Annotated in this window: 38 protein-coding genes and 4 tRNA genes; 12 read left to right on the forward strand and 30 right to left on the reverse strand. The window is 71.3% G+C overall.

The window, feature by feature from the left end:
- Positions 1-282: 282 nt before the first annotated feature.
- From AC3EQ1_RS27660 to AC3EQ1_RS27700, 9 genes are all read right to left on the reverse strand, one after another.
- Positions 283-4,182 carry a DNA-directed RNA polymerase subunit beta' gene (locus AC3EQ1_RS27660; protein WP_432097061.1) on the reverse strand — a complete coding sequence of 1,300 codons (3,900 nt, stop codon included), beginning with the start codon at positions 4,180-4,182 and terminating at the stop codon, positions 283-285.
- A 127-nt stretch (positions 4,183-4,309) separates the two neighbouring features.
- On the reverse strand, positions 4,310-7,792 hold the full coding sequence (gene rpoB / locus AC3EQ1_RS27665) for a DNA-directed RNA polymerase subunit beta (RefSeq protein WP_432097062.1): 3,483 nt from the start codon (positions 7,790-7,792) through the stop codon (positions 4,310-4,312).
- A 610-nt stretch (positions 7,793-8,402) separates the two neighbouring features.
- Entirely contained in the window at positions 8,403-8,789 is a 387-nt protein-coding gene (gene rplL, locus AC3EQ1_RS27670; protein WP_432097063.1) for a 50S ribosomal protein L7/L12, read from the reverse strand.
- A 111-nt stretch (positions 8,790-8,900) separates the two neighbouring features.
- Positions 8,901-9,461, reverse strand: coding sequence for a 50S ribosomal protein L10 (rplJ, locus tag AC3EQ1_RS27675; protein WP_351507648.1), 561 nt, complete (start codon positions 9,459-9,461; stop codon positions 8,901-8,903).
- A 548-nt stretch (positions 9,462-10,009) separates the two neighbouring features.
- Complete coding sequence (gene rplA, locus AC3EQ1_RS27680) at positions 10,010-10,732, reverse strand: 50S ribosomal protein L1 (protein ID WP_432097064.1); 723 nt, start codon at positions 10,730-10,732, stop codon at positions 10,010-10,012.
- 96 nt (positions 10,733-10,828) lie between these two features.
- Positions 10,829-11,263 (reverse strand): 50S ribosomal protein L11, encoded by a 435-nt coding sequence (rplK, locus tag AC3EQ1_RS27685; protein ID WP_351507651.1) that lies wholly within the window; start codon positions 11,261-11,263, stop codon positions 10,829-10,831.
- Positions 11,264-11,442: 179 nt separating this feature from the next.
- A complete protein-coding gene (gene nusG, locus AC3EQ1_RS27690; RefSeq protein ID WP_432097065.1) occupies positions 11,443-12,342 on the reverse strand; it encodes a transcription termination/antitermination protein NusG in 900 nt (299 codons plus the stop codon).
- A 70-nt stretch (positions 12,343-12,412) separates the two neighbouring features.
- A complete protein-coding gene (gene secE / locus AC3EQ1_RS27695) occupies positions 12,413-12,709 on the reverse strand; it encodes a preprotein translocase subunit SecE (RefSeq protein ID WP_432097066.1) in 297 nt (98 codons plus the stop codon).
- Between the two features lie 121 nt (positions 12,710-12,830).
- Positions 12,831-12,903 (reverse strand) — tRNA-Trp (locus AC3EQ1_RS27700).
- A gap of 206 nt (positions 12,904-13,109) precedes the next feature.
- On the opposite strand from AC3EQ1_RS27700, the gene AC3EQ1_RS27705 reads away from it, so the two are divergent.
- Both AC3EQ1_RS27705 and AC3EQ1_RS27710 read left to right on the forward strand, forming a co-directional pair.
- Positions 13,110-14,348, forward strand: coding sequence for a pyridoxal phosphate-dependent aminotransferase (locus AC3EQ1_RS27705; RefSeq protein WP_432097067.1), 1,239 nt, complete (start codon positions 13,110-13,112; stop codon positions 14,346-14,348).
- Positions 14,349-14,570: 222 nt separating this feature from the next.
- A complete protein-coding gene (locus AC3EQ1_RS27710; protein ID WP_432097068.1) occupies positions 14,571-15,590 on the forward strand; it encodes an adenosine deaminase in 1,020 nt (339 codons plus the stop codon).
- A 234-nt stretch (positions 15,591-15,824) separates the two neighbouring features.
- On the opposite strand, the gene AC3EQ1_RS27715 is transcribed toward AC3EQ1_RS27710, so the two are convergent.
- The 8 genes from AC3EQ1_RS27715 to AC3EQ1_RS27750 all read right to left on the reverse strand — a co-directional run bounded on the left by AC3EQ1_RS27715 (position 15,825) and on the right by AC3EQ1_RS27750 (position 21,157).
- The gene (locus AC3EQ1_RS27715; RefSeq protein WP_432097069.1) at positions 15,825-16,880 is read right to left on the reverse strand and encodes a UDP-N-acetylmuramate dehydrogenase; all 1,056 of its coding nucleotides are present in this window, start codon (positions 16,878-16,880) and stop codon (positions 15,825-15,827) included.
- 425 nt (positions 16,881-17,305) lie between these two features.
- Positions 17,306-18,742 (reverse strand): DHA2 family efflux MFS transporter permease subunit, encoded by a 1,437-nt coding sequence (locus AC3EQ1_RS27720; RefSeq protein ID WP_432097070.1) that lies wholly within the window; start codon positions 18,740-18,742, stop codon positions 17,306-17,308.
- A gap of 93 nt (positions 18,743-18,835) precedes the next feature.
- The gene (locus AC3EQ1_RS27725; protein WP_432097071.1) at positions 18,836-19,393 is read right to left on the reverse strand and encodes a TetR/AcrR family transcriptional regulator; all 558 of its coding nucleotides are present in this window, start codon (positions 19,391-19,393) and stop codon (positions 18,836-18,838) included.
- A gap of 209 nt (positions 19,394-19,602) precedes the next feature.
- Positions 19,603-20,031, reverse strand: a complete 429-nt coding sequence (locus AC3EQ1_RS27730) for a MaoC family dehydratase (protein ID WP_432097072.1) — start codon at positions 20,029-20,031, stop codon at positions 19,603-19,605.
- Positions 20,031-20,483 carry an FAS1-like dehydratase domain-containing protein gene (locus tag AC3EQ1_RS27735; RefSeq protein WP_351507669.1) on the reverse strand — a complete coding sequence of 151 codons (453 nt, stop codon included), beginning with the start codon at positions 20,481-20,483 and terminating at the stop codon, positions 20,031-20,033. Before AC3EQ1_RS27735 ends, AC3EQ1_RS27730 begins: the two co-directional genes overlap by 1 nt.
- 233 nt (positions 20,484-20,716) lie before the next feature.
- Positions 20,717-20,881, reverse strand: coding sequence for a 50S ribosomal protein L33 (gene rpmG, locus AC3EQ1_RS27740; RefSeq protein ID WP_003956487.1), 165 nt, complete (start codon positions 20,879-20,881; stop codon positions 20,717-20,719).
- 84 nt (positions 20,882-20,965) lie between these two features.
- A tRNA-Met gene (locus tag AC3EQ1_RS27745) sits at positions 20,966-21,038 on the reverse strand.
- Positions 21,039-21,084: 46 nt separating this feature from the next.
- Positions 21,085-21,157: transfer RNA gene (locus AC3EQ1_RS27750), tRNA-Thr, on the reverse strand.
- A 225-nt stretch (positions 21,158-21,382) separates the two neighbouring features.
- Here AC3EQ1_RS27750 and AC3EQ1_RS27755 point away from each other — a divergent pair.
- From AC3EQ1_RS27755 to AC3EQ1_RS27785, 7 genes are all read left to right on the forward strand, one after another.
- Complete coding sequence (locus AC3EQ1_RS27755) at positions 21,383-22,672, forward strand: amidohydrolase family protein (protein ID WP_432097073.1); 1,290 nt, start codon at positions 21,383-21,385, stop codon at positions 22,670-22,672.
- 153 nt (positions 22,673-22,825) lie between these two features.
- Positions 22,826-23,497, forward strand: coding sequence for an SDR family oxidoreductase (locus AC3EQ1_RS27760; RefSeq protein WP_432097074.1), 672 nt, complete (start codon positions 22,826-22,828; stop codon positions 23,495-23,497).
- A gap of 310 nt (positions 23,498-23,807) precedes the next feature.
- Positions 23,808-24,032 (forward strand): hypothetical protein, encoded by a 225-nt coding sequence (locus tag AC3EQ1_RS27765; protein WP_351507675.1) that lies wholly within the window; start codon positions 23,808-23,810, stop codon positions 24,030-24,032.
- 11 nt (positions 24,033-24,043) lie between these two features.
- On the forward strand, positions 24,044-24,289 hold the full coding sequence (locus AC3EQ1_RS27770) for a hypothetical protein (RefSeq protein WP_432097075.1): 246 nt from the start codon (positions 24,044-24,046) through the stop codon (positions 24,287-24,289).
- A 172-nt stretch (positions 24,290-24,461) separates the two neighbouring features.
- The gene (locus tag AC3EQ1_RS27775) at positions 24,462-25,115 is read left to right on the forward strand and encodes a TMEM175 family protein (RefSeq protein WP_432097076.1); all 654 of its coding nucleotides are present in this window, start codon (positions 24,462-24,464) and stop codon (positions 25,113-25,115) included.
- Positions 25,116-25,378: 263 nt separating this feature from the next.
- Entirely contained in the window at positions 25,379-26,224 is an 846-nt protein-coding gene (locus AC3EQ1_RS27780; RefSeq protein WP_432097077.1) for a DUF4231 domain-containing protein, read from the forward strand.
- A complete protein-coding gene (locus tag AC3EQ1_RS27785) occupies positions 26,224-26,421 on the forward strand; it encodes a hypothetical protein (RefSeq protein WP_432097078.1) in 198 nt (65 codons plus the stop codon). Before AC3EQ1_RS27780 ends, AC3EQ1_RS27785 begins: the two co-directional genes overlap by 1 nt.
- A 254-nt stretch (positions 26,422-26,675) precedes the next feature.
- Here the strand turns inward: AC3EQ1_RS27785 and AC3EQ1_RS27790 are convergent.
- Positions 26,676-26,758: transfer RNA gene (locus AC3EQ1_RS27790), tRNA-Tyr, on the reverse strand.
- Between the two features lie 190 nt (positions 26,759-26,948).
- On the opposite strand from AC3EQ1_RS27790, the gene AC3EQ1_RS27795 reads away from it, so the two are divergent.
- Positions 26,949-27,437, forward strand: coding sequence for a YajQ family cyclic di-GMP-binding protein (locus AC3EQ1_RS27795; protein ID WP_388849634.1), 489 nt, complete (start codon positions 26,949-26,951; stop codon positions 27,435-27,437).
- 145 nt (positions 27,438-27,582) lie between these two features.
- Here the strand turns inward: AC3EQ1_RS27795 and AC3EQ1_RS27800 are convergent, their stop codons facing one another.
- The 12 genes from AC3EQ1_RS27800 to AC3EQ1_RS27855 all read right to left on the reverse strand — a co-directional run bounded on the left by AC3EQ1_RS27800 (position 27,583) and on the right by AC3EQ1_RS27855 (position 40,366).
- Positions 27,583-27,975 carry a YccF domain-containing protein gene (locus AC3EQ1_RS27800; RefSeq protein ID WP_432097079.1) on the reverse strand — a complete coding sequence of 131 codons (393 nt, stop codon included), beginning with the start codon at positions 27,973-27,975 and terminating at the stop codon, positions 27,583-27,585.
- Positions 27,972-28,835, reverse strand: coding sequence for a zinc metalloprotease HtpX (gene htpX / locus AC3EQ1_RS27805; protein WP_432097080.1), 864 nt, complete (start codon positions 28,833-28,835; stop codon positions 27,972-27,974). The genes AC3EQ1_RS27800 and htpX overlap by 4 nt, the downstream gene beginning before the upstream one ends.
- 401 nt (positions 28,836-29,236) lie before the next feature.
- Positions 29,237-30,796, reverse strand: coding sequence for an NADH-quinone oxidoreductase subunit N (locus tag AC3EQ1_RS27810; protein WP_432097081.1), 1,560 nt, complete (start codon positions 30,794-30,796; stop codon positions 29,237-29,239).
- Entirely contained in the window at positions 30,796-32,466 is a 1,671-nt protein-coding gene (locus AC3EQ1_RS27815; protein ID WP_432097082.1) for a complex I subunit 4 family protein, read from the reverse strand. The genes AC3EQ1_RS27810 and AC3EQ1_RS27815 overlap by 1 nt, the downstream gene beginning before the upstream one ends.
- A 15-nt stretch (positions 32,467-32,481) precedes the next feature.
- Positions 32,482-34,476, reverse strand: coding sequence for an NADH-quinone oxidoreductase subunit 5 family protein (locus tag AC3EQ1_RS27820; RefSeq protein WP_432097083.1), 1,995 nt, complete (start codon positions 34,474-34,476; stop codon positions 32,482-32,484).
- Positions 34,477-34,537: 61 nt separating this feature from the next.
- The gene (gene nuoK, locus AC3EQ1_RS27825; RefSeq protein WP_432097084.1) at positions 34,538-34,921 is read right to left on the reverse strand and encodes an NADH-quinone oxidoreductase subunit NuoK; all 384 of its coding nucleotides are present in this window, start codon (positions 34,919-34,921) and stop codon (positions 34,538-34,540) included.
- Positions 34,921-35,715 carry an NADH-quinone oxidoreductase subunit J family protein gene (locus AC3EQ1_RS27830; protein WP_432097085.1) on the reverse strand — a complete coding sequence of 265 codons (795 nt, stop codon included), beginning with the start codon at positions 35,713-35,715 and terminating at the stop codon, positions 34,921-34,923. The genes nuoK and AC3EQ1_RS27830 overlap by 1 nt, the downstream gene beginning before the upstream one ends.
- Positions 35,712-36,308 carry a 4Fe-4S binding protein gene (locus AC3EQ1_RS27835; protein WP_432097089.1) on the reverse strand — a complete coding sequence of 199 codons (597 nt, stop codon included), beginning with the start codon at positions 36,306-36,308 and terminating at the stop codon, positions 35,712-35,714. Before AC3EQ1_RS27835 ends, AC3EQ1_RS27830 begins: the two co-directional genes overlap by 4 nt.
- Positions 36,309-36,412: 104 nt before the next feature.
- On the reverse strand, positions 36,413-37,381 hold the full coding sequence (locus AC3EQ1_RS27840; protein ID WP_432097086.1) for a complex I subunit 1/NuoH family protein: 969 nt from the start codon (positions 37,379-37,381) through the stop codon (positions 36,413-36,415).
- Positions 37,378-38,883, reverse strand: a complete 1,506-nt coding sequence (locus AC3EQ1_RS27845) for an NADH-quinone oxidoreductase subunit C (protein ID WP_432097090.1) — start codon at positions 38,881-38,883, stop codon at positions 37,378-37,380. The genes AC3EQ1_RS27840 and AC3EQ1_RS27845 overlap by 4 nt, the downstream gene beginning before the upstream one ends.
- A 365-nt stretch (positions 38,884-39,248) precedes the next feature.
- Positions 39,249-39,959, reverse strand: coding sequence for an NADH-quinone oxidoreductase subunit B (locus AC3EQ1_RS27850; protein ID WP_432097087.1), 711 nt, complete (start codon positions 39,957-39,959; stop codon positions 39,249-39,251).
- Complete coding sequence (locus AC3EQ1_RS27855) at positions 39,950-40,366, reverse strand: NADH-quinone oxidoreductase subunit A (protein ID WP_351507706.1); 417 nt, start codon at positions 40,364-40,366, stop codon at positions 39,950-39,952. Before AC3EQ1_RS27855 ends, AC3EQ1_RS27850 begins: the two co-directional genes overlap by 10 nt.
- Positions 40,367-40,549: 183 nt before the next feature.
- Here AC3EQ1_RS27855 and AC3EQ1_RS27860 point away from each other — a divergent pair, with 183 nt between their 5' ends.
- Both AC3EQ1_RS27860 and AC3EQ1_RS27865 read left to right on the forward strand, forming a co-directional pair.
- On the forward strand, positions 40,550-41,734 hold the full coding sequence (locus tag AC3EQ1_RS27860; protein ID WP_432097088.1) for a sensor histidine kinase: 1,185 nt from the start codon (positions 40,550-40,552) through the stop codon (positions 41,732-41,734).
- 588 nt (positions 41,735-42,322) lie between these two features.
- Entirely contained in the window at positions 42,323-43,675 is a 1,353-nt protein-coding gene (locus AC3EQ1_RS27865) for a sensor histidine kinase (RefSeq protein WP_432097091.1), read from the forward strand.
- Positions 43,676-43,827: the final 152 nt, after the last annotated feature.

Consider the following 43,827-nt stretch of genomic DNA (forward strand, 5'->3'; position numbering starts at 1 on the left):
CCCCCCCCCCCCCCCCCCCCCCCCCCCCCCCCCCCCCCCCCCCCCCCCCCCCTCCCCCCCACCACACACCCGCACCCAACAAACCGGACACCCGCCGAAACGAACCGCAGAACCCCCAAGCGCGCGCCGCACGGCGAAAACGCACGGCGAAACCGCAAGGCGAAACCGCAAGGCGAAACGCCGCGAGGCGGCCACCCCCTCCAAGGGGTGACCGCCTCGCGCAAACCGCCGCTGACGTGCTCAGACGTCAGACATCAGGCGTCAGACGTCAGACGTCAGACATCAGCCGTTGTACGGCCCGTAGTCGTAGTCCTCCAGCGGAACCGCCTGCCCGGACCCCGTGCCGAAGGGCGAGTAGTCGATGTCGTCGTAACCGACGGCCGAGTACATCGCAGCCTTCGCCTCCTCGGTCGGCTCGACCCGGATGTTGCGGTAGCGGGACAGCCCCGTACCGGCCGGGATGAGCTTACCGATGATCACGTTCTCCTTGAGGCCGATCAGGGAGTCCGACTTGGCGTTGATCGCCGCGTCGGTGAGCACCCGGGTCGTCTCCTGGAAGGACGCCGCCGACAGCCACGACTCGGTCGCCAGCGAGGCCTTGGTGATACCCATCAGCTGCGGACGGCCGGAGGCCGGGTGGCCGCCTTCCGTGACCACACGACGGTTCTCACCCTCGAAGCGCGTGCGCTCCACGAGCTCGCCCGGCAGCAGCTCCGCGTCGCCGGACTCGATGATCGTCACACGGCGCAGCATCTGCCGGATGATGATCTCGATGTGCTTGTCGTGGATCGACACACCCTGCGAGTTGTAGACCTTCTGGACCTCGCCGACCAGGTGGACCTGGACGGCGCGCTGGCCGAGGATCCGCAGCACGTCGTGCGGGTTGGTGGCACCCACGGTGAGCTTCTGGCCCACCTCGACGTGGTCGCCCTCGCCCACCAGCAGACGGGCCCGCTTCGAGATCGGGAACGCCGTCTCGTCGGAGCCGTCGTCCGGAGTGACGACGAGCTTCTTGGTCTTCTCGGTCTCCTCGATCCGGACGCGGCCGGCCGCCTCCGAGATCGGGGCGACACCCTTAGGCGTACGGGCCTCGAAGAGCTCGACGACACGGGGCAGACCCTGGGTGATGTCGTCACCCGCCACACCACCGGTGTGGAAGGTACGCATCGTCAGCTGGGTGCCGGGCTCACCGATGGACTGGGCCGCGATGATGCCGACGGCCTCACCGATGTCGACCAGCTTGCCGGTGGCCAGCGAACGGCCGTAGCAGAAGGCGCAGGTGCCGACCGCGGACTCACAGGTCAGGACCGAGCGGGTCTTGACCTCCTCGACACCGTGCCGGACGAGCTGGTCGATGAGGACATCGCCCAGGTCGACGTTGGCCGGAGCGATCACCTTGCCGTCGACGACGACGTCCTCGGCGAGCATCCGCGCGTACACGCTGGTCTCGACGTCGTCCGCCTTGCGGAGCACGCCGGCGGCGTCCTTCGCGGCGATCCTCAGCTTGAGACCGCGCTCGGTGCCGCAGTCCTCCTCGCGGATGATGACGTCCTGCGAGACGTCCACCAGACGACGGGTCAGGTAACCCGAGTCGGCGGTACGCAGCGCGGTGTCCGCGAGACCCTTACGGGCACCGTGGGTGGAGATGAAGTACTCCAGCACGGAGAGACCCTCACGGAACGACGCCTTGATGGGCCGCGGGATGGTCTCGTTCTTCGCGTTGGACACCAGACCACGCATACCCGCGATCTGACGCATCTGCATCATGTTTCCGCGCGCACCCGAGTCGACCATCATGAAGATGGGGTTCGTCTTCGGGAAGTTCTCGTTCATGGCCTCGGCAACCTCGTTGGTCGCCTTGGTCCAGATCGCGATGAGCTCCTGGGTGCGCTCGTCCTTGGTGATCAGGCCGCGCTCGTACTGCTTCTGGACCTTCTCGTCCTGGGCCTCGTAGCCCGCGACGATCTCCTTCTTGGCGTCCGGCACGACGATGTCGGAGACGGCGACGGTGACGCCGGAGCGGGTGGCCCAGTGGAAGCCGGCCGCCTTCAGGTTGTCGAGCGTCGCCGCCACGATGACCTTCGGGTAGCGCTCGGCGAGGTCGTTGACGATCTCGGAGAGCTGCTTCTTGCCCACCGAGTAGTCGACGAACGGGTAGTCCTCGGGCAGCAGCTCGTTGAAGAGCGCGCGGCCCAGGGTCGTCCGCAGCCGGAAGCTGTCACCCTGCTGCCACTCCGGCTCGCCCTCCTCCGGAACCGGCGGGGTCCAGCCACGCGGCGGGACGGTGCCGATCGGGAAGCGGATGTCGACCTTCGCCTGGAGCGAGAGCTCGCGGGCGTCGAAGGCCATGATCGCCTCGGCGGTGGAGCCGAAGGACCGGCCCTCGCCGATCACCGTGCGCTCCTCCTCGTCCGTGGTGAGGAAGAAGAGGCCCAGCACCATGTCCTGGGTCGGCATGGTGACCGGACGGCCGTCGGCCGGCTTGAGGATGTTGTTCGAGGACAGCATCAGGATGCGGGCCTCGGCCTGGGCCTCCGCGGACAGCGGCAGGTGCACGGCCATCTGGTCACCGTCGAAGTCCGCGTTGAACGCGGTGCAGACGAGCGGGTGAATCTGAATGGCCTTGCCCTCGACCAGCTGCGGCTCGAAGGCCTGGATGCCCAGACGGTGCAGCGTCGGCGCACGGTTCAGCAGCACCGGGTGCTCGGCGATGACCTCTTCGAGCACGTCGTACACGACCGTGCGGCCGCGCTCGACCATGCGCTTCGCCGACTTGATGTTCTGCGCGTGGTTGAGGTCCACCAGGCGCTTCATCACGAACGGCTTGAAGAGCTCCAGCGCCATGGCCTTCGGCAGACCGCACTGGTGCAGCTTGAGCTGCGGGCCGACGACGATGACGGAACGGGCCGAGTAGTCGACGCGCTTACCGAGCAGGTTCTGCCGGAAGCGGCCCTGCTTGCCCTTGAGCATGTCGGACAGCGACTTCAGCGGACGGTTGCCCGGGCCGGTGACCGGCCGGCCGCGGCGGCCGTTGTCGAACAGCGCGTCGACGGCCTCCTGCAGCATCCGCTTCTCGTTGTTCACGATGATCTCGGGGGCACCGAGGTCGAGAAGCCGCTTCAGACGGTTGTTCCGGTTGATCACACGGCGGTACAGGTCGTTCAGGTCGGAGGTCGCGAAGCGGCCACCGTCCAGCTGCACCATCGGACGCAGGTCCGGCGGGATCACCGGGACGCAGTCCAGCACCATGCCCTTGGGGCTGTTGCTGGTCTGCAGGAAGGCGGAGACGACCTTGAGGCGCTTGAGCGCACGGGTCTTCTTCTGGCCCTTGCCGGTCCGGATGATCTCGCGGAGGCGCTCGGCCTCCTCGTCGAGGTCGAAGGTCTCCAGGCGCTTCTGCAGCGCGGCGGCGCCCATGGAGCCGTCGAAGTACGTGCCGAAGCGGTCCCGCAGTTCACGGTAGAGCAGCTCGTCGCCCTCGAGGTCCTGGACCTTGAGGTTCTTGAAGCGGCTCCACACCTCGTCGAGGCGGTCGATCTCGCGCTGGGCGCGGTCACGGATCTGCTTCATCTCGCGCTCGGCGCCTTCGCGCACCTTGCGGCGGGCGTCGGCCTTGGCGCCCTCGGCCTCCAGCTCGGCCAGGTCGCCCTCGAGCTTCTTGGCACGGGACTCCAGGTCGGCGTCGCGACGCTGCTCGATCTGCTGGCGCTCGACGGAGACGTGGGCCTCCAGCGAGGGCAGGTCGCGCGTCCGGCGCTCCTCGTCCACCCACGTGATCATGTAGGCGGCGAAGTAGATGACCTTCTCGAGGTCCTTCGGGGCGAGGTCGAGCAGGTAGCCCAGCCGCGACGGGACGCCCTTGAAGTACCAGATGTGGGTGACGGGAGCGGCGAGCTCGATGTGGCCCATCCGCTCACGGCGCACCTTGGCGCGAGTGACCTCGACGCCACAGCGCTCACAGATGATGCCCTTGAAGCGGACGCGCTTGTACTTGCCGCAGTAGCACTCCCAGTCCCGGGTCGGACCGAAGATCTTCTCGCAGAAGAGTCCGTCCTTCTCGGGCTTGAGGGTGCGGTAGTTGATGGTCTCCGGCTTCTTGACCTCACCGTGGGACCACTGACGGATGTCGTCAGCAGTGGCGAGGCCGATCCGCAGCTCGTCGAAGAAGTTGACGTCGAGCACTTGTCGTCAATCCCTCTTTCGGGGTCGAGTCTTCAATGGTCTGACTGGGGTCCGGCTGGGGGTCCCCCCAGTGCCACAGGGGCTCTGGGGAGGGCCGGGGCTCCTTGCGGGGCCCCGGCCAGACCCGTCAGACCTCTTCGACGCTGCTCGGCTCGCGCCGCGACAGGTCGATACCGAGCTCCTCCGCAGCGCGGAAGACGTCCTCGTCGGTGTCGCGCATCTCGATGGACATGCCGTCCGAGGACAGCACCTCCACGTTGAGGCACAGGGACTGCATCTCCTTGATGAGCACCTTGAAGGACTCGGGGATGCCGGGCTCAGGGATGTTCTCGCCCTTGACGATGGCCTCGTAGACCTTCACGCGGCCGGTGACGTCGTCGGACTTGATGGTCAGCAGCTCCTGGAGGGCGTACGCGGCGCCGTAAGCCTCCAGCGCCCACACCTCCATCTCACCGAAGCGCTGGCCACCGAACTGGGCCTTACCACCCAGCGGCTGCTGGGTGATCATCGAGTACGGACCGGTCGACCGGGCGTGCAGCTTGTCGTCGACCAGGTGGTGCAGCTTGAGGATGTACATGTACCCGACCGAGATCGGGTCCGGGAACGGCTCACCGGAGCGGCCGTCGAACAGGTTGGCCTTGCCCGAGGGCTGGACCATCCGCTCGCCGTCGCGGTTCGGGATCGTCGACTCGAAGAGACCGGCGATCTCGTCCTCGCGGGCGCCGTCGAAGACCGGGGTGGCGACGTTGGTGCCCGCGGCCACCTCGTCGGCGCCGATCCCCTGGAGGCGCTGCATCCAGTCCTCGCCGCCCTCGACCTTCCAGCCCTGGCTGGCGAGCCAGCCGAGGTGGATCTCCAGGACCTGTCCCGGGTTCATTCGGGACGGGACACCCAGCGGGTTGAGGATGATGTCGACCGGGGTGCCGTCCTCCAGGAACGGCATGTCCTCGACCGGGAGGATCTTGGAGATGACGCCCTTGTTGCCGTGACGGCCGGCGAGCTTGTCACCGTCGGTGATCTTGCGCTTCTGCGCCACGTAGACGCGGACCAGCTGGTTCACGCCCGGGGGCAGCTCGTCGCCCTCCTCGCGGTCGAAGACGCGGACGCCGATGACCTTGCCGGTCTCGCCGTGCGGCACCTTCAGCGAGGTGTCACGGACCTCACGGGCCTTCTCACCGAAGATCGCGCGGAGCAGGCGCTCCTCCGGGGTCAGCTCGGTCTCACCCTTCGGGGTGACCTTGCCGACCAGGATGTCGCCGGCCACGACCTCGGCACCGATCCGGATGATGCCGCGCTCGTCGAGGTCGGCGAGGACCTCCTCGGAGACGTTCGGGATGTCCCGGGTGATCTCCTCGGGGCCCAGCTTGGTGTCACGGGCGTCGACCTCGTGCTCCTCGATGTGGATCGAGGAGAGGACGTCGTCCTGGACGAGGCGCTGCGACAGGATGATCGCGTCCTCGTAGTTGTGGCCCTCCCACGGCATGAACGCGACGAGCAGGTTCTTGCCGAGCGCCATCTCGCCCTCGTCGGTGGACGGACCGTCGGCGAGGACCTGGCCCTCGATGACGCGCGCGCCCTCGTCGACGACGACCTTCTGGTTGAAGGAGGTGCCCTGGTTGGAGCGGGAGAACTTGGCGACGCGGTACGTGGTGTACGTGCCGTCGTCGTTGGCGACCGTGACGTAGTCCGCGGAGACCTCCTGGACCACACCCGGCTTCTCGGCCTTGATGACGTCACCGGCGTCGACCGCACAGCGGTACTCCATGCCGGTGCCGACCAGCGGGGCCTCCGCCTTGATCAGCGGCACCGCCTGGCGCATCATGTTCGATCCCATGAGCGCACGGTTGGCGTCGTCGTGCTCGAGGAACGGAATCATGGCGGTCGCGACCGACACCATCTGGCGCGGCGAGACGTCCATGTAGTCGACCTCGTCGCCCGGGATGTAGTCGACCTCGCCGCCACGGCGGCGGACCAGGACCCGGTTCTCGGCGAAGTGCAGGTCGTCCGTCAGCGGGGCGTTCGCCTGCGCGATGACGAAGCGGTCCTCCTCGTCGGCGGTCAGGTAGTCGACGTCGTCGGTGACCTGGCCGCCCGTGACCTTGCGGTACGGGGTCTCGACGAAGCCGAACGCGTTGACCCGGCCGTAGGAGGCGAGCGAGCCGATCAGACCGATGTTCGGGCCTTCCGGCGTCTCGATCGGGCACATGCGGCCGTAGTGCGACGGGTGCACGTCACGGACCTCGAAGCCCGCCCGCTCACGGCTCAGACCACCCGGACCCAGCGCCGACAGCCGGCGCTTGTGGGTCAGACCCGAGAGCGGGTTGGTCTGGTCCATGAACTGGGACAGCTGGCTGGTGCCGAAGAACTCCTTGATGGAGGCGACGACCGGCCGGATGTTGATCAGGGTCTGCGGCGTGATCGCCTCGACGTCCTGGGTGGTCATCCGCTCGCGGACGACGCGCTCCATCCGGGCCAGACCGGTGCGGACCTGGTTCTGGATGAGCTCGCCGACGTTGCGCAGACGACGGTTGCCGAAGTGGTCGATGTCGTCGGTCTCGACAACGATGGAGTTGCCGTTCTCGCCGATCGTCTCGGTCTCGCCCGCGTGCAGCTTGACCAGGTACTTGATCGTCGCGATGACGTCGTCCGTGGTCAGGACGCCGGCGTCGAGCGGCTCGTCCCCGCCGAGCTTCTTGTTCACCTTGTAGCGGCCGACCTTCGCGAGGTCGTAGCGCTTCGGGTTGAAGTAGAGGTTCTCCAGCAGGGTCTGCGCGGCCTCGCGGGTCGGCGGCTCCCCCGGACGCAGCTTGCGGTAGATGTCGAGCAGCGCGTCGTCCTGGCCCTGGGTGTGGTCCTTCTCCAGGGTGGCGCGCATCGACTCGTACTGGCCGAACTCCTCGAGGATCTGCTCGGTGGTCCAGCCGAGCGCCTTGAGCAGCACGGTGACGGACTGCTTGCGCTTGCGGTCGATGCGGACACCGACCATGTCGCGCTTGTCGATCTCGAGCTCCAGCCAGGCACCCCGGGACGGGATGACCTTGGCCGAGAAGATGTCCTTGTCGGACGTCTTGTCGATGGAGCTGTCGAAGTACACACCCGGCGAGCGGACGAGCTGCGACACGACGACACGCTCGGTGCCGTTGATGCAGAAGGTGCCCTTGGGGGTCATGAGCGGGAAGTCGCCCATGAAGACCGTCTGGGACTTGATCTCGCCGGTCTCGTTGTTGGTGAACTCGGCAGTGACGAAGAGCGGCGCGGCGTAGGTGAAGTCGCGCTCCTTGCACTCGTCGATGGAGTTCTTCGGCGGCTCGAAGCGGTGGTCGCGGAAGGTCAGCGACATCGACCCGGAGAAGTCCTCGATCGGGGAGATCTCTTCGAAGATCTCCTCCAGACCGGACTTGGTGGGGACGTCCTGTCCACTGTCCAAGGCCGACTCGACACGAGCCTTCCATGCGGCATTGCCGAGCAGCCAGTCGAAGCTCTCGGTTTGCAGCGCAAGGAGGTTCGGAACCTCGAGGGGCTCCTTGATCTTCGCAAAGGAGATGCGCAGCGGTGCGGTGCTGGCGCCGTTGTTCGTATTGGCAGTCGAGGCGTTGCGCGAGGCGGCCAAGAGGGGGTCCTTCCGAGGGCTCGGACTCACTACGCGCGTACCGGTCCAGTCCGCACATACAGAGAGAAATCCCAGGTCAGGGATCTTCATCCAGTAATGCTCGAACGTGGGCGTGCCCCTGGTGACGGGCAGGGAGCAGCTAACAGGCAGCGCAAAGGGTCAGTGTAGCCACTTGGCCCACTGATGTCCAGAGCGGATTTCCGGAGACCGGCAGTGCCAATCTCTCCCTCCGGTGAGAGGTCTCCCCCTCGCTGTTCTTCAATCTTCGGCAAGCCACGCGCTGGAAGCGCAACTCGTTACTTCCCTCTTCGTCTTCGATCCATGCCTCGGATCCTGGATCGCGGAAGACGCGTCCCGAGAATTGCGCGCCGCGTGCCGTTCGTCAAGGCCCCCCGCCCTCCGGGGACCACCCGGGAGCCCGCAGGCCGGACAACGAAGATCACCATACCTGGCGTCGCGCGACGAGCAAGGGAACCGCAGCGGGAACGACCGAGAGCGACCACCCCGATGGGTGATCGCTCTCGGTTCAGCAGGGTTTCACCGGGACGGGGACACCGCGCGGCGGCGCCCCCGGTCGCCCGGAACCCCAGGGGTCACAGGACCCCGAAGGTCACTTGACCTCGACGGCCGCGCCGGCGCCCTTGAGGGACTCGGCAGCCTTCTCGGCGGCCTCCTTGCTGACCTTCTCGAGGACCGGCTTCGGGGTGCCGTCGACGAGGTCCTTGGCCTCCTTCAGACCCAGGGAGGTCAGCTCACGCACGACCTTGATGACCTGGATCTTCTTGTCGCCGGCGCCGGTGAGGATGACGTCGAACTCGTCCTGCTCCTCGACGGCCTCGGCGGCCGGGGCACCGGCGCCACCGGCGGCGGCAACGGCGACCGGGGCGGCAGCCTCGACGTCGAACTTCTCCTCGAAGGCCTTCACGAACTCGGAGAGCTCGATGAGGGTCATCTCGCTGAACTGCGCGAGCAGCTCGTCCTGGGTGAGCTTCGCCATGGTGGCGGTCCTTCCACTAATTCGGCTGGTGCCGGATGTACAGCTTCGTTGTGGCGGGCGTCTGCCTGACGGCAGTTCGTATACGGGCCCGCTGCGACCGAACGCGGAGTGTTACTCCGACGCCTCGGCCTCGGCGGGAGCCGGCGTACCGGCACCGCCCTGCTCGACCTTGCCGCGAAGGGCGTCCGCGGTGCGGACGAACTTCGAGAGCGGGGCCTGGAAGGTCGCCGCGGCCTTGGCCATGGACGCCTTCATGCCACCGGCAAGCTTGGCGAGCAGCACCTCGCGGGACTCGAGGTCCGCGAGCTTCTTGATCTCATCGGCGGACAGCGCCTTGCCGTCAAGGACACCGCCCTTGATGATGAGGTTGGGGTTTTCCTTGGAGAAGTCACGGAGACCCTTCGCCGACTCCACCGGGTCACCGGTGACGAAGGCGACAGCCGTCGGACCCGCGAACAGGTCGTCGAGCTGGTTGATCCCGGCCTCGTTGGCCGCAATCTTGGTCAGCGTGTTCTTCACCACGGCGTACTGGGCGTTCTCACCGAGCGAACGGCGCAGCTGCTTGAGCTGAGCCACGGTGAGACCGCGGTACTCGGTCAGCACGGCGGCGTTCGAGCTGCGGAACTTGTCCGTCAGCTCGGCAACCGCGGCAGACTTGTCGGGCCTCGCCATGAGCCTCGGCCTCCTTCCGGGTGATGATCCTCGACTGACCTTCCGATCAGCCGTGACACGTCTCTTCGCTCCGTCTGTGCTCTGTGCAAAGCCTTTGGAAGCAAAGCAGCCGGGACCGCCCTCGTGGGCACACTGGGCTCCACCACCCCGGGCTCGGCGACGAGCCGTCGGAAGAGAAGCAACGGAAGGGGCTGCACAAAACGAAACGCCCCGGTGCAGGCGCACGGGGCGTGACTCGACCATACGAACCCGAAGGTCGCATGGGAGTTTCATCCTCATTCACCTGCACGGGCCGTCCGCGAGAAGCGGATCCTTCGGCTGCCGCATGCCCTGGGGCACCCGGCAACGACCAGCGGTCTTTGGCTACCGGAGCAGCTTACGCGGAGGGGCACTCGCCAGGCAAATCGACCTCCGGCGGGGGCTCCGGGGCCGTACCGCGCCGCCGCACCGGCCACCACGCCGCCACGCAAAAGGCCGGGCCCCGCGCCTCGTGCAGAGGTGCGGGGCCCGGCCCGACGCAGACGCGCCGCGGCGGTCGGATCCGAGGATCAGACGGCGGCGGGGTCCTCCTCGGTGAGGAGGTTGCGGGTGCGGTTGGCGTCCAGCGGGATGCCGGGGCCCATCGTGGTGGCCAGCGCCGCCTTCTTGATGTAGCGGCCCTTCGCGGCGGACGGCTTCAGACGGAGGATCTCCTCCAGCGCGGCGCCGTAGTTCTCCACCAGCTTGGCCTCGTCGAAGGAGACCTTGCCGATGATGAAGTGAAGGTTCGAGTGCTTGTCGACGCGGAACTCGATCTTGCCGCCCTTGATCTCGGTCACGGCCTTGGCCACGTCCGGGGTCACGGTGCCGGTCTTCGGGTTCGGCATCAGGCCACGGGGACCGAGCACGCGGCCGAGGCGGCCGACCTTGCCCATGAGGTCCGGGGTGGCGACGACGGAGTCGAAGTCCAGACGGCCCTTCGACACCTCGTCGATGAGCTCGTCGGCACCGACGATGTCGGCGCCCGCGGCACGCGCGGCCTCGGCACGGTCACCGGTCGCGAAGACCAGGACCCGGGCGGTCTTACCGGTGCCGTGCGGAAGGTTCACGGTGCCGCGGACCATCTGGTCGGCCTTGCGCGGGTCAACGCCCAGACGGAAGGCGACCTCGACGGTGGCGTCGAACTTCGTCGCGGAGGTCTCCTTGGCGAGACGGACGGCCTCGAGCGGGGCGTACAGGCGCTCCGCGTCGACCTTGGCGTCCGCAGCGCGGAGAGTCTTGCTGCGCTTCACTGCTGCTCCTCAGGGGTGTGGAGTCGTGGTACGGGCCGGCGCATGGCCCTGCCACGGGGTGTGCCGGGCGGTGTCACCGCTCGGCAGGGGTGGCTGTCAGCCCTCGACCGTGATGCCCATGGAACGGGCGGTGCCGGAGATGATCTTCTCGGCGGCGTCCAGGTCGTTGGCGTTCAGGTCGGGCATCTTGGTGGTGGCGATCTCGCGGACCTGGTCGCGGGTGATCTTCGCGACCTTGGTCTTGTGCGGCTCGCCGGAGCCCTTCTCCACGCCCGCGGCCTTGAGGATCAGCTTCGCGGCCGGCGGGGTCTTGGTGATGAAGGTGAAGGAGCGGTCCTCGTAGACCGTGATCTCCACCGGCACGACCATGCCACGCTGCGACTCGGTCGCGGCGTTGTAGGCCTTGCAGAACTCCATGATGTTGACGCCGTGCTGACCCAGCGCGGGGCCGACCGGCGGAGCCGGGTTGGCGGCACCGGCCTGGATCTGGAGCTTGATCAGCCCCGTGACCTTCTTCTTCTTGGGAGGCATGCTCTCTCCGGGTCCTAGTGAGAGGTGTTTCGCCTCCGGACCGGTTCATCCGGTTGGAGGCATACCGCACAACGATAACGGGTATGGCCGTGCGTCCAAAAACCGAGAGGTCAGACCGGCTTCGGAAGCCGGTCTGACCTGGTCGGCAGCTGGTGTGCCCGCGGACGGTGGTCCGGGGGTCAGTTCTTCTGGATCTGGTCGAAGCTCAGCTCGACCGGGGTCTCGCGGCCGAAGATCTCGACGAGGCCCTTGACCTTCTTGGAGTCGGCGTTGATCTCGTTGATCGTCGCCTGCAGGGTCGCGAACGGGCCGTCGGTGACGGTGACCGAGTCGCCGACCTCGAAGTCCAGCACCTGGACCTCGACCTTGCGGCTCGGCGCCGGGGCACCGGCCTCCTCGGCGGCCTTCTTCGCGGCGGCCTCCTCGGCCTCCGGGGCCAGCATCTTGACGATCTCGTCCAGCGTCAGCGGGTACGGGTCGTAGGCGTTGCCCACGAAGCCGGTGACGCCCGGGGTGTTCCGGACGACGCCCCACGACTCGTTCGTCAGGTCCATGCGCACCAGCACGTAGCCGGGGAGCTTGTTCTGGCGGACGGTGCGGCGGTCGCCGTTCTTGATCTGGACGACCTCTTCCTGCGGCACCTCGGCCTGGAAGATGTAGTCCTCGACGTTGAGCGAGACGGCGCGCTGCTCCAGGTTGGTCTTCACCCGGTTCTCGTAGCCCGCGTAGGTGTGGATCACGTACCACTCGCCGGGCAGGGTGCGCAGCTCGTCACGGAGCGCCTGGATCGGGTCGGCCGGGACCTCGGCGCCTGCGGCGGCCTCGTCCTCGGCGGTCTCGGCGACGGCGGTGGCGTCGTCCTCGAGGTGGAGCGCGGCCTCCTCCGCGGGCTCGCCCGCGGAGGCGTCGGCGGCCTCGGCGAGGTCGACCTCGTCGGCGCCTTCGATGATGTCGAGCGCGTCGTCGTCGAGCCGTTCCTCATCGACCGTGCCGGGCGCGTCCACGGCCGCCTCGGCCGTCGCCGCAGCCTCTTCGCCCTCGACGGGCTCGACGGCGTCGTTCAGGTTCGGGTCAGACACGGTGGCTGCTTCTTCCTGGCTTCAAGGGGTGGAACAGGCGGAGGGACACCTCGCGGGCCCGCCCGCGGGATCATCCGAAGACGTACTTGACGGCCGCGGAGAATCCATAGTCAATCACGGTCACAAGGCCGATCATGATGACAACGAAGACGATGACGACGGTGGTGTACGTCGACAGCTGGCTGCGCGTCGGCCACACGACCTTGCGCAGCTCGGCGACGATCTGTCGGTAGAAGAGCGCGAGCCGGGCCATGGGGCCCTTCTTACCGCGCTTGCCGCCGCGACGCCGCTTCGCCGCCGGAAGTTCGTCCTCGTCTTCGGGACGACCGCTTTCAGGCGTCGCGGTGGAGCCAGGGGCTGCCGTCACTCGTCCTCACCTGAATCCCGGGTCGTGGCCGTGCCGCGCCCGGTGGAGCCGCACGGCGATGCAATTCGTTACGTACATGCGTTACGTACATGCGCACACATCCTGGCGAAGGTGTGTGTAGCAGGGCCGGAGGGACTTGAACCCCCAACCGCTGGTTTTGGAGACCAGTGCTCTACCAATTGAGCTACGACCCTTTGTTGTGTTCCCCCAACCTACCGCATCCGCCCGGGTGCACGGAGTGCGCGGGGAGCAGCGGCCGGTGAGGGCCAACGACCAGTGAGTGTACGTGTTCCCGCGCTGGGCGTCGAACAGGTGGCACCCCGCCCCGGCCCGGCACCCCGGGGCGGGCCCGGCGCAAACCCCCGTTCCGGGTCTCCCGGTGGTCTGCGACGATGCAGGTATGAGCGCTGCTACTCCTCCCGCACAGTCCCCGCGCGACCGACGGGTCTCGGCCCGTATCGGCGCGATCTCCGAGTCCGCAACTCTCGCCGTGGACGCCAAGGCCAAGGCCCTCAAGGCCGCCGGGCGTCCCGTCATCGGCTTCGGTGCCGGTGAGCCCGACTTCCCGACGCCGGACTACATCGTCGAGGCGGCGGTCGAAGCGGCCCGCGACCCGAAGTACCACCGCTACACCCCGGCCGGCGGTCTCCCCGAGCTGAAGGCCGCGATCGTCGAGAAGACCCGCCGCGACTCCGGCTACGGGATCGAGGCGTCGCAGGTCCTGGTCACCAACGGTGGCAAGCAGGCGATCTACGAGGCCTTCGCGACGATCCTCGACCCGGGTGACGAGGTCATCGTCCCCGCGCCGTACTGGACCACCTACCCGGAGTCGATCCGGCTCGCGGGCGGTGTGCCGGTCGACGTCGTGGCCGACGAGACGACCGGGTACCGGGTCTCCGTCGAGCAGCTGGAGGCGGCCCGCACGGAGCGCACGAAGGTCGTGCTCTTCGTCTCGCCGTCCAACCCGACCGGTGCCGTCTACTCGCGCGCCCAGGTCGAGGAGATCGGCCGCTGGGCCGCCGAGCACGGCCTGTGGGTGATGACCGACGAGATCTACGAGCACCTGGTCTACGGCGACGCGGAGTTCTCGTCGCTGCCGGTCGTCGTGCCGGAGCTGCAGGACAAGTGCATCGTGGTCAACGGCGTCGCCAAGACCTACGCCATGACCGGCTGGCGCGTGGGGTGGCTCATCGCCCCGAAGGACGTGGTCAAGGCCGCGACCAACCTCCAGTCGCACGCCACCTCCAACGTGTCGAACGTCGCCCAGGCCGCGGCGCTCGCCGCGATCTCGGGTGACCTGGAGGCCGTGAAGACGATGGGTGAGGCGTTCGACCGCCGGCGCCGGACCATCGTGCGGATGCTGAACGAGATCGACGGCGTGGAGTGCCCGGAGCCGGAGGGCGCGTTCTACGTCTACCCGTCGGTCAAGGGGCTGCTCGGCCGGGAGATCCGCGGCAAGCGCCCGCAGAGCAGCGTGGAGCTGGCCGGGATCATCCTGGAGGAGGCCGAGGTCGCGGTCGTGCCGGGCGAGGCCTTCGGCACCCCGGGCTACCTGCGGCTGTCCTACGCCCTGGGCGACGAGGACCTGGTCGAGGGTGTCTCGCGGGTCCAGAAGCTGCTGGGCGAGGCGCGGGCGTAACGCCGCCCACCGCCCTTTCCGATGCGGGCTCCCGGCTCCGGCCGGGGGCCCGCATCGCGTTTCCCGGACGCTCCTTCCCGGCCACCGGGGCCGGCTGCGGTGCGCCGGGACCGGGGTACCGCCGCACCCGTCGTGGCACCCCGGATCGAACGCGACTGTGGGCAACCCCTCGATCGGGCAATGCCCTACCCGCCGGGGCGACGGATGCGGCAAGATCCTGGGATGGAGAGCGTTCGTGATGTCCGTCAGCTGCCGAAGGCCCATCTGCACCTGCACTTCACCGGGTCGATGCGGCCCAGCACCCTGCTGGAGCTCGCCGACAGGTACGGCGTCCACCTCCCGGAGGCGCTGAGCGGCGGCGAGCCGCCGACGCTCCGGGCCACCGACGAGCGGGGCTGGTTCCGCTTCCAGCGGCTGTACGACATCGCCCGGTCCTGCCTCAGGACGGCCGAGGACATCCAGCGGCTCGTGCGCGAGGCGGCCGAGGAGGACGCCCGGGACGGGTCCGGCTGGCTGGAGATACAGGTCGACCCCACCTCGTACGCGCCGCGGCTGGGCGGGCTGATCCCGACGATGGAGGTCATCCTCGACGCGGTGGAGTCCGCCTCGAGGGACACCGGTGTCGGCATACGGCTCCTCGTCGCGGCGAACCGCATGAAGCACCCGCTGGACGCCCGCACCCTGGCGCGGCTCGCGGTGCGGTACGCGGACCGCGGGGTCGTCGGCTTCGGCCTCTCCAACGACGAACGCCGCGGTTTCGCCCGGGACTTCGACCGGGCCTTCTCGATCGCGCGGGAGGGCGGGCTGCTGGCGGCTCCGCACGGCGGCGAGCTGTCCGGTCCGGCGAGCGTCCGGGACTGCCTCGACGACCTGGGCGCGGGGCGGATCGGGCACGGGGTGCGGGCCGCGGAGGACCCGCGGCTGCTGCGCAAGCTCGCCGACCGCGGGGTGACCTGCGAGGTCTGCCCCTCCTCGAACGTGGCGCTGGGCGTCTACGAGAAGCCGGAGGACGTGCCGCTGCGGACGCTGTTCGAGGCGGGGGTGCCGATGGCGCTGGGCGCGGACGACCCGCTGCTGTTCGGGAGCCGGCTGGCCGCGCAGTACGAGCTGGCCCGGGAGCACCACGGTTTCACCGACGCCGAACTGGCCGAGCTGGCCCGGCAGTCGGTGCACGGATCGGCTGCGCCGACGGAGGCGAAGGCGAAGCTGCTGGCGGGGGTCGACAGCTGGCTCGCCGGGTGACGCGCCCGGGGGCGGACGCCTGGGTCGGCGGCTGACCGCGGTCAGGGGCGGACGCCCGGCTCATCGGCCGACGCGCCCTGGGACGGGCACCCGGCCCGGCGGCTGACCGCGGCCAGAGGCCGACGCCCGGCTCATCGGCCGACGCGCCCTGGGACGGGCACCCGGCCCGGCGGCTGCGTGCGCCGTCGGCGGGGCCCTCGGGCGGACGGCCCGGGGCCCGGCCCGGCACGGGTGCTACAGGCTGACGCCGACCGTCACCGGCTCGTTGACCAGCGTGACGCCGAAGGCGGCGTGCACCCCGTCGCGGACCTCGCGGGCGAGGGCCAGCAGGTCCTCGGTGGTCGCGTTGCCGCGGTTGGTCAGCGCCAGGGTGTGCTTGGTGGAGATCCTCGCCGGACCGCTGCCGTAGCCCTTGGTGAAGCCCGCCTTGTCGATGAGCCAGGCGGCGGAGGTCTTGGTCAGGCCGTTCCCCGCGGGGTAGGCGGGCGGCGCCGCGTCCGGGCCGAGGCGGTCGGCGACCCGGGCGAGGAACGCCGCGTGCTGCTCGGCCGTGAGGATCGGATTGGTGAAGAAGGACCCCGCGGACCAGGTGTCGTGGTCCTCCGGGTCCAGCACCATGCCCTTGCCCGCGCGCAGCTTCAGCACGGCTTCGCGGGCCCGGGCTGCGGGGACACGGTCGCCGGGGCCGACGCCGAGCGTGCGGGCGAGCTCGGCGTACTTGACCGGGGCCGACGCCCCGTCGGCGTCCTCCAGCGCGAAGCGGACCCGGAGGACGACGAAGCGCTCGGGGTCCGCCTTGAAGCGGCTGTGCCTGTAGGAGAAGGCGCACTCCGCGTTCGGGAGGGTCACCGTCTCGTCGGTCCTGCGGTCGTAGGCCACCACCTCGGTGATCACCGAGGAGACCTCCTGGCCGTAGGCGCCGACGTTCTGGATCGGCGTCGCACCGGCGGATCCGGGGATACCGGCGAGGCACTCGACGCCGGCGAGGCCCGCTTCCACGGTGCGGGCGACGGCGTCGGACCAGTTCTCGCCGGCGGCGAGCTCGAGACGGCTGCCGTCGAGGGAGAAACCGCTGGTGGCGATGCGCAGCGCGGTGCCCTCGAAGCCCTTGTCGCCGATGACGAGGTTGCTGCCGCCGCCGACGATCAGCAGCGGGGTGCCGGTGGCGTCGGCGTCTCGGACGGCGGCGATGACCTCGTCGTCCGTGGTGGCGGTGACGAGGCGGGCGGCGGGGCCGCCCAGCCGGAACGTGGTCAGGGGGGCGAGGGGCGCGTCATGGAGTTCCTGCACGGGCTCAAGGGTAAGGGGAGGGCCGGCCGGGGCCGGGGCGGTGGGGCGGAGTACGGCCGCGGGGCCCCGCCTGGGCGGACGGGGGCGGGCTTGTACGTGGGCGACGGCGGCGGGTTCGAGCGGAGTGCGTGATGGCCTTGCGCGGCCTCGGCCCCGGCACCCCGCGGCACCCCGGCTCCGGCACCCGGCCCGGGGTCGGCCCCGGAGCCGGGCAAGCCAGGACCCACCGGCCGAAGCCGGGCCGGGGCGACCGGCGATGCCCGGCACACCCGGGCACCGGCTGCGGCCCCGGCACCAGCCCAGGGGCCGGGCAAGCCAGGACCCACCGGCCGAAGCCGGGCCGGGGCGACCGGCGATGCCCGGCTCACCCAGGCACCGGCTGCGGCCCCGGCACCGGCACCGGCCCCGGCCCCGGCCCCGGCACGTCAGACGGCGACCGGCTCCTCCCTCGTCTCCCCCGCGGCTACGGGCGACGGCTCGGGGGTGTCGCGCCGCCCGGGTATCAGCAGGGCCGCCGCGGCGGCGACGGCCACGGCCGCGGCCCCGGTCCACAGGGCCGGAGTCAGGCCGTCGGTGAACCGCTGGGCCGACTCGTAGCCGCCCCGGGCCGAGAAGACCGCGGCCAGCACCGCGACGCCGAGGGCGCCGCCCAGTTCGCGGAAGGCGTTGTTCGCGCCGGAGGCGATGCCCTGCTCGGCCGGCCGGACGCTCGCCATGACCACGTTGGCGGCGGGCGCGAAGTAGAGGGCCATGCCGACACCGCTGATGATCAGGGCGGGGAGCTGCGCGGCGTAGGAGACGCCGGGTTCGATGACGACGGCGAACAGGGCGAGGCCGAGCGCCTGCAGGCCGAGCCCGGCGGCGACCACCGGCCGGCCGCCGACGCGGTCCGAGAGGTACCCGGCGAGCGGCGCGACGAGCATCGGCATGCCGGTCCAGGGCAGCATCCGCAGCCCCGCCTCGGTCGGCGAATAGCCCGCGACCCCCTGGAGGAACTGGCTGAGCAGGAAGATCGATCCGAACATGCCCAGGAACATCAGCAGGCTCGCGGCGTTGACGGCGGAGAAGGCCCGGCTCCGGAAGAGCCGCATGGGGAGCATCGGGTGCGCGGCGCGGAGTTGATGGCCGACGAAGGCGACCAGCAGCGCACCGCCCGCGAGCAGCCCGGTGAGGACCGGCCCGCTGGTCCAGCCGTCGGCGTTCCCTCGGACCAGCGCGTAGACGATGCCGAAGAGGCCGGTGCCGGCGAGCCCCGTGCCGACGGGGTCGAGCCGGGCGCCCGGGCGCCGGCTCTCGCGGAGCCGCAGCCGGGCGAGGGGCAGCAGGGCCAGGCCGATCGGCACGTTCAGCCAGAAGATCCACTGCCAGGAGAGGTGCTCGGTGAGGGAGCCGCCGATGAGCGGACCGGAGGCGACCGCGAGACCGTTGACGGCGCCCCAGATCCCGTAGGCCATGCCGCGCCGTTCGGCGGGGACCGCGGCGGCGAGCAGGGTCAGTGTCAGCGGCATCATGATCGCGGCGCCGACGCCCTGGACGGCGCGGGCGGCGATCAGGCCGTCGATGCCGGGCGCCAGGGCGGCGCCCGCCGAGGCCGCCGTGAAGACGGCCAGCCCCACGCCGAAGAGCCGTCGGCGGCCGAACCGGTCACCGAGGGCCGCGCCGGACATCAGGAGGACGGCGAAGGTGAGCGTGTAGGCGCTCACCGTCCATTCGAGATCGTCCAGCGCCCCGCCGAGGTCCTCCCGGATGGCGGGCAGGGCGGTGGTGACGACGAGGTTGTCGAGCGCCGCCATGAAACCGGCGGCGCTGGTGATGATCAGTGCCCACACCGTCCGGCCGCGCTGTCCTGTCGGATCCTTCATTGCCGCACCTCCGTATATTAGTTATGGATCACTAACTTTCCGGGCCGGACGACTGCGCCGTCCCGGGCATCGCCGGGCGGACGGACCGGGGGGTCACTCCGGCGGAGCCTGCATCCCGGACCAGACCCGGTGGTCCGGGGGGAAGCCCAGCGCCACCAGAACGTTGATCAGCATGCCGTAGGCGAAGAACCCCGAGGTCTCGGCGCTGTCCCCACCGAGGGCGAGGTGCGCCTGGTCCCAGAGTTCGAGCCAGGCCGCCCGGACCCCGGCCCCGAATTCGTGATCACCCGCGGCTTCCGCCGCGGCCACCGCGACGTACAGCTGGAGCTGCATCAGCAGCATGTCGGGGTCGTGGACGAGGCGGCGGTACGCCGCACCCATCGCGTCGTGCGCGCTGAGCCCCGGCTCCTCGCGGACGGCCGCGGTGAAGGCCCGGCGGGTCTCCGCCACACAGCGGTCCGCCGCCGCCAGGAAGATGGCCTGCTTGTTCGGGAAGAGCCGGAAGAGATACGGCTGCGAAACGCCGACCCGGCGGGCGATGGTCTCCGTGGAGGTGCCGTGGTAGCCGCCGCGGGCGAACTCCGCCATCGCGGCGCGGACGATGCTCTCCCGCCGCTCCTCGGCGCTCATCCTCATGCTTCCCTTGGCCATGAGAACAAGTTAGTGACCAATCACTAACGAGGCAACCCGAAGGACGCCCCGGGAGGCTGTCGCTCGGATCGGGCCGGGCTCGCGGTGCCTGCCCGGCCCGAACGGCAGCCCCTTCGGCACACGGGGCGACGCCGAACGGCTCAGGTCCCGTCCGCAGACTCCCGCCGTCCGCCCGGAGGGCGGAGCGGACGGGAGTTCGACGACAGGGCCTAGGCCAGGCGGACCAGTGCGCGGGACATGCCCAGCACCTTCTGTCCGGCGCTCATCGCGGTGAGATCCACCCGCACCGTACGGTCGTCCAGCTTGGCGGCGACCTTGGCGCTGACCTCGATGGACGCCCCCTCGCCGTCGTTGGGCACCACGACGGGCTTGGTGAAGCGCACCCCGTACTCGACGACCGCCCCGGGGTCCCCGGCCCAGTCGGTGACCACGCGGATCGCCTCCGCCATCGTGAACATGCCGTGCGCGATGACGTCGGGGAGCCCCACCTCCTTGGCGAACGTCTCGTTCCAGTGGATCGGATTGAAGTCCCCGGAGGCACCGGCGTAGCGGACGAGGGTGTCGCGGGTCACCGGGAAGGTCTGCGCGGGCAGTTCGGTGCCGACCTCGACGTCGTCGTAGGAGATCGTCGCGGTCATCAGGCCTCCTCGGCGGCGCGGGCCACCAGCTTGGTGTAGGCGGTCACCACGTGCTCGCCGCTGTCGTCGTGGACGTCGCCGCGGACCGACAGCACGTCGTTCCCGGCGAGGGATTTGATCGACTCGATCGACGAGGTGACCGAGAGCCGGTCCCCCGCGCGGACGGGGCGCGTGTGGACGAACTTCTGGTCGCCGTGGACGACGCGGCTGTAGTCGAGCCCGAGCGCCGGGTCCTCGATGACCTGGAAGGCCGCCTTGAAGGTGACCGAGAAGACGAATGTCGGCGGGGCGATCACATCGGGGTGACCGAGCTCCTTGGCGGCGTCCGGATCGGTGTAGACGGGGTTGGCGTCCCCGATGGCCTCCGCGAACTCGCGGATCTTCTCCCGGCCGACCTCGTACGGCCGGGTGGGCGGGTAGCTCCGCCCGACGAAGGACTGGTCGAGCGCCATCTGGTCTCCCTGATGTGCGGTGGTGCGGCCCGAACGGGCCGTGCGGAGAAGGGTGGTGGCCGGAACCGTCACGGCAGGCCGGTCACCGGCAGCGGGGCGGGCCGAACCACCCGGCCGCCGCCACGCCCGGGGCCACTGCTCCTGCCGGGCGACCGCCGGGCCGGCGGCACGGCCGCCGACCAACGACGCGAGGCCGCCCCCGGCTCGGGGACGGCCTCGTGTGCGAGCCGGTGCTATCGCGTCTCGCGGTGCGCGGTGTGCGAGTTGCAGCGCGGGCAGTGCTTCTTCATCTCAAGACGGTCCGGGTTGTTGCGCCGGTTCTTCTTGGTGATGTAGTTCCGCTCCTTGCACTCCACGCAGGCCAGCGTGATCTTCGGGCGGACGTCGGTGGCAGCCACGTGAGTGCTCCTTGCCGGACGGATGGATGAACGCAGAGAAGAGTAGCCGATCGGAGGACCGAACCCACAATCGGCTACTGTCAGTAGCGGTGACCGGACTTGAACCGGTGACACAGCGATTATGAGCCGCTTGCTCTACCGACTGAGCTACACCGCTTTGATGCATGCGCGCCCCGCCCGAAGGCGGGTCACTCGCACATCAGAGCCCCAATACGGAATCGAACCGTAGACCTTCTCCTTACCATGGAGACGCTCTGCCGACTGAGCTATTGGGGCGAGCGATGAAGACATTACACGGTCGGCCGCCGAAGGTGAAATCCGTATCGGCCGCCCACAGACCGCTCCTGGCCACCACACCGGTACGACTATTGGGCTCCTCCGCGATGCCGCACCGGCAGCGCTCTAGGCTCGTCCCGCGTTGCGTGATCTTGGCGGCGCGGGGCCCCTGCCGATGCCTTCCGGAGGACGGTCCCGGGCCCCCGAACAACGGCAGGGAGCGCGATGTCCGAAAGCCACCCGCAGCACCCCCCGAGACGTGACGGCACGGCGCCGGACCCCGTCACGCTGCTGCTGTGCGGCGCCGGACTGGCGGACGGCCGGACGGTGGACGTCCGGCTCAGCGGCGGGCGCATCGAGGCCGTCGGTACGGCCGGGAGCCTCGAACGCTCGGGCGGCTGCGCCGAGAACGGCGCGCGGGTCGACCTGCACGGCTACCTCCTCCTCCCGGCACCCGCCGAACCGCACGCGCACAGCGACACGGCGCTGACCGCCGCCGCGGACGGGCCGGTCCCGTACACCCCCGATGACGTCCAGCGGCGCACCACGGGAGCCGCGTTGTTGCAGCTGGGACACGGCGCGACGGCCCTGCGTTCGCACGTCCGGATCGGCGACGTGCAGGGGCTGAACTCGCTGGAGGCCGTGCTCCAGGCCGGGCGGGCGCTGCGCGGTCTGACCGATCTGACCACCGTCGCGGTGCCGCGGCTCCTCACCGGCGTGGCCGGCGCGGACGGGCTGGCGATGCTGCGGGACGCGGTGAAGATGGGCGCGTCCGTGGTCGGCGGCTGTCCCGACCTGGACCCGGACCCGACGGGCTATGTGGAGGCCGTCCTGGAGGTCGCCGCGGAGCACGGCTGCCCCGTCGACCTGCACACCGAGGCGGACGACCCCGCCCGGCTCGCCCGGCTCGCGGCGATGGCGGGCGGGCTGCGGCCGGGCGTCACGGTGGGCCCGTGCGCGGGCCTGGAACGGCTCCCGGCGGAGACGGCCCGGCGGGCGGCGGACCAGCTGGCGGCCGCCGGCATCACGGTCGTCTGCCTGCCGCAGGGCGGCTGCGGGTCGATGACCGGCCGCACGGGCACGGCCCCGGTGCGGCTGCTGCGGGCGGCGGGCGTACGAGTCGCGGCGGGCAGCGGGGCGCTGCGGGACGTGGCGAACCCGGTGGGGCGCGGCGACCCCCTGGAGGCCGCGTATCTCCTGGTCACACAGGGCGGTGAACATCCCGATGCGGCCTACGGCGCGATCAGCGGCCGGGCGCGGGCGGCGATGGGGCTGCCGGAGGTACGGGTGGAGGCGGGCTTCCCCGCGGAGCTGCTCGCGGTGCGCGGCGCCGGCCTGGCCGGTGTGCTGTCGCTGGCCTACAGCCGGGTCGTGGTGCACCGGGGCCGGGTCGTCGCGCGGACCAGCGCGGTGCGCGAGTACTGCGACTCGGCGGCCGTGGCGGGGCTCGACCTGCCGAGACAGTCCCAGGGGGGCTCCTGGTGCCACGGGTCCAACGGGAGCAGCGGGTCCTGAACGGGGCGGGGCGGACCCGAACGGCGACGGACCCGGACAGCGGTCGCCGGGAGGCGTTCGGACGGCCTCCCGCGGGCACGAGCTCGCGCGCATGGCCCACCGGCCGCAAGTGGCGGACGGCATACGGCCGGTGCGCGGCGTACGGTCGGAGCCATGCGCATTGTCATTGCTGGAGGGCACGGTCAGATCGCGCTGCGGCTGGAGCGGTTGCTCGCCGCGCGCGGAGACGAGGTATCAGGCATCATCCGCAAGCCTGAGCAGGCCGAGGACCTGCGGGCGGCGGGCGCCGAACCGGTCGTGTGCGACCTCGAGTCCGCCACGGCCGACCAGGTCGCGGCCCATCTGGAAGGGGCGGACGCGGCGGTCTTCGCCGCGGGCGCCGGGCCGGGCAGCGGCACGGAGCGGAAGACGACCGTGGACCAGGGCGCGGCCCAGCTCTTCGCGGACGCCGCGGAGCAGGCCGGGGTCCGGCGGTTCCTCGTCGTCTCGTCCATGGGCGCGGACCGGGAGCCGCCGCCGGACACCGACCCGGTCTTCGCCGCCTATCTGCGGGCCAAGGGCGCCGCGGACTCCTATGTGCGGCAGAAGAGCGGACTGGACTGGACGATCCTGCGCCCCGGCCGGCTGACCGACGACCCCGGTCAGGGCATGGTGCAGCTCGCCGAGCACACCGGGCGGGACGCGGTCTCCCGGGACGACGTGGCCCAGGTCCTGGTGGCCCTGCTGCTGGAGCCGGGCACCGCGGGACTCGTGCTGGAGCTGATCAGTGGGGCGATGCGGGTGGAGGAGGCCGTCCAGGCCGTCCAGGCCGTCGCCCGGCGCTGACGCGGTGCGCCGGCCTCCGCTCCGGGCATGGATCGTCCGTGCCTCACTCCGGGCATGGATCGTCTGTACCTCACTCCGGACGTGGGTCGTCCATGCCTCGCTCCGGGCATTGAGACCCTGCTCGGACTCGCTCCGGGGGCTGTTCCGCTGTGCGGCTTCCGCCGGGGGCCGCGGTCGCCGTCGCCGGTCCCCGCCGTCTGTTCATCACCGGGTGAGTCGCTGATCAGCGGGCCGGGCCACTGATCAGCGACTCAGTGGGCCGGGCCGCCGCCGGGATGCGTCCCGCGGCGGCCCGCAGCACGCTGGGGGCATGGACGGAGAGCAGGGCCCGCCCGTGGTCGTGCACCCGTGGCTCGACGGCGCGCGGCGGGTGACGATCCGCGGCGAGTCCGTCGGCAAGGCGCACTCGCTCGGGGACGTCGTCGAGTTCCTCCGCGTGGCGGGGCTCGACGAGGACACCGTCCGGGTCGACGACCCGCGCCTCATCGACTGGCGCGGCGGTGGCCCCGCGGACTGGCCCGACGAGCAGAACTAGCAGGTGCCGCCATGGAAGCACCCATCACCAGACACGAGCGCACCGTGCTCCGGGCGATCGCCGGGTTCCTCGACACCAAGCCGCCGGTCTGCCCGCTGGAGCAGGACCTCGTAGGGGCCACCGGGCTGCCCGAGGAGGACGTGACCGAGGCCCTGCGGTCGCTGGAGCGGCTCGACTACATCGTCGTCGGGCAGCCCGCGCTGGGCGGCCGCGGTGAGGTCACCCATCTCACGCGGTCCGGCCAGCACCACCTCTGAGCCGGTGGCCGGGGGGCACGAGCGGTGAAGGGCGTTTCGCGAATGCCGGGGCGTCCCGTGCGGCGGCGTCCCCCCGTCGCGCCCGCGCACGGTCCGGGTGGGCCGGACCCGGTCGCGGTGCCATCGGCGCGCATCGGCCGTGCCCGGGTGCCGCGCGCCTAACGTCTCCACCGTGGATCATGCATCCGCTGCCGCGGCAGCACCTGGGACGGCCGGGGGTTCCGAGCGCCTGACCGCCCTCTCGGACGGCGTCTTCGCCATCGCCATGACGCTGCTGGTGCTCGATGTGTCGGTGCCGCCGGGCCTGGGGCCGGCCGGCTTCCACGAGGCCCTCCACCAGAACGTGCCGAACCTCCTGGCGTACGTCCTGAGCTTCGCCGTGATCTCGCAGTTCTGGTGGGACCACCGGCGGATCCTGGCCACCCTCCCCACCACGGATTTCGGGGTCACCTGCCTGACGCTGACGGGGCTCGGCCTGATCGCGCTCATGCCGTTCCCGACGTCCCTGCTGGCCGAGTACGGCGGGGAGCCGCTGGCCGTCGCCGTCTACTCGGGTGGTGTGGCGGTCACGAACCTGGCTCATGTCGCGCTGCTGCTCGTCTCCCACCGGCTGCAGCGCCGCGGCGGACTCCCCGTCGACCGCAAGGCCCAGCGCCTGGACGTCGCCGACCTCGCCTCGACCGTGGTGATCTTCGGCGCGGCCGCGCCGCTGGCCTTCGTCTCCCCCGGGCTCGCGAAGCTGGTGTGGATCCTGCTGATCCCGGCGAAGATGCTGATCGGCCGCAGCCAGCGCCGCGCGGCGAGAGCGGGCCACGGCGCCGCCTGACGGGCGAGCCGGGGCTCCGGCACGACGCCGGGCGCGCCCTTCCCCGCTGTCCGCGCTCCGACCGGGTCCGGTCGCGAACCGGCGCTTCCGCTCTTCGGCCTCCCTGTTCGGCTGCCTACGGCAACGTTCGACTGTGCAAGGCAACATTCGGCTGTGCAGGACCTTCGGCTGTGCAGGGCAACTGTCGGCTGTATACGGCAACGAAGGACCGGCTACTGTCTGCACTCTCCCAGCAACCCGTCCGACCATCGGTCGATCAGCCCGTGGGGAAGCCGCACATGCCGCAGTCCGGCCCCGTCTTAGACCACCGCATCAACGCCCTGATAGCCCACCGGCGGACCATCGCCACGCTCCAACGCCAGATCAAACGCACGCGCCTGGTCGGCGTCGTCCGCCTCACCGGGCTGATCGCCGCCGCGCTGCTGGTGCTCTCCCTGATCGGCGCGACTGCCTTCACCTGGCGTCGCTACGACATGGCGCACATCAACATCTTCGGCTTCTTCGTTCTCGTCGCCCTCGCGGTCGGATACCTCTTCTTCGAGGAGAACTTCGAGACCGGACAACCCGCGGGCCAGGACAAGCCGGTCGCGGAACTGAGACTCGACCTCGAACTCGCCGAAGAGGAAAGGGTCCTGGCCGCCGCCCACATCGCGCGCCCGGCCTATGAACGCCAGTACTCGTACCGGGACGCCATCCCCCGGGAGATCGACCGGCTGCGCGCCGAGAGCGCGACCTACCGCCGCTGGCACAACTGGCTGCAGTGGACGCTGATTCTCTGCTCGGCCGCCATCCCCGCCGTCACCGCCCTCTACGACCCGCCGCAGCCCGGCAAGGGCATTCTCATCGGCCTCGGCGCCGCCGTCTCCGTCATCACCTCGGTGATGGGCTACTTCAAGTTCAAGGAGCGCGGCTTCAACCTCCACCAGACCGCCGACGCCATCGAGCAGCACGCCACCGCGCTCGATCTGGCCATCGCCCCCTACAACCACGCGGACGAGAAAGAGAACCTGGGGCTGTTCGCCGAGAACGTCGAGTCCCTGCGGATCGAGCAGCGCAAGCGTGAGCAGCAGCTCGACCAGCCCCATCAGGGGCCGCAGGAGGTCGTGTGATGACGTCCGTCCGGTACAGCCTCCACCGGTGGCTTCTGGCACCCCGCACCACCTGGCGCGCCCGACGATTACGCGCCGCCCTCCCCCACCTAGGCGGCGACCAGGCATGGCACCTCGCCCGGCTGCACGGTCACCCCGACGAGGTCCCGTACGCCCGGGCCCACCTGCGCCGGCACAACCCGGGCGCGGGGGACTGAGGCCGCGGCCCCGCTCCCAGCAGTCCTCCTCCTGACCGATCGCCGGAATGCCGGAATGCCGGAATGCCGGACGGAGGATGCTGACGGTCGTGGCTCAGGGAGGCAGGTGCGGGGCACCGCACCGAACGTTCACATCCTGTGCCGATCCCGCCACACTTCGTACGGCCCGGGGAGGCAGCCCAAACAAGGCTTGCAGAACGAGAAAACCCCTCTGACCTGCAATTCAGCAGGTCAGAGGGGTCCTCTTCCCAGTGTGGCGGGTGCAGGGTTCGAACCTGCGTAGGCGTAAGCCGACAGATTTACAGTCTGCTCCCTTTGGCCGCTCGGGCAACCCGCCGGGGATGTGGCCGGGGCGCGCTCCTGTGTCGGTGCTCCCTGGCAACGACGTAAACCATACCCGATGCCGGGGGGTGGTTCGCCACCCGGTTGATCACCGCTGGAACAGGGCCCGACTGGCTAGGCTGGCACTGCGGGCCGGGGACGGCGCCGCACACCTGACGGATCTACGTACGAGGAGCCAACTCAACATGGCCGACTCCAGTTTCGACATCGTCTCGAAGGTCGAGCGGCAGGAAGTCGACAACGCCCTCAACCAGGCGAGCCGGGAGATCTCCCAGCGGTACGACTTCAAGAACGTCGGCGCTTCGATCGAGTGGTCCGGCGAGAAGATCGAGATGCGCGCCAACTCCGAGGAGCGGGTGAAGGCGATCCTCGATGTCTTCCAGTCCAAGCTGGTCAAGCGCGGTATCTCGCTGAAGGCGCTGGACGCGGGCGAGCCCCAGGCATCGGGCAAGGAGTACAAGATCTTCGCCTCGATCGAAGAGGGGATCTCGCAGGACAACGCCAAGAAGGTCGCGAAGATCATCCGCGATGAGGGGCCGAAGGGCGTCAAGGCCCAGGTGCAGGGTGACGAGCTCCGGGTCACCTCGAAGAGCCGGGACGACCTCCAGTCCGTGATCTCCCTGATCAAGGGGAAGGACCTCGACTTCGCGGTGCAGTTCGTTAACTACCGCTAGGTCCGGGCCGCCCGGGCCGGGACGTGTGCCCCGGCCCGGGCGGTTCCGACGGAGATGCGCTTCGGCCGGGCCGTGACATGCCGGGCCGGTGGCCGTCGGGCGTACTACCCGCCCGACGGCCGTTGAATGGACGGGCCCGTGGCCGTCAGGCGGCGGTGAACGGCCGGTCGGTGGGGACGATCTCGCGGCCGAGCGGCATCAGGGAGATCGGGATCAGCTTGAAGTTGGCGATCCCCAGCGGGATCCCGATGATCGTGACGCACAGCGCGAGCCCGGTGAAGAGGTGCGTCAGGGCCAGCCACCAGCCGGCGAACACGATCCAGATGACGTTTCCGATGACGGAGCCCGCGCCGGCGTCGCGCCGGTCCACCGTCGTCCGGCCGAACGGCCAGAGGGCGTACCCCGCGATACGGAACGCGGCGATGCCGAACGGGATCGTGATGATGAGGATGCAGCAGATGACTCCCGCGACGACGTAGCCGACGGCGAGCCAGAAGCCCGACAGCACAAGCCAGATGAGATTCAGGATCGTTTTCACGGTCGATACCCTGCCATCTGTTCGAGGCGTGCGATGCGTTCGGCCATGGGGGGATGGGTGGAGAACAGCTTGGACATCCCCCGGCCCGGGCCGAACGGGTTGGCGATCATCATGTGACTCGCCGTCTCCAGGCGCGGTTCCGGTGGCAGCGGCAACTGCTGGGTGCCCGCCTCGAGCTTGCGCAGCGCGGAGGCGAGGGCGAGCGGATCCCCGGTGAGCTGCGCGCCCGAGGCGTCCGCCTCGAACTCCCGGGAGCGGCTGACCGCCAGTTGAATGATCGACGCGGCGAGCGGGCCGAGGAGCATCACCAGCAGCATGCCGAGGATGCCGGGCCCCTCGTCGTCGTCGGACCGGCCCACCGGGATCAGCCAGGCGAAGTTCACCAGGAACATCACCACCGAGGCGAGCGCTCCGGCGATCGACGAGATGAGGATGTCGCGGTTGTAGACGTGGCTGAGTTCATGGCCCAGAACGGCCCGGAGCTCGCGCTCGTCGAGGATCCGCAGGATGCCGTCGGTGCAGCACACGGCGGCGTTGCGGGGGTTGCGTCCGGTGGCGAAGGCGTTCGGGGCCTGGGTCGGGGAGATGTAGAGCCGTGGCATGGGCTGGCGGGCGGCGGTCGAGAGCTCGCGCACCATGCGGTAGAGCGCGGGGGCTTCGAACTCGCTGACGGGCCGGGCCCGCATGGCGCGCAGCGCCAGCTTGTCGCTGTTCCAGTAGGCGTAGGCGTTGGTGCCCAGCGCGACGACGAGCGCGATCAGCAGCCCCGCGCGGCCGAAGAGGCTGCCGATGACGATGATGAGGGCCGAGAGGCCACCGAGGAGTACGGCGGTCTTCAGCCCGTTGTGCCGGCGGTGCACGCTTCGCCCTCCTGGTCGTGGCCGGGAACCCTTGACGCGGTGTTTCCACCTTCCAGTGGACCCTCCTGTACTGGTCAACGCCAGGCGGGAGTCGCTGGTTCCCCAGGTCCCGGCCCGCGCCGTACGGCCGTTCGGGTGAGGGTGCGGGGCGGAGCGGGCCGCGCGCCGCGCCGGGCATGGGCGGGCGGCCGCTCGCCGACGGGGCCGGACGGGCAAGGCCCGTCGGGCACGGAATCGTCGGGGCAAGGCGGCGCGACGGCGTTGCGCGGCGCGGGGCACGCGCGGGCCGTGGCAGGGCCGGAGCCGGGACCGTCGGGGTCGCCAAGGCCGCCGTCGGGGCCGTCAAGGCCGTCGAACCGTCGAGGCCGTCGGAGCCGTCGGAGCCGTCGAGGCCGTCGGGGTCAGAGCAGGGTGGCGGAGGCGAAGCGCAGGACCAGCTGCGGTGCGCCGGAGAGCACCACGCCGAGGACGGCCGCCAGGCCGATGGCCGCGCCGATGGGGGCGGGGATGCGGTGCTTCACCACGGCGGGTGCCAGGACGGTTCCGGCGCCCTCGGCGGCCGGCTCCGGGGCTCCTGCCCGGCCTGCCGTCGCCTCGGGGGCGGGCCGGAAGAGGACGGCGGTCCACTGGAGGTAGTAGTAGAGCGCGATCACGACGTTCACGGCCATGACGACGGCGAGCCAGCCCAGCCCGGCGTCCACGGCCACGGAGAACACCGTGACCTTCGCGAACAGGCCGATGATGCCGGGCGGGAGGCCCGCCAGGCAGAGCAGGAAGAAGCCCAGGGCGAGCGCGGCCAGGGGGCGGGAGGCGTACAGGCCGCGGTAGTCGGCGATCCGGTGGTCCGGGTGCGTCCGGGCGACGAGTGCCGCGACCGCGAACGCGCCGAGGTTCACCGCGCCGTACATCAGGGCGTACGCGACGGTGGAGCCGATGGCCCGGGCCGGGTCGTCCAGGTAGGCCGCCGCGGCGATCGGCACCAGCAGGTAGCCCGCCTGGCCGACGGAGGACCAGGCGAGGAGGCGCACGGCGCTGTGCGCGCGCTCCGGCCGCTGCCGCAGTGCGCCGACGTTGCCCGCGGTCATGGTGAGGGCGGCGAGGACGGCCACGATCGGGCCCCACACATCGGCGTACGCGGGGAACGCCAGGACCGTCACCAGGATGAGTCCGGAGAAGCCGACGGCCTTGCCGACCACCGAGAGATAGGCGGCGACCGGCAGCGGCGCGCCCACATAGGTGTCGGGGACCCAGAAGTGGAACGGGACGGCGGCGGCCTTGAAGGCGAAACCGACGAGGGTGAGGGCGACTCCGGCGGTGACGAGGGAGTCGAACCGGACGGGGACGTCGGTGAGCCCGTCGGCGACCCGGGAGAGGTGCAGGCTGCCGGTGGCGGCGTAGAGGAAGCTGACGCCGAGCAGCATGACGGCGGTCGCGGCGACGGACGACAGGAAGAACTTGAGCGCGGCCTCGGAGGAGAGCCGGTCGCCGCGGCGCATGCCGACGAGGGCGAACGCGGGCAGGGAGGCGACCTCCAGGGCGATGACGAGGGTCGCGAGGTCGCGGGAGGCCGGCAGCAGGGCGGCGCCCGCGGCCGAGGACAGCAGCAGGAACCAGAACTCGCCCGCGGGGAGCCCGGAATCCCGCACGGCGCTCATCGACAGCAGGGCGGCGAGCAGCGCCCCACCGAGCACCAGGAGCTGGATGATCACCGTGAAGTGGTCGGCGGCGTAGCTGCAGACGTCGGTGTCGGAGGTGAGGCAGAACGTCGTCCGGTCGCCGCCGACGAGGGGCAGCAGCGACAGCGCGGCCAGCGCCAGGCCAGCGACGGTGACCGGGCCGAGCAGGGCTTTGCGCCGCTCGGGCAGGAACAGGTCCGCGACGAGGACGATCAGGGCCACCACCGCGGCGATGGTGGGCGGGGCGATCGCGAGCCAGTCGACGGACTGGACGAGGGAGGTCATCAGCTGCCTCCTCCGAGGAGGTTCTGCACGGCCGGGTCGGTGAGCCCCAGGAGGGCCGCGGGCCAGAGCCCGGCGAGGACGGTGAGGGCGACGAGGGGGGTCCAGGCGGCGAATTCGTACCCCTGGACATCGGTGAGGACGGGGGCGGCGGCCGGTCCGTCCGGCACGGGGGCCGGTGCGCTCGCGGCGGGCTTCGCCGCGGTCGCGGGCTTCGGTGCCGTGGGTTCGGGCGCTCCGGCCGGGACCTCGGGCTCCTCACCCGGCCGCTCCCCCATGCACACCCGCCGGACGACCACGAGCAGATAGCCGGCGGTGAGCACGGTGCCCAGTCCGGCGAGGGCCATGAACGTCAGGTAGGCGGGCCGGCTGAGCCCCGCGGCGGGGTCGAAGGCCGCGAACATCGCCAGCATCTCGCCCCAGAAGCCGGCGAGGCCGGGGAGGCCGAGGGAGGCGACGGCCGCGAAGACGAGCAGCCCGCCGAGCCGCGGCGCCTTGCCGTAGAGGGCGGCGCCGGTCGCTCCGGCGAGGGTGTCCAGGTCGGTCGAGCCGTAGCGGTCCTTGACCGCGCCGACCAGGAAGAAGAGGAGGCCGGTGATGAGGCCGTGGGCGATGTTGGCGAACAGCGCGCCGTTGAGCCCGGTGGGGGTGAGGGTGGCGATGCCCAGCAGGACGAAGCCCATGTGCCCCACGGAGGAGTAGGCGATCAGGCGCTTGAGGTCGCCCTTCGCGCCGGTGCGGGCGAGGGCGAGGCAGGCCAGGGACCCGTAGACGATCCCGACGGCGGCGAAGGCCGCGAGGTACGGGGCGAAGGTGTGGGCGCCCTCCGGGACGACCGGCAGCACGATCCGCACGAAGCCGTAAGTGCCCATCTTCAGCAGCACACCGGCCAGCAGCACCGAGCCCACGGTGGGGGCGGCGGTGTGGGCGTCCGGGAGCCAGCTGTGCAGCGGCCACATCGGGGCCTTCACGGCGAGGCCGATACCGATGGCGAGGGCGGCGATCAGTTGCGTGGTGTGACTGAGCGATGACCCGTTGTCAGTGGCGAGTGCCACCATGTCGAACGTGCCGCCCTTGAGCCCGACGAGGAGGAGACCGAGCAGCATGACGACGGAGCCGAGCAGTGTGTAGAGGATGAACTTCCAGGCCGAGGCCGTGCGGCCGGCACCGCCCCAGCGGGCGATCAGGAAGTACATCGGGATGAGCACCATCTCGAACGCCAGGAAGAACAGCAGCAGATCGAGGACGGCGAAGGTGGCGAGGGTGCCGGCCTCGAGCACGAGGATCAGCGCGACGAACCCGCGGGCGGAGGGGCCCTCGGGCATCCGGAAGTAGGAGTACAGCGCGCAGAGGAAGGTCAGAGTTGCGGTGAGGACGAGCAGGGGGAGCGAGATGCCGTCGATGCCCAGGTGGATCCGGACGTCGAGAGCGGGGATCCAGCTGATGTCCGTGGTGGCCTGCATCCGGGCCGGGTGGTCGTGGTCGAATCCGGCGGCCAGGGCGACGGACAGGGCGAGGACCACCCCGGTGACGGTGACGCCGTGGCGCAGCACGGCCTGTTCGGGGTTGCGGCCCTTCAGTCCGGGCGGCGCGGGCAGCAGGGCGGCGAGAGCGCCGAGCAGCGGCAGCACGACGACGCCGGCGAGGAGGTACTGCATAACGGTGTCATTCATGGGTCCACTCACGGCTCACGCTCCGGCGGCGACGAGGACGGCGGCGATGGCCAGGACGACGGAGCCGGCGAGCAGCGCACCCAGATAGGTCTGCACATTGCCGGTCTGGGCGCGGCGGACGGCCGCACCGAGCAGGCGGGCGCCGGTGCCGGCGCCGCGGACGTAGGTGTCGACGACCTCACGGTCGAGGAACCGGACCAGTTCGGCCGCCGCGCGCACCGGGCGGACGAACAGGGCGGAGTACAGGGCGTCGAGGTGGAAGCCGTGCGCCGCGTGCCGGTGGAGGGGGCCGAGGAGCAGCCGCCCGGGGTCGGCGGGGTCCTGCGCGGTGGCGATGTCCCCGTACACCTCTTCGTGGGTGGCGATGGCCTCGATCTCGGTGAGGGCGGGCTCGGTGTGGGTGTGTGCCACGACGGCACCGACCGGCACCTTCCGGGCGACGGCGGTGGTGTGCCGCCAGGCGCCGTAGGTGATCAGAGCGCCGGCGAGGGCGAGGCCGGTGCCGAGGACGGAGGTGGTGAGGGTCGGGCCGAGGGGACGGCCGTCGAACCAGTCGGGGAGCAGCCCGGCCGTGATGCCGAACGCGGCGGTGGGGACGAACAGCACCCACAGCACGGCGTTCATGACGAACGGCTGGCGGCCGAGGTCGGGAGCGGCGGCGCCCCGGCCGCGGAAGGCGAGGAGCCAGAGGCGGGCGGCGTAGCCCGCGGTGAGGAGGGCGGTGAGCAGACCGGAGACGAGGACGATCCAGCCGGCGGTGCCGGGGATCCGCTCGGCGTGGCCGGTCGCGGCGTGCTCGGCGGCGCCGAGGACGGCTTCCTTGGAGAAGAAGCCGGCGAACGGCGGAATGGCGGCGAGCGCGAGCAGGGCGACGGTCATCGTCCAGAACGCGTCGGGGATGCGCCGGCTCAGTCCGCTCATGCGGGACATGGCGGCCAGCGAGTTGGTTCCGGCGGCGGCGATGACGACACCGGCACCGAGGAAGAGGAGGCCCTTGAACGCACCGTGGGAGATGAGGTGGAAGACGGCGGCGCCGCGGTCGCCGACGGCGAGCGCACCCGTCATGTAGCCGAGCTGGCCGATCGTCGAATAGGCCAGGACCCGCTTGATGTCGTCCTGCGCGAGGGCGGCCAGGGCGGACCCGACCATGGTGACGGCGGCCATCACGGCGAGGACCACCAGGGCCGCCGCGGAGGAGAGGAAGACGGGCAGCAGCCGGGCCACGAAGTACACACCGGCGGCGACCATCGTGGCGGCGTGGATCAGCGCGGACACCGGGGTGGGGCCGGCCATCGCGTCGGGCAGCCAGGTGTGCAGCGGGAACTGCGCCGACTTCCCCGCGACTCCGGCGAGCAGCAGCAGCGCGATCACGGTGGGGTGGTCCAGCCCGCCGCCGGAGACGGTGGCGGTGAGGATCCCGTTGATGCGGAAGGTCCCGGCGTCGGCAGCGAGCGCGAACAGTCCGAAGAGGAAGGGGACGTCGCCGAGCTTGGTGACGAGGAACGCCTTGAGGGAGGCGGAGCGGGCGGCCTCGGTCTCCCAGTAGTGGCCGACGAGGAAGTACGAGCAGATGCCCATGATTTCCCAGCCGACCAGCAGCACCATCAGGTCGCCGGTGTAGACGACGAGCAGCATGGCGGAGGTGAAGAGGGAGACGATCGCGGCGTACGAGGCGTAGCGCGGGTCGTTCCGCAGATAGCCGGTGGAGTAGAGCTGCACGCAGGTGGCGACGGTGCCGACGAGCACGGCCACGAGGGCGGCGAAGCCGTCGATGTGGAGCGCCAGGTCGATCGGGACCGAGCCGGTGGGGGTGAGTTGGGTCGCGGCGTCGATCGCCGCTCCCCCGCCCTGCCGGACGGCGACCAGGACGGCCAGGACGCCGGCGACCGCGGTCGGGAGGATGGCCAGCGGCCGGACGAAGCCGGGGGCCCGGCGGCCGAGGAGCAGGCCCGCGGCCGCTCCGAGGAACGGCAGCAGCGGGACGAGGACGGCGAGAGTCGTGGTCGTCACGCGGCGGCCTCCGCCTTGTCTGCCGTGAGGTACGAGGGGAACGAGGGGAGGGGCAGCTGGATCATGTGGCGGCCTCCGCCTTCTCCGCCGTGCCGGCGCGCTCGGCCTCCGCCCCGACCGGGGCGTCGCCGGGGCCGGCGGTGTCGGCGAGGTCGCGGAGCCGGTCGACGTCGGAGCTGCCGCGGTTGCGGTAGACGAGCAGCACGATCGCCAGGCCGATGCCGATCTCGGCGGCGGCGATGGCGATGGTGAAGAGCGTGAGGGCCTGTCCGGCGTGGAGGGAGTCGCGGAGCCAGACGTCGAAGGCGACGAGGTTGAGGTTGACGGCGTTGAGCATCAGCTCGACGGACATCAGGACCAGGATCGCGTTGCGCCGGGCGAGCACGCCGTAGACACCGGTGCAGAACAGGAGGACGGCGAGTACGGCGGGATAGGCGAGATGCATCAGCGCTTCCCCTCCTCAGTGTCCTGGGGGGAGGTGTCCTGGCGGGCGGCGTCCTGGCGGGCGGCGTCCTGGCGGGGTGATGGGCCGCTGGTCCGGCCCGTGGTGGTGCCGCTGCCGGGCCCGGTTGCGGTGCCGGTCGCGGGGCCGGTGCCCCGGCCCGTGGTGGTTCCGCCGCCGGTTGCGGTGGCGCCGGCCGGGCCGGATGCCGTTCCGCCGCCCTGCCCACCGTTCTTGCCGTCGTCTTTCGCGTCGTCCTCCGCGTCGTCCTTGCGGGACAGGACGATCGCGCCCACCAGCGCGGCGAGCAGCAGGACGGACAGGGCCTCGAACGGCAGCACCCAGTGCTGGAAGAGGATCTCTCCGGAGACCTTGGTCGTCCCCTGGGCGGGGCCGTCGAGATCGATCCAGGTGGCGCGGAAGGCGTCCACGACCACCCAGACCAACGCGGCGGCAGCGGCGACGGCCACGGCGAGGGCGATGGGGCGGTTGCCGGAGTCCGCGTCCGGGGACCGGCCGATGGGGGCCCGGGTGAGCATCAGTCCGAAGAGGAGGAGCACCACGACGGAGCCGACATAGATCAGCACCTGCACCCAGGCGATGAACTCGGCGGTGAGGAGGAGGTATTCGACGGCGAGCCCGCCGAGCGTCACGACCAGCCACAGCGCGGCGTGCACCAGCTGCTTGGTCGTGACGGTGACGAGGGCCGCGCCGAAGGTCACGAGTCCGACGAGAAGAAAGGCGATCTCGACCCCGGTCGGCGAGAGGAACCCGGGGTGGCCTGCTGCGAGGATCACGCGCCGTCCTCCCGCTGCTCCCCGGCGGCCTGCTGCCGTGCCTGTTCCGCAGCCTGCTGCTGTTCGGCGGCCTGCTGTTGTTCCGCAGCCTGTTGCTCCGCGGCCTGCTGTTCCGCGGCTTGCTGTTCGGCGGCGGCGAGCTTGTCCGCGGTCTTGCGGGCGGCGCCGAGCTCCTTCGGTTCCTCGGCGGCATCGTCCAGCGCGGGCGGCGCGGGCACGGTCCACATCCAGTCGCGCAGCTTGTCGCGCTCGTGGGTGAGGTCGTGGATGTCCTCCTCCGCGTACTCGAACTCCGGGGACCAGAACAGCGCGTCGAACGGGCACACCTCGATGCAGATACCGCAGTACATGCACAGGGCGAAGTCGATGGCGAAGCGGTCCAGCACGTTGCGGCTGCGCTCCCGGCCGCCGGGGGCGGCGGGCGGCACCGTCTCCTTGTGGGAGTCGATGTAGATGCACCAGTCCGGGCACTCACGGGCGCAGAGCATGCAGACCGTGCAGTTCTCCTCGAACAGCCCGATCACGCCACGGGTACGGGGCGGCAGCTCGGGCTGCACGTCCGGGTACTGCGCGGTGACCGAGCGCCGCGTCATCGTCCGGAGCGTGACGGCGAGGCCCTTGGCGAGGCCGCTGCCGGGGAACGACGAGCGTCCGGAGGTCTTCTCCTCGGGAGCGGGGCCGGGCGACGGACGGGACACTACTGGATCACCACCTTGACGATGCCGGTGAGCGCGATCTGGGCGAGGGCGAGCGGGATGAGAACGGTCCAGGCGAGTTTCTGGAGCTGGTCCTCACGGAGGCGGGGATAGCTGACCCGTAGCCAGATGACGACGAAGGCGAGGATCGCGGTCTTGAGCAGCGTCCACACCCAGCCGAGGCCGTCGGCGCCGAACGGGCCGTGCCAGCCGCCGAGGAAGAGGACGGTCGTCAGCCCGCAGAGCACGACGATGCCCGCGTACTCGGCGAGCAGGAACAGCGCGAAGCGCAGGCCCGTGTACTCGGTGTACGCGCCGAAGATGATCTCCGAGTCGGCCACCGGCATGTCGAACGGGGGCCGCTGGAGTTCGGCCAGGCCCGCCGTGAAGAAGACGAGCCCGCCGACGATCTGCCACGGCACCCACCACCACTGGAAACCGTCGAGGATCCCGACGAGGGAGACGGTGCCCGCCGCCATGGCCACGGACCCCGCGGCCAGCAGCATGGGCAGCTCGTACGCCAGCAGCTGGGCAGCGGTGCGCAGGCCGCCGAGGAGGGAGAACTTGTTCGCCGAGGCCCAGCCCGCCATCAGCGAACCGAGGACGCCGACACCCATGACCGCGAGGACGTAGAAGATGCCCGCGTCGATGACCTGCCCGACGGCCCCGTCGCCGGGACCGATGGGAATCGCGATGATCACGAGCAGGTACGGGAGCAGGGCGACGGCGGGGGCCAGCTGGAAGATCCGCCGGTCGGCGCCGGCCGGGACGACGTCCTCCTTCTGCGCGAACTTCACCCCGTCGGCGACGAGCTGGGCCCACCCGTGGAACCCGCCCGCGTACATCGGTCCGAGACGGCCCTGCATATGCGCCATGACCTTGTGCTCGGTCTGGCCCACGACCAGCGGGAGGACGAGGAACCCGGCGAAGACGGCGATCAACCGCCAGGTGACGTCGAGGACGTCGCTCATGCGGTTCCGCCTTCCTCGGCTTCGGCCTCGGACTCGTCCTGACCTGCTGACTTCGATGCTTCGGTGGTGGTACGGGCGCCCGGTGCGTCCCTGCCCGCGGGCCGGTCGCCACCTCGGCTCGGGTCACCGCTGCCGGTTCCCTTGCCACTGCCGGCTGCGTCACCACTGCTGGTTCCGTCACCGCTGCTGGTTCCGTCGCCGGCCCCGGCCTCGGCTGTACCGCCGGGCGCGGCCTTGCCGCGACCGCCGGGCGCGGCCCTGCCGCCGGTTCCGTCACCACTGCCGTCACCGGTGTCGGTTCCGTCACCGGTGTCGGCTGCGTCACCGGTGCCGCCGTCGGCCTTGGGGCTGCCGGTTCCGGCCGTGCCGTCCGCTCGGTCGTCGAAGGCCGGGCGGGCGTGATGCCACGGAGCGTCCGAGGAACGCTGTGCCCGGGGCGTCCGGGCGGAGGCTTCCGCCTCCGGGGTGCCGGCCGCGCCCTCGGGTTCACCGCTGCCGCCCTGCGGAGCGCCGGCTGCGGAGGCATCTGCCGCCGCGCCGTCGGCTCCCTCGGGCCGGTTCTGGCTCACCGAGCCCTGGCTCGCGCTCCGGCTGCGACGCGCGGGGCGCTCGGCGGCGCCCGCCGCGGCCGACGCCTTCGGCGCAGCAGTCGCTGTGCCGTCGGCCGCCGCAGAACTGCCGGCCGAAGGGGTCTGCGTGGCCGGAGGCGTCTGGGCGGTCGCCGAGTCCTGCCCGGCCGGAGAAGTCCGTTCGGCCGCGCCGCCCTGCGCCGCACTCGGCGCCTCGGGCGCGTTCTGCGGGGTCTCGCCCGCCGGGTGCTGGCTGGCCGAGCCGGCGCCCGCGGTGCGGGCGCGGCGCGGCGGGCGCTCGCCCGCCGCCGCGCGGGCGCCACGGGCCGGGCGGGCCGGCGCCGGCGGGAGCTGGCCCTTGAGCGGCCCCCACTCGTTGGGGTCGGGGACGCCGGGCGGAAGCATCTGCCGCCGCTTCGGCCCGCCGTGGTCGGACTCGCCCGGCTCCTTGGCACCGGGCCAGGCCTTGACGACCCGGGCCGCCAGGACGAAGTCCTTGCGCAGCGGGTGTCCCTCGAAGCCGTCGGGGAGCAGCAGCGGCGCCAGCTGCGGATGGCCGGTGAAGTCGACGCCGAACATCTCGTGCGTCTCGCGCTCGTGCCAGCCCGCTCCGGCGTACACACCGGTCGCGGTCGGCAGGACGGCGGCGCCGTGCGGCACGGTGGTGCGGAGCAGCAGGCGGCGCGGCGGGCCGTCCACCGCCAGCGCGACGACATGGGCGGACACGCGGAAACCGGCGTCCGCCTCGTCGACCGCGCTCAGCCAGTCGAAGTAGGTGCAGCCGAGGGTGTCCCGGGCCGTCTCGAGCGCGCCGATCCACTCGTCGGCCGGAACGTCGACGGTGAGCAGGTCATACGCCTCCTCCGCCAGCGCGCCCGCGCCGAAGAGCTCCTCGGCGGTCCGCGGCAGCCAGCCGACGGGCGGCAGCGCCACGGCCTCGGCGGCTTCAGCGTCCCCGACGGCCTCGGCGTCCCCAGCAGCCCCGGTGCCACCAGCGGCCCCGGTGCCACCAGCGGCCTCGATGTTCCCAGCAGCCCCGGTGCCCCCGGCGGCGTCTGCGCTCCCGTCACCCGCTTCGGCGCTCCCGGCAGCTCCGCCGTTCCCCGCAGGTGCGGAGTCCCGGGCAGGCGCGGCCTGGGCCGGTGCGGAGTCCTGTGCGGACGCGGCCTGAGCAGGTGCGGAATCCTGTGCGGGTGCGGGTGCGGATGCGGGCTGCGCGGATGCGGCGTTCCCGGCGGACGGCTGCTTCCCGGGCACCTCCGGGACGGCCTGCTCCTCGCCCCGCTCGGTGGGCTCGGTCACCGGTCCCCCTCCTCGGTGCTTCCCTGGTCACCCGGTGCCGGGCGATCCGCCGGCGTACTGCCGCCCTGCAACGGCTGCTCCGGGCCCGTGACCAGCCCGCTTCGCAGCGCCGCCGTCGAGGGGCGGCCCGCGGCACCGGCGGCCCGGCCGGACGCGTACCGCTCGCTCAGCGACTCCCGGGCGATCTTCTCCTGGAGCTTGAGGATGCCCTGGAGCAGCGCCTCGGGGCGGGGCGGGCAGCCCGGGACGTACACGTCCACCGGGATGATCTGATCGACGCCCTTGGTCACCGCGTACGAGTCCCAGTAGGGGCCGCCGCAGTTCGAGCAGGCGCCGAAGGAGATCACGTACTTCGGCTCGGGCATCTGCTCGTAGAGCCGCTTGACCGCGGGCGCCATCTTGTCCGTGACCGTGCCGGAGACGATCATCAGGTCGGCCTGCCGGGGACCGGGCGCGAACGGGATCACGCCGAGCCGGATGAAGTCGTGGCGGGCCATGGAGGCGGCGATGAACTCGATCGCGCAGCAGGCTAGCCCGAAGTTGAACACCCACAGGCTGTAGCGGCGGCCCCAGTTCAGGACCACCTTCATCGGCTCGGGCGCGAGGCGGGCGAGCGGGCCCAGCCGGCGCGGCTCGGGCAGCAGTTCAGGGGCGGATGTCGCGTCCACAGCAGTTGTCGCGTCCACAGGAGTCGGTGTCACGTCCATTCCAGGACGCCCTTCTTCCAGGCGTACAGCAGGCCCACGGCGAGGAAGCCGAGGAAGATGAACATCTCCACGAGCGTCGTTCCGCCGTAGCCCGGGGCGGCGAAGATCGTCGCCCAGGGGAACAGGAAGATCGAGTCCACAGCGAAGATCACGTACAGGAAGGCGTAGACGTAGTAGCGGACCTGGGTGTGCGCCCAGCCCTCGCCGACGGGGTCGACGCCGCACTCGTACGTCAGCAGCTTCTCCGGGGTCGGAACCACGGGCCGCAGCAGCCGCCCGGCCCCGAAGGCCACGGCCACGAACAGTATCCCGACCACCGCGAGCAGGCCGACCACCGAGTAGCTCTGGAAGTAGTCGGCTGCCAGCTGGACGGGTGCCGTGCGCACGGTCGGCGTCGGCTCGAGCACGTCCGCCCCTCGCTCCCTGACTGCCTTGTTGGACGATCTGTACGCAGGCGAGTCTAGGCCCTGCCCGATCCGCCGTGACCAGCCGTCTCACGGGGTGGTGACGCACCGGTGGGGTTATCCCCACCGCAACCCACCCAAGCACCCCATGGCGCCCGGGTAGCCCGGCCGGGCAGGGTGATCTCCATGACCGAGAACACCCCGGGGTCCGGCGGCGCCGGCAACGACGACCGGCCGCCCCCCGCACGCATAGCGATGGGCGCGCAGACCTGGCGCGAGATCGCCCACCTCCTGGCCAACCTGCCGATGACGCTCCTCGGCTTCGTCTACACCTATGTATGGCTCGCCCTCGCCGTGGGGCTCTCGGTGACCGTGATCGGGCTGCCGCTGCTCGCCTTCGGACTGTCCGGGGCGCGGACGCTCGGCAAGGGGGAGCGCGGGCGCGCGCGGAGGCTGCTGGGGGTGCGGATCGACGAGCCGAGTCCGCTGCCGCGCCCGGCGCGGGAGGGCCTCTTCCCCTGGGTGTGGAACAGCCTGAAGGACCCGGTGGGCTGGCGCACCGCCCTGTACGGCCTGATCCGGCTCCCGTGGGGTGTGGTGACGTTCGCGCTGACGCTCGTCGCCCTGCTGGTGGCGTGGCCGGTGCTGCCGTACATCGCGCGCGGGCTGGCCAACGTGGACCGCGCCATGGTCCGCGGGCTGCTCTCCCCCTCCAGCGAGCTGGAGCGGCGGATCGCCGAGCTGGAGTCGGACCGCGGGACGGTCGTCGACACCGCCGCCGCCGACCTCCGCCGCATCGAACGCGACCTCCACGACGGCGCCCAGGCCCGCCTCGTCGCCCTCGCCATGGACCTCGGACTCGCAAAGGAAAAACTCCTCGAGGACCCCGACGCCGCCGCCCGCATGGTCGACGAAGCCCACGGCGAAGTGAAACTCGCCCTCCAGGAGCTCCGCGATCTCGCCCGCGGCATCCACCCCGCCATCCTCACCGACCGCGGTCTCGAAGCGGCGCTGTCCTCGCTGGCGGGGCGGTGCACCGTACCGACGAAGGTGGCCGTGGAGCTGCCGGCCCGGCCCGCGCCCGCCGTGGAGGGCATCGCCTACTTCACCGTCTCCGAACTGCTCCAGAACATCAGCAAGCACAGCCGCGCGCGGACCGCGCAGGTCGAGCTGTGGCGGTTCGGCGACCGGCTGCTGATCCGGGTGACGGATGACGGACGGGGCGGCGCGCTGCCCGGCCGCGGGAGCGGGCTGGCGGGACTGACCGAGCGGCTGGGGGCGGTGGACGGGCTGCTCGTGGTCGACTCGCCGGACGGCGGCCCGACGGTGGTGACGGCGGAGCTGCCGTGGCGGGACCGGGGGCGGGGGTGATCCCCTCCGCGTACGGCTGATCCCGTCCGCGTGCCTGCTTCCATCCGCCGTGCGGCTGCTGCTGTCTGCCGCGCTACTGATTCCGTCCGCGCGCGACTGATTCCGCCCCGCAGCGCGGCTGATCCCGTCCGCGGGCGGCACTTGCACCCGCCGCGCGACTACTTCTGTCCGCCGCGCGACTGATTCCGTCCCGGCCGCCCGTCCGGGCCTTCGCCTGACGTCCGGTCCCGGCATCCACCCGGACAATCCGGCCCGGCAGGTGCTGCCCAGTGCTGCCGGTTTCGGGCAGGGCCGCAAGGTGCGGCAGCCGGCCCCGAGGGGGGGTGGGGAAAACCCCCTGCGCGAGACGGGGACCGACTCCATGGTCCGGAGGGCCCCGCACCGGCAGCCTGGAGTACGCAGGCGGACGGACCTCAACGACCGAACGGCCCGCACCACCCCGGTACGCCCACCCCGTACGCACGCCCCGCACACAGGCCCGTACGCACCACCGGACCCGCACCGCACCACCCCCCGTACGCACCGCACGTGCAAACGCCGTGCAAGGAGCGGATCGCCCGCCGCGACCGCAGAACGGACGACGACACCATGGCCACCGCATACGGACAGGAGACCACCGCCGCCCACCGGGTGCCGGTGGCGCTCCGCGCCCCGCTCATGGGCCGCTCCTGGCGCGAGTTCCTCTATCTGCTGCTCAACCTGCCCTTCGCCGTCGTGACGTTCGTCTACGCCATCGCCACGGTCTCGGTGGGGGCCGGGCTGCTGATCACCTTCCTCGGGGTGCCCGTGCTCGCCGCGGGCCTGGCGGGCGCGCGCGGCCTCGGGGCCGTGGAGCGCGCCCGGGCCCGCGGCCTGCTGGGGCTCGTGGTCTCCGCCCCCGAGCCGGTACGGCCCCGCAAGGGCCGCAGCGGGCCGCTCGCGTACATGACCGCGCAGCTGGCGAGCGGGGCCTCCTGGCGGCACGTGCTCTACTGCGTCCTGCACTTCCCCTGGGCGGTGTTCGGCTTCTGCGTCTCGCTCGTCCTCTGGACGACCGGGCTGCTGTTGCTGCTCTACCCGCTGTACCACTGGCCGGTCAGCCACGTCACCGGGCAGCCGGGCGCCCAGCTGTACGGGGACGGCGAAGGCCACGGCATCTATGTCGACACCCCGTTCGAGATCGGCGCGACGGCCGGGCTCGGGCTGCTGGTCGTGCTCGTGGCCCCGTGGGTGGTGCGGGGGATCACCCAGGTGGACCGGCTGATGGTGGCGGGCCTGCTCGGCCCGTCCCGGCTGGACGCCCGCGTGTCGGAACTGGAGTCGGACCGCGGGACGGTCGTCGACACCGCAGCCGCCGACCTCCGCCGCATCGAACGCGACCTCCACGACGGCGCCCAGGCCCGCCTCGTCGCCCTCGCCATGGACCTCGGACTCGCGAAGGAAAAACTCCTCGAGGACCCCGACGCCGCCGCCCGCATGGTCGACGAAGCCCACGGCGAAGTGAAACTCGCCCTCCGGGAACTCCGCGCCCTCGCCCGCGGCATCCACCCCGCCATCCTCACCGACCGGGGGCTGGGTCCGGCCCTGTCGGCGCTGTCCGCCCGCTGTGCGGCGCCGGTCACCGTGACCGTGGAGCTGCCCCGCCGGCCCGCCGCCGCGCTGGAGGGCATCGCCTACTTCACCGTCTCCGAACTGCTCCAGAACATCAGCAAGCACGCACGGGCCACCCGCGCCACGGTGGAGGTGTGGCGCGTCGCGGACCGGATCATGCTCCAGGTCGCCGACGACGGCCGGGGCGGCGCCACGGCGGCGCCCGGATCCGGGCTGGCGGGGCTGGCCGAACGGCTGGACGCGGTCGACGGGGTCCTGGTCGTCGACTCCCCCGAGGGCCACGGCACGACGGTCACCGCCGAGCTCCCCTGGCGGAGCCCGGACGCGTCCCCGGGCGGGCGGACCGGCTGAGGCGGCGGGCCGTCGCCCCACCGGGACACCGGGACACCGGGCCCGCCGATACGAAGAGGCCGCTTCCACCGTTGGTCCGAGCACCGGCCCGGTCCCGGGGGGGGGGGGGGGGGGGGGGGGGGGGGGGGGGGGGGGGGGGGGGGGGGGGGGGG

It is taken from the genome of Streptomyces sp. bgisy100 (genome assembly GCF_057709105.1).

Bases quoted from the DNA above. Each gene is read 5' to 3' on its own strand.
- rplJ (WP_351507648.1), bottom strand. From the start codon at position 9,461: ATGGCGAGGCCCGACAAGTCTGCCGCGGTTGCCGAGCTGACGGACAAG.
- AC3EQ1_RS27730 (WP_432097072.1), bottom strand. From the start codon at position 20,031: ATGACCGCGACGATCTCCTACGACGACGTCGAGGTCGGCACCGAACTG.
- AC3EQ1_RS27835 (WP_432097089.1), bottom strand. From the start codon at position 36,308: ATGACGCGGCGCTCGGTCACCGCGCAGTACCCGGACGTGCAGCCCGAG.
- AC3EQ1_RS27795 (WP_388849634.1), top strand. From the start codon at position 26,949: ATGGCCGACTCCAGTTTCGACATCGTCTCGAAGGTCGAGCGGCAGGAA.
- AC3EQ1_RS27840 (WP_432097086.1), bottom strand. From the start codon at position 37,381: ATGAGCGACGTCCTCGACGTCACCTGGCGGTTGATCGCCGTCTTCGCC.
- AC3EQ1_RS27810 (WP_432097081.1), bottom strand. From the start codon at position 30,796: ATGACCTCCCTCGTCCAGTCCGTCGACTGGCTCGCGATCGCCCCGCCC.
- AC3EQ1_RS27785 (WP_432097078.1), top strand. From the start codon at position 26,224: ATGACGTCCGTCCGGTACAGCCTCCACCGGTGGCTTCTGGCACCCCGC.
- AC3EQ1_RS27865 (WP_432097091.1), top strand. From the start codon at position 42,323: ATGGCCACCGCATACGGACAGGAGACCACCGCCGCCCACCGGGTGCCG.
- AC3EQ1_RS27755 (WP_432097073.1), top strand. From the start codon at position 21,383: ATGTCCGAAAGCCACCCGCAGCACCCCCCGAGACGTGACGGCACGGCG.
- AC3EQ1_RS27860 (WP_432097088.1), top strand. From the start codon at position 40,550: ATGACCGAGAACACCCCGGGGTCCGGCGGCGCCGGCAACGACGACCGG.
- AC3EQ1_RS27720 (WP_432097070.1), bottom strand. From the start codon at position 18,742: ATGAAGGATCCGACAGGACAGCGCGGCCGGACGGTGTGGGCACTGATC.
- AC3EQ1_RS27705 (WP_432097067.1), top strand. From the start codon at position 13,110: ATGAGCGCTGCTACTCCTCCCGCACAGTCCCCGCGCGACCGACGGGTC.
- AC3EQ1_RS27770 (WP_432097075.1), top strand. From the start codon at position 24,044: ATGGAAGCACCCATCACCAGACACGAGCGCACCGTGCTCCGGGCGATC.
- nuoK (WP_432097084.1), bottom strand. From the start codon at position 34,921: ATGCATCTCGCCTATCCCGCCGTACTCGCCGTCCTCCTGTTCTGCACC.
- AC3EQ1_RS27760 (WP_432097074.1), top strand. From the start codon at position 22,826: ATGCGCATTGTCATTGCTGGAGGGCACGGTCAGATCGCGCTGCGGCTG.
- AC3EQ1_RS27725 (WP_432097071.1), bottom strand. From the start codon at position 19,393: ATGGCCAAGGGAAGCATGAGGATGAGCGCCGAGGAGCGGCGGGAGAGC.
- rplL (WP_432097063.1), bottom strand. From the start codon at position 8,789: ATGGCGAAGCTCACCCAGGACGAGCTGCTCGCGCAGTTCAGCGAGATG.
- AC3EQ1_RS27765 (WP_351507675.1), top strand. From the start codon at position 23,808: ATGGACGGAGAGCAGGGCCCGCCCGTGGTCGTGCACCCGTGGCTCGAC.
- AC3EQ1_RS27850 (WP_432097087.1), bottom strand. From the start codon at position 39,959: ATGGACGTGACACCGACTCCTGTGGACGCGACAACTGCTGTGGACGCG.
- rplK (WP_351507651.1), bottom strand. From the start codon at position 11,263: ATGCCTCCCAAGAAGAAGAAGGTCACGGGGCTGATCAAGCTCCAGATC.
- AC3EQ1_RS27735 (WP_351507669.1), bottom strand. From the start codon at position 20,483: ATGGCGCTCGACCAGTCCTTCGTCGGGCGGAGCTACCCGCCCACCCGG.
- AC3EQ1_RS27710 (WP_432097068.1), top strand. From the start codon at position 14,571: ATGGAGAGCGTTCGTGATGTCCGTCAGCTGCCGAAGGCCCATCTGCAC.
- AC3EQ1_RS27815 (WP_432097082.1), bottom strand. From the start codon at position 32,466: ATGAATGACACCGTTATGCAGTACCTCCTCGCCGGCGTCGTCGTGCTG.